Below are 55,460 nucleotides of genomic sequence, written 5' to 3' on the forward strand. Positions count from 1 at the left end.
GCGGAGGCGCGACGCCTGGTGGTCCTCGGCTTCCTCGGCGAGATCGTGCAGAAGACCGGCATCCCCTCGCTGGAGGAGGAGCTCACGGCGGCCATCCTCGCAGAGCTCGACGCGGAGCCGTCGGCATGACCGCCACCCGCGTCTGCGCACTGAGCGAACTCGAGCAGGACACCGCCCGCCGGGTCGAGGTCGACGGGGTCCCCATCGCCCTCGTTCTGGATTCGAACGGTGAGGTGCACGCCATCGGCGACACCTGCACCCACGGCGACATCTCGCTCTCCGACGGATTCGTCGAGGGGGAGACCCTGGAATGCTGGGCCCACGGCTCGGCGTTCTCGCTGCTCACCGGCCGTCCCCTCAACCTCCCCGCTTACGAGCCCGTCCCCGTCTACGTCGTCGAGATCGACGGCGACGACGTGCTCATCGATCCGACCCTGAAGAAGGAAGTCTGACAATGTCTGTCCTCGAGATCCGCGACCTGCACGTGACGGTCGAGACCGATGAGGGAACGACCCCGATCCTCAACGGCGTCACCCTCACCATCCGCACCGGTGAGACCCACGCCATCATGGGCCCCAACGGCTCCGGCAAGTCGACGCTGGCGTACACGATCGCCGGTCACCCCAAGTACACCGTCACCGGCGGCTCGATCACCTTCGACGGTCAGGACGTGCTGGAGATGACGGTCGACGAGCGCGCCCGTGCCGGTGTCTTCCTCGCCATGCAGTACCCGGTGGAGATCCCCGGCGTCACCGTGACGAACTTCCTGCGCACGGCCAAGACCGCCATCGACGGTGAGGCCCCCTCGCTGCGTTCGTGGACCAAGGACGTCAAGGAGTCGATGAAGAACCTGCGCATGGACCCGAAGTTCGCGCAGCGCAACGTCAACGAGGGCTTCTCGGGCGGCGAGAAGAAGCGTCACGAGATTCTGCAGCTCGAGCTGCTGCGCCCGAAGATCGCGGTGCTCGACGAGACCGACTCCGGCCTGGATGTCGATGCGCTGAAGATCGTCTCCGAGGGCGTCAACCGCGCCAAGGAGAACACCGGCCTCGGCGTGCTGCTGATCACCCACTACACGCGCATCCTCCGCTACATCCACCCCGACTTCGTGCACGTCATGGTCGCCGGGCGCATCGCGGAGGAGGGCGGCCCGGAGCTCGCCGAGCGTCTCGAAGCCGAAGGCTACGACCGCTACCTCGAGCCCGCCGCCGACGCGGACGCGTAGGATCGCCTCATGACCGCGACGCTCACCACCGAGAAGTACGAAGAGGTGATCGAGGCGCTCAAGGACGTGATGGACCCCGAGCTCGGGATCAACGTCGTCGACCTCGGCCTCATCTACGACCTCGCGTGGGATGACGAGAACGACGCCCTCGTCATCCACATGACGCTCACCTCCGCCGGCTGCCCGCTCACCGACGTGCTGGAGGAGCAGACGGCTCAGGCCCTCGACCAGGTCGTCGAGCGCTTCCGCATCAACTGGGTGTGGATGCCGCCGTGGGGCCCCGAGCGCATCACCGATGACGGGCGCGACATGATGCGCGCCCTCGGCTTCGCCATCTGACGCTGCGTCATCGCACGCGCAAGGCCCGACGCCACGACCGGCGTCGGGCCTTTCGCGTGGGCGTTTCGTCTCGGGCGCTGCGCGCCCTCGCTCAACGACCGGGGGCGGCGGTGGGGCGGTGGGGCGTTTCGTCTCGGGCGCTGCACGCCCTCGCTCAACGACCGGGGGCGGTGGGGCGTTTCGTCTCGGGCGCTGCGCGCCCTCGCTCAACGACCGGGGGTCTCGCTGCGCGCCCTCGCTCAACGACCGGGGGCAACCGATGGGCGCCCGGCGTCGACGGGCATGCCAAGCTTGAATCGTGACCCCCACCCCCCTCCAGGCCCCGCCGCTGGAGCAGCTGCGGCAACGCAGCAGCACGAAGTGGCGCACCTATCCCGATGACGTGCTGCCGCTGTTCGTGGCGGAGCTGGACTTCGACCTGGCGCCGGCGATCACCCAGGTGCTGCAGCGCGCCGTGCTGGCGGGGGACACCGGCTACACGCCGCCCGACCCCGGCATCCGCGACGCCTTCGCCGGGTACGCCCGGCGGCGGTGGAACTGGGATGTGGCGCCGGAGCGCGTGCGTTCGACGGGGGACGTCATGATGGGCGTGGTCGAGGTGCTGCGCCGCGTCATCACCCCCGGCGGTGGTGTCGTGATCACGCCGCCGGTGTACCCGCCGTTCGGCGACTGCATCGAAGAGGCCGGCGGCGTCGTCATCCGGGTGCCGCTGAGCGACACCGGCGCCGCCTGGCGGCTCGACCTCGAAGGGCTGGAGCGGGCGTTCGCCGCCGGAGCGTCCGCGATGCTGCTGTGCAACCCGCACAACCCCACCGGCACCGTGCACGCGCGCGACGACCTCGCGGCGCTGGCCGATATGGCCGAGCGCTACGGGGTCACCGTCATCAGCGACGAGATCCACGCCCCGCTCACCCAGCCCGGGGTGACGTTCACCCCCTACCTCGACGCATCGCCGGCGGCCGCCCGGCACGGCTTCGCCGTCACCAGCGCCAGCAAGACCTACAACCTCGCAGGGTTGAAGTGCGCCGTGATGGTCGCGGGCTCCGATGACACCGCCGCCGTGCTGGCGGGGCTGCCCGCCGAGGTGGAATGGCGCACCGGGCTCTTCGGCGCGCTGGCGAACGTCGCGGCCTTCTCCCCGCAGAGCGACGACTGGCTCGCCTCGCTGCTGGCGGCCCTCGACGACAACCGGCGACTCCTGGCAGACCTGCTCGCCGAGCAGCTCCCGGCCGCGCGCTACCGGGTGCCGGAGGCCGGGTTCCTGGCGTGGGTGGATCTGACCGGTCTGGGCTGGGGGGACAACCCCGCGGCGACCATCCTGCGCGAGGCGAAGGTGGCCCTGCACTCCGGCCCCGCGTTCGGCGCGGAAGGCGCGGGCCACGTGCGCATCAACTTCGGCTGCGCACCGGAGGTGCTGCGCGAGGCGATCGGGCGCATCGGCGCCCTCGCGCGCGCATGAGCGACACCCGGACGGCGGCGGGAATCTGGTCCGCAGGCTACGTGTGGGTGACCCTCGGCGCGGTCGCGATGATCTTCCTCGCCGCCACCCAGGCTCTGGCCGTGACGACGGTCATGCCGGTCGTCAGCGCCGACCTCGACGGTGAGGCGCTGTACGCGGCGGCCTTCTCGGCGACGGTCGCGACCAGCGTCATCGGGATGGTGGTCGCAGGCGCCTGGTGCGACCGTTCGAGCCCGCTGGGTCCGCTCACCGCGGCCGTCGTGCTGTTCGCCGCCGGCCTCGTCGTGGCGGGCCTCGCCCCGAGCATGGAGGTGCTCGTCGCGGGCCGGCTGCTGCAGGGGCTCGGCACCGGCGGTCAGACGGTGGCGCTGTACGTCGTGGTGGCGCGGGTCTTCCCCGGCCGGCTGCACGGCCGGGTGTTCGCGGCGTTCTCCGCCGCCTGGGTGATCCCCTCGCTCGTCGGTCCGGTGCTCGCGGGGGCCGTGGCGGAGTTCCTCCACTGGCGATGGGTGTTCCTCGGCGTCGCCGTCCTCACCCTCGCCGCCTTCGCGCTGGTGTCGCTGCGCCTCAGGGGTACCGACCTGGGCACATCACAGCCGGACCGTACGCCTGTGGGCACGCGGCTGCTGTGGGCGGTGCTCGTCGCGGGAGGGGCTCTGGCGCTGACCCTCGCCGGCAGCGCGGGCGCGTGGATGCCGGCGGTCGTCGTGGCATCCATCGTCGTGCTCGTGCTCACCGTGCGCCCGCTGGTGCCCGCGGGCACCCTGCGCGCGGCCCGCGGACTCCCCAGCGTCGTGCTGATGCGCGGCCTCATCGCCGGCGCCCTCTTCGGGGCGGAGGTGTACGTGCCCAAGCTGCTCATCGACGAGTACGGTTTCTCACCGGTGTGGGCAGGACTCGGTCTCACCGCCGCCGCCCTGATGTGGGCCTTCGCCGCAGCGGTGCAGGGGCGGTGGGGCGATCATCTCGGCAATGCGCGCATCACCATGATCGGCACCGCGCTGCTGGCCGTCGCGATCGCCTCGGGCCTCGCCACCGCGGTGTGGGGTCTGCATCCGGCCCTGCTCATCGCCGTCTGGTCGCTGGCGGGCGGCGGGATGGGGTTGATGTACCCGCGCCTGACCGTGCTGACGCTGGCATACTCGACGCCGCAGAACCAGGGCTTCAACTCTTCAGCGCTGTCGATCTCGGATGCCGTGGGCTCCGCCGTCGTGATCGCGACGATGGGGCTGGTGTTCACGACGTTCGCGGCGACCGGCGCGGGGTTCGCGGCGGTGTTCGCCCTCGGCGTCGCGGTCGCGCTGGCGGGCCTCGTGCCCGGTCTGCGGCTCGGCCACGCTCACGAGGAGGCGCGGGCCTGACGGGCCGGCGCGCCGCTCAGTTCTCGGCTCGCCCGAGCCGCCAGTAGCCCATGAACGCCACCGCCCGGCGGTCCACGCCGTGCTCGGCGACGAGGCGTCGGCGCAGCGTCTTGATGGCCCCCGACTCGCCGGCGAGCCACGCGTACAACGGTGCGCTCTTGAGGGCGGCGCCGCCCTTCGCGGTGCGGGGCACCTCCCACAGGATGCCGTGGTCGATGTCGACCTCCTCGACCTCGCCACCGCGCCCGGCCGGAACGAGATGCGTCGCCGCGTCGGTGGCCTCGGTCAGCAGGTGCGTGCTGCGTGGCCCGTCGTCCCGGCCCGCCACGCGGTACTCGAAGCCGGGGTGGCGAGGCAGGTAGGCGGCATCCGCTGCGCAGGGCAGCTCGACCACCACGACGCCGCGCGCCTCGGCGGGAAGCTGCTCGAGGATCGTCGCGATCGCGGGGGCCGCGGTCTCATCACCGGCCAGCAGCAGATGGTCGGTGCGGGCCGGTGGCACGAAGTCGATGCCGTAGCTCACGCCGGTGTGGGCCCGCGTGGGGGCGTAGATCATCACCTCGTCGCCGACGGCGGCGCGGGCGATCCAGTCCGACGCGGGACCGAGCACGTCGTGGGCGACCATGTCGACGTCGACCTCGGCCACCTCGTTGCGCACCGCGCGCGTGGTGTACGTGCGAAAGGGCGGTCGGGCGTTCTCGGGGAGGTCGCGCCAGCGCAGGTACCACTGTTCGTCGGTGGGCATGGCGTCCAGCCCCGCCTCGGCGGCGGGGAAGACGATCTTGATGCGCTGGTCGAAGCCGGGGTCGCCGAAGTCGGCGAGGTCGTCGCCGCCGAAGGTGAACCGCCGGAAGCTCGGCGTGAGGTCGGCGATCGCCTTCACGCGGGCGCGGAAGAAGCGGGACGTCTCAGGGGGTGCCATCGGGTGCTCCGGACGAGGTCGGGGGGAGGGGCGGTGCGGGCGGGGACTGCACATGGTGACGGCCGCGGGGGAGCACCAGCGGGGAACCGGACACGGGATCGGGCACGACGAGGGCGTCGAGGTCGAACACGTCGCGGATGAGGTCGGCGGTGATGACCTCGGCAGGGGCGCCGCTGGCGACGACGCGACCGCCGCGCACGGCGAAGACGTGGTCGGCGTAGCGCGCGGCGAGGTTGATGTCGTGCAGCACCATCACGATGGTCGTGCCGCGGGCGCGGTTGAGGTCGGTGAGCAGGTCGAGCACCTCGATCTGATGCGACACGTCGAGGAAGGTCGTCGGCTCGTCCAGCAGCAGGATGTCGGTCTCCTGCGCCAGTGCCATCGCGATCCACACCCGCTGGCGCTGCCCACCGGACAGCTCATCGACCGGGCGGTCGGCGAGCTCCGCGGTGCCCGTGTCGGCCAGCGCCTGCGCGACGACGGCGTAGTCGTTCTCACTCCACCGCGCCAGCATCCGCTGGTGCGGGTGGCGCCCGCGGCCGACGAGGTCGGCCACGGCGATGCCTTCGGGCGCGGTGGGACTCTGCGGCAGCAGGCCCAGGGTGCGCGCGATCTCCTTCGTGGGCAGCGACCGCAGCGCAGCGCCGTCCAGCAGCACCTGACCCGCGGTCGGGGTGAGGAGCCGGGCGAGGGCGCGCAGCAGGGTCGACTTGCCGCAGCCGTTGGCGCCGACGATGACGGTGATGCGGCCAGGCGGGACCTCGAGGTCGAGGCCCGCGACGACCGGCCGATCGCCGTACGAAAGAGTGAGCGCCTCGGCGCGCAGCGTGTGGGCGGTGGTCACAGCGACCCTCCCGAGCGGTTGGTCCTGATGAGCAGGTAGACGAGGTACGGAGCGCCGAGCACGCCGGTGACGACGCCGACGGGGTAGCGGGTGTCGAACGCGAACTGGCCGATGAGGTCGGCGGCCAGCACGAGGGCGGCGCCCACGAGTGCGGCCGGCAGCAGCGGCGACGCACCCGGCCCGACGAGCCGCGCGGCGATGGGGCCGGCCATGAAGGCCACGAACGCGATGGGGCCGGCCGCGGCGGTCGCGAAGGCCAGCAGCACGACCGCGCCGACGATCAGCACGATGCGCGTGGGCCCGACCCGCACCCCGAGCGCCGTCGCGGAGTCGTCGCCCAGGCGCAGCACGCCGAGCGCGCGGCCCTGCACGAGCATGGCGGGCACGGCCACGAGGCACGCCAGGGCGAGAGGGGCGACCGTGCCCCACGTGGCGCCGTTGAGGCTGCCGGTGAGCCACTGCATCGCCGTCTGCAGGTCCCACGCGGCGGCACGGGAGAGCACGTAGGTGACGGCGCTGTCGAGCATCGCGGCGACGCCGATCCCGATGAGGATCAGCCGGGTCCCCGTGAAGCCTCCGCGGTGCGACAGCAGGTAGATGGCGGTCGCCGTCAGCAGCGCGCCCGCCAGTGCCAGCATCGACACGGCGGTCTCGTTGAGGGAGAGCACGATGATCCCGAACACGGCGGCGGCGCTGGCCCCCGAGGTGATGCCGATGATGTCGGGAGAGGCGAGCGGGTTGCGCAGCATCGTCTGGAACGTCGTGCCCGCCATGCCGAAGGCGAGGCCCGCGAGCAGCCCGAGGGTCGCGCGGGGCAGCCGCAGCTCGCCCACCGTGAAGGACGCCCCCGGCACGGTCTGGCCGAGCATGACGGCCCACACCTCGGCGGGCGAGTAGAACGTCTGGCCGACCATGAGGCTTGCGGCGTAGACGGCGACCACCACGAGCGCGAGGATGCCGGTGATCAGGGCACGGCGCCGCTGCCTGCGGCGCCTGCCGACGGCGATCTGAGCGACGCTCACAGCTCGCGAACCCTCTGCCGGCGGACGATCCAGATGAACACCGGCGCACCGATGAACGCGGTGATGATGCCGACCTCGATCTCGCTGCCCGGTGCGATGACGCGACCGACGACGTCGGCGGCGACCAGAAGCGCAGCACCGGCGACGGCGGTGAAGGGCAGCAGCCAGCGATGATCGGTGCCGACGAGCAGTCGGCAGAGGTGCGGGACGACCAGCCCCACGAATCCGATGGGGCCGGCCACCGCTGTGGCCGCGCCGCACAGCACGATCGCGCCGGCGGAGGACACCAGCCGGGTGCGGCCCACGTTCTCGCCGAGCCCGGTGGCGAGGTCGTCGCCGAGGGCGAGGGAGTTCATGCCGCGGGTGGTGGCGAAGCAGACGAGGGCGCCGATCGCCAGCACCGGCGCGACGGCGCCGATGCGGTCCCAGGTCGCCCCGCCGACGCCGCCGATCTGCCAGAAGCGGAAGCTCTCCATGACGTCCACCCGCGGCAGCAGCACGGCGCTGACGAGCGAGGTGAAGGCGGCGGAGATCGCCGCACCGGCCAGTGCCAGCTTCAGCGGCGTCGCCCCGCCGCGTCCGAGGGAGCCGACCGCGTAGACGAACACGGCCGCGGCCGCGGCGCCGGCGATGGCGACGCCCATCAGGCTGTAGGGGGCGTTCAGCTCGAAGAAGGCGATGCCGATCACGACGGCCAGTGAGGCGCCGGCCGAGACACCCAGGATCCCGGGATCGGCCAGCGGGTTGCGGGTGACGGCCTGCATCGTGGTGCCGGACATGGCCAGCGCGGCCCCGACGAGCATCGCCAGCACCGTGCGCGGGATGCGCGCCACCACCGCCGCCTCGGAGATCCCGTTCGTCGATCCGCCCAGGGCGGCGATGATCTCCTGGAGGGTGACTTCGCGCACCCCGAACGCCACCGACGCCACGCACAGCAGCGCCAGCAGCACGGCGGTGCCGCCGATCCACGCCACGCGCACCGCCGCCGGGCGCCGCAGCGGGGCGGCGTCCGGCGGCGGTGCGACGGTGGGGGCGGCGCTCACCCGTCTCAGCCCAGCGGCGCGGCGAGCACCGCGAAGTACTCGTCGATGCCCCAGCCGATCGACAGGGGGGAGGGGTTGGCCGATGCGGCGAGCGGGGTGGAGTCCTCCAGCACCGCGATGCGGCCCTCGGCGATCGCGGGGATCTGCGACAGCAGCGGGTCTGCCTGCAGGTCCTGCACGATGGTTCCTTCCGGGTCGCCGTACGTGACGAAGACATCGACGTCGGCGAAGCGGTCGGCCTGCTCGGAGCTGACGGTCACGTAGAAGCCGTCGGTGCCTGCGGACTCCTCCGCGACGATGGCGGGGGCGGGGAGGCCGAGCTCCTCGAGGAAGCCCGGGCGCGTGTCGTGGCTGGTGTAGAAGCCGATCGAGCTGAGGTTCGACGGGTCGAGGTAGGAGAAGAGCACCGAGGCCTCGGCGAGCGCGGGGTGGTCCGCGAGGGCGGTGTCGACCTGAGCCTGCAGGTCGTCGATGAGCTGGTCGCCCTCATCGGCGAGACCGAGTGCGGCCGAGTTCAGCCGGATCATGTCCTGGTACGACGTCGCCCATTTGACGTCGGGGTAGGCCACCACCGGGGCGATCTTCGAAAGGGTCTCGTAGTCCTCTTCACTCAGTCCGGAGTAGGCGGCGAGGATCACGTCGGGCTGCGTGTCGGCGACGGCCTCGAAGTCGATGCCGTCGGTCTCGTCGAACAGCACGGGCGTCTCGGCATCCAGCTCCTCGAGGCGCTCCTCGACCCACGGGAGAACGCCGTCGCCGTCGTCGTCGCCCCACGTCGCCTTGCTCATGCCCACCGGCACGATGCCGAGCGCGAGCGGCACCTCGTGGTTGGCCCATGCCACCGTGGCCACCCGCTCGGGCTGCTCGGGGATCACCGTCTCGCCGAGTGCGTGCTGCACGGTGACGGGGAAGGCGCCGTCGGCGGTGGTCTCCGCGGGCGGCTGCGAGCCGGGGGTCGACGCGCCGGCGGCACAGCCGGAGAGCGCCACGGCGGAGACGGCGAGGGCGGCGAGGGCGAGGCGGATGCGGGGCACGGAGGACCTCCGGTGGGAAACGGGGAGCGTCCTGAAGTTAGGACAGGCTTACTTTACTCCATCGACCTCCAGAACCGCCAACGGGGTGGGACGGTGACGCCGGCGACGGGCAGCGACGCGGTCGATCACGAGACCGATCGTCAGCGCGATCGCGATGCCGATGGCGGCGCTGAGCAGCGGCTGGTCTGTCGCCCAATGACCGGCGAGCAGCCCGATCGCCGCGCTGAACAGCGTCCAGGTGACGGCGGCCACGATGCTGAGAGGAAGGAAGCGGCCCCAGGGATACCCGACGGCGCCCGCCGACATGTTCACGGCGACGCGTCCCACAGGGATGTAACGGGCGCCGATGATGAGCATCGCTCCACGACGATCCAGCGACGTCGCGGCCCGCGTGAAGGCCGCCGCGACCCGAGGGTGCCGCATCCACGCCCACCGGGAGGTGCCGACGGTGCGTCCGAGCGCGAACGCGAGGTTGTCGCCGACGACGGCGCCCGTCGCCGCGGCCGCGCACAGCAGCGCGAGGTGGGGTCCGCCTGCGGCTGCCGCGACGGCCGCCGCCGCGACCAGCACCGTCTCGCTCGGGACCGGCGGGAACACCCCGTCGAGCACGGCCGCGAGGAGCATCACGAGGTACAGCCACGGGGATGCCGCCGCCTGCAGGATGAGGTCGTTGAGAAGGTCCACACTTCGACGCTAGGAATCCCGTCGTTCCGTGGCATCCGTCGCAGGTCGCACACCGGGTCCGTCGCTGGGGGTGTCCTGGGCGGGCGGGAGCCGCAGCTGCGGCGACGTATACTGGGGGGCTGGCCCTCCGCCACCCCCACCACCCCCGAAGAACGGACGTTCGCTGTGCTCGCCGTGCACGACCTCGAGATCCGCGTAGGCGCCCGCGTGCTGATGTCCGATGTCTCCTTCCGCGTCTCCGACGGCGACAAGGTCGGCCTCGTCGGTCGCAACGGCGCGGGCAAGACGACGCTCACCAAGGTGCTCGCCGGCGACCTGCTTCCCGCCGATGGCCGCGTGGAGCGCTCCGGCGAACTCGGCTACCTGCCGCAGGACCCCCGCTCGGGCGACCCCGAGATGCTCGCCCGCACCCGCATCCTCGACGCGCGCGGACTGGGTTCCCTGGCGATCGGCATGCATGAGGCTTCGCTTGCGATGGGTTCGGATGACGCGGATGCCGCGGCCAAGGCCATGAAGCGGTACGGCAACCTCACCGAGCGGTTCGAAGCACTGGGGGGGTACACGGCCGAAGCCGAGGCCGCGACGATCGCGCACAACCTCTCACTGCCCGACCGCATCCTCGACCAGCCGCTGTCGACCCTCTCGGGAGGACAGCGCCGCCGCATCGAGCTGGCCCGCATCCTGTTCTCGGACGCCGAGACCATGATCCTCGACGAGCCCACCAACCACCTCGACGCCGACAGCGTCGTGTGGCTGCGCGAGTTCCTCAAGAACTACAAGGGCGGACTCATCGTCATCTCGCACGATGTGGAGCTCGTCGGCGAGACGGTGAACCGGGTGTTCTACCTCGACGCGAACCGTCAGGTCATCGACGTCTACAACATGAACTGGAAGAACTACCTGCGCCAGCGGGTGGCCGACGAGGAGCGCCGCAAGAAGGAACGCGCGAACGTCGAGAAGAAGGCCACCGTCCTGCAGCAGCAGGCCGCCCGGTTCGGTGCCAAGGCGTCGAAGGCCGCCGCCGCGCACCAGATGGTCGCCCGTGCCGAGAAGATGCTCGCCGGGCTGGACGACGTGCGCCAGGAGGACCGCGTGGCGAAGCTGCGCTTCCCCAAGCCCGCGCCCTGTGGCAAGACGCCGCTCATGGCATCCGGGCTTTCGAAGTCCTACGGCTCGCTGGAGATCTTCACCGACGTCGACCTCGCCATCGACCGCGGGTCGAAGGTGGTCGTGCTCGGCCTCAACGGCGCCGGGAAGACGACGCTGCTGCGCATCCTCGCCGGCGTCGACAAGCCCGACACCGGGCAGCTCGAGCCCGGCCACGGTCTGAAGATCGGCTATTACGCGCAGGAGCACGAGAACCTCGACGTCACGAGGTCGGTGCTGGAGAACATGATGTCCGCGGCCCCCGACATCACCGCGACCGAGGCGCGCAAGGTGCTGGGCTCGTTCCTGTTCACCGGCGACGACGTGCTCAAGCCCGCGGCTGTGCTGTCCGGCGGCGAGAAGACGCGACTGTCGCTCGCGACGCTGGTCGTCTCGAGCGCCAACATGCTGCTGCTGGACGAGCCGACCAACAACCTCGATCCCGCCTCGCGCCTGGAGATCCTCGACGCCCTGTCGCACTACGAGGGCGCCGTCGTGCTCGTCTCGCACGACGAGGGCGCCGTGCACGCGCTCAACCCGGAGCGGGTGCTCATCCTCCCGGACGGCGTCGAGGACATCTGGGGTCGGGACTACGCCGACCTGATCACGCTGGCCTGATCCGAGCCCATCGTGCGCGCGCCCCGCGTCGGGTCGCACGCCGTCCGCCGTGTGGCCGATCCGCGACAGGCCGTTCCGCGACCGGGCGGTCAACGGGAGGCGCGGTCCAGGAGCGCGTCCTCGTCGTCGGCATCGCGATCTCTGCGGCGACGCACCGGACGCGGCCGGCGCACGGGTCGCGCGACAGCCGCGGGCTGCCCGGCCTGCTCCGCCGCTGCGGCGGCCGCGTCGGCGCGGTCGGCCGCGTCCTCGCGTCGGTGGCGCAGCTCGATGCGGATCATGTAGCCGATGAAGACGAAGCCCATCACGGCGAAGAGGATCCACTGGATGGCATACGACAGGTGCGGTCCCGGATCTTCGGACGGAGACGGGATGGCGGCCGGTGTCGTCGCCGGAGCGGGGTCCTCGCTGACCATCAGACCATAGGCATCGAGGATGAGGGCGTCCCCGTCGTCGATGAGGTCGGCCACGAGCGGCAGGTGGATGGTCGGAACCTGCCCCTCGGGGGCGGACCGCCCGGAGGTCGGCAGCGCCTCTCCCGTCTTCAGTCGCACCACCACCGTGGCCGGTCCCTCGGGGGCCGGCGGCACGACGTCGGGCTCGGGCTGGTCGGCACCGGGCCGCACCCATCCGCGATCCACCAGCAGCACGCGGCCGTCGTCGGTGCGGAACGGCACGAGCACCTCGAAGGCCGCTGTGCCGCCGTGCGGCCGGTTGCGCACCAGAAGCGTGCTGTCATCGTCGTACTCGCCGACGAGGGTGACCGGATGCCACTGGTCGCCTGGATCGAAGTCTCCACCGACCGGGATCAGGTCAGCCAAGGGCACGGCGGGCGCGTCGTAGTTCGCCGCGACGAGGTCGAGCTGGGTCGCGCGGGCTTCGTTGCGGTCGAACTGCCACTGCGACAGCAGGGCGCAGGCGATGGCGAATACCACGGCCACGGCGACGTATCCCGACCAGCGCACCGCCGCCGGCACGGCACGCCGGCTCACGAGGCGTCCGCCGGGAGGAGAGGCTCGACCGCAACCGGGAAGTCGCGGGCTGCCAGGTAGTCGCGCAGGTACCCCGCATGCGCCTCGCACGCCGCCCACGTCTTGCGCCGGTCGGCGGGGTGGATGCGGGGGTTACGCCAGACGACGAGCCAGACGGCGCCGTCGCGACAGCCGGCGCGTGAGCAGATGGTCTCGGTCACTTCTCGGGATCTTCCGGTCGCGGGGGCTGTTCGGTCAGCCGGATGACGTCGGGGGCTGCGGCCGGGCGCGGCGGCGGGGCGGTGGGGGTGGCCGGCAGCGCACGCCCGGGCGCCACGATTCCGGTCGGCTTGGCGTCCTTGCCCACGTTCGCCAGCACCACGGCGATGTAGGGCAGCACGATAGCTCCGAGCGCCAGGATCAGCGTGTGCCAGCCGTAGGGCATGATCGCGACCATCAGCACGAAGCAGGTGGCGCGCACCCCCATCGTGATGAAGTAGGTGGTCATGCGTGACCCCGCTTCGTCGCGCGGGGCTGACGGAAGCGAGGTCGCAGACTGAGCGCTGGTCGACTTCTTCACGGTCCATCAAGCCTACGCCGCCCCGCGCAGGCCGAGCCCGTCAGGAGAACTGGAAGGACGTGGTCGAGGAAGCGTTGCCCGCCGCGATCGCGAAACCGATCAGGAGGATGAACAGGAGGATCGCGCCGACACCGATCCAGCCGATGATCGTCCCTGCCAGGGCGACGCCGCGCCCGCGCTCGCCCGTGCGGGCGATCTGGCGCAGCGAGAGGTGCCCCATGATCACGCCGGCCACCGAACCGATGACCGGGAGGATGAAGAGCAGGCCGAGACCGCTGGCCACGAGCGAGAGGATCGCCAGCACGTTCGTCTTGGGCCCGGCATAGCCGTAGACGCCGGGGTAGCCGGCGGACCCCTGGCCAGAGGGCGCCTGCGCGGCGCCGGGATAGCCGGGGGGCGCGTAGGCCGGCTGCTGGCCGTATGCGGGAGGCTGCTGGCCGTATGCGGGAGGCTGCTGGCCGGACGCGACGTGCTGCTGGCCGTACGCGGGAGGCTGCTGGCCGTACGCGCCGGGCCGCGCAGCGGGTGCGCCGTAGGTCGGCGGCTGCTGCGGCTGCTGCTGTGCGGGGCCGCCATACGCGGGCGGGGCATAGGCGGGGGGCGGGTTGTACGCCGGAGGAGGCGAATACGCCGGCGGGCTGTATCCGGGCGTGCGAGCGTCTGAGCCCGCCGCCGGGGGAGTGCCGTCGGCGGGGGGAGTGGTGTCGGCGTTGCTCACGTGTCGGGCCTCTCGTCGGGTTCGCCCCAGCGTCCCAGTGCCGCGGGCGGGTGTCAAAACGGGCGCACCGCTAGGCTAGGGCGGTTCTCACGTCCGCGTCACCCAGGGAGCATCCGCCATGACCACTGCACGCGTCGTCCTCGTCACCGGAGGCAACCGCGGGATCGGCCGCGCCATCGCCGAGCGCTTCGTCGCCGAGGGCCACCGGGTCGCCGTCACCGCACGCTCCGGCGAGGGGCCGATGGGCACGCTCACCGTGTGCGCCGACGTGACCGACGCCGTCGCCGTCGACGCGGCGTTCCGCCAGGTCGAGGAGCAGCTCGGCCCGGTCGAGGTCGTCGTCGCCAACGCCGGGATCACGAAGGACACCCTCCTCATGCGCATGAGCGAGGAGGACTTCGACTCGGTCGTGGCCACCAACCTCGGCGGCGCGTTCCGGGTCGTCAAGCGTGCCTCCAAGGGCATGCTGCGCGCGCGCTGGGGTCGCGTGATCCTCATCTCCAGCGTCGTCGGCCTGTACGGATCGGCCGGGCAGATCAACTACGCCGCGTCCAAGAGCGGCCTGGTCGGCTTCGCGCGCTCGCTCACGCGAGAGCTGGGCGCGCGCGGGATCACCGCGAACGTCGTGGCCCCGGGGTTCATCGAGACCGACATGACCGCAGCGCTGCCGGAGGACACGCAGGCCGAGTACAAGCGCAACATCCCCGCCGGCCGCTTCGCCACGCCTGACGAGGTCGCCGGCGTGGTCACCTGGCTCGCCTCCGACGACGCCGCCTACATCTCCGGCGCCGTGATCCCGGTCGACGGCGGCCTCGGCATGGGGCACTGACCCCGCACCGACGCTCAGACGGCGCGCGCGAGCGTCTCGGCGAAGGGCTGGGGCTGCGAGAACTGCGGCCAGTGACCGCTGCCGAGGTGCACCACCTGCGCGTCTTCGATCGCCCCGAACTCGTCGGCGAACGCGCCCCACTTCGAGATCGCGGCGCGGAACGCGGCGTCATCGAACGCCCCGGAGAGGATCGTCACCGGCACGGTGTGACGTCGGGGGTCCGTCAGCTGCAGCGGGTCGGTCGGAACGCGCGCCGGAACGCTCTTGGCGCGCGCCGCCACCGCCTCTCGGGTGGGCGCGTCCAGATCCGCGATGTCGTCGTCATCGAAGGAGTCCCAGCCGGGAAACGGCACCACTGCGTCGACGACGTCGAACTCGGAGATGACGGCGCCGCTGGGCGGCGGGACGCTGTCGACGAAGACGACGCGCGCCACCTTGTCGGGCCGGGCGTCGGCAGCGCCCCACGCGACGTTGCCGCCGCCGCTGTGACCCACGAGCACCACGGGGCCGGATGCCGCGTCGATCTCGGCCACGACGGCCTCGATCCAGTCGGTCATGCCGATGCCGGCGCTCTCGGCCGCGGTCGCGCCGACGCCGGGGAGTGTCAGCGGGCGGGGGGAGTGGCCCGCGGCGCGCAGCGCCGGGAGGGTGTCGTCCCACGATGACGCGTCGAGCCAGAGTCCCGGAATGAGGATGATGTCCATGCCCGGAGGCTACGCGGGTGCTCCGACATCGGGTGCCCCGGTGTCTCGGCGCTGACGTTCGGTGCGCGCCCCCGCAGGGCTCAGGGGAGGAGTGGGACGACCTCGCGCAGGTCGAGGCCGTCGATGACGAGGTCGGCCTGCGCGCGCACGGCGGGCTTGGCGTTGAAGGCGAGTCCGAGCCCGGCCGCCGCCATCATCTGCAGGTCGTTCGCCCCGTCGCCGACGGCGATGGTGCGCGACAGGGGAACGCCGTACTGCGCGGCCCAGGCGCGCAGTACGGCGGCCTTACCCGCGGCATCCACGATCTCGCCGTCGACGACGCCGGTGAGCGACCCGTCCGCGGTGACGAGGCGGTTCGCCCGCCACACGTCGACGCCGAGATCGGGCGCGACGTCGTCGAGGATCTCGTGGAAGCCGCCGGAGACCACGGCAGCGATCCCGCCGCGGGCGTGGATCTGGTCGATCAGCTCCCTCACGCCGGCAGTGGGCTCGACACGCGAGAGCACGCGGGCGAAGGATGCCACCGGCACGCCCTCCAGCTGAGCCACCCGGGACCGCAGGCTCGTGGCGAAGTCGACCTCGCCGCGCATGGCGGCTTCGGTCGCCGCCGCCACTTCTGCGCCGCGCCCCGCTTCATCGGCGATGAGTTCGATGACCTCGTTGCGGATCAGGGTGGAATCGGCGTCGAACACGACGAGGAACCGGGCAGGCAGCACACCTTTACGCTAGCGCGCGCGGCGCCATGTCCCGTGCCGGGTCAGCGCTCGACGACGACGTTCTTGCCGACGATCGTGATGCCCGAGTCGGTCACCGTGAACCCGCGGGACAGATCACGTGCGCGGTCGACGCCCACCGTCGCGCCGTCGAGCAGGCGGACGTTCTTGTCGAGGATCGCGCGGTGCACCCGGGCGCCCGCCCCGATGTCGACGTGATCGAACAGCACCGAGTCGGTGATCGTCGACCCGCCGCCGGTGAGGGCCCACGGCCCCACGACGCTGCGTTCGAGGTGCGTTCCCGAAAGCACCGAACCGAGCGACACGATCGAGTCGATCGCATTGCCCATGCGGCCCACCGAGTCGCGCACGAACTTCGCCGGCGGTGAGTTGACCGTCTGGGAATGGATCGGCCACGCGGTGTTGTACAGATTGAACACCGGGAGGGTCGAGATCAGATCCATGTGGGCGTCGAAGAACGAATCGATCGTCCCCACGTCGCGCCAGTAGTCGCGGTCGCGATCGTTGGAGCCGGGCACCTCGTTGCGCTTGAAGTCGTAGACGCCGGCTTCGCCACGGTCGACGAAGTAGGGGATGATGTCGCCCCCCATGTCATGGTTCGATGACGATGACTCACCGTCGGCCTCGACGGCGGCGATGAGTGCGTCGGCGTTGAAGATGTAGTTGCCCATCGACGCGAGCACCTCGTGCGGCGCGTCGGGGAGCCCGGTGGGGTCCTGCGGCTTCTCGAGGAACCGGTTGATCTTCGTCGGATCCTCGTCGGTCACCTCGATGACGCCGAACTGGTTGGCCATCGAGATGGGCTGGCGGATGCCGGCGACGGTCGCCGGCAGTCCCGAGGCGATGTGCGCCTCGAGCATCTGCCGGAAGTCCATGCGGTAGACGTGGTCGGCGCCGACCACCGCGACGATGTCGGGCTTCTCGTCGTTGATGAGGTTCAGGCTCTGCAGGATCGCGTCGGCGGAGCCGGAGAACCAGCGCTTGCCCAGACGCTGCTGCGCCGGCACCGAGGCGACGTAGGAGTCCAGCAGCGCCGACATGCGCCACGTCTGCGAGATGTGGCGGTCCAGGCTGTGGGACTTGTACTGCGTGAGCACCACGATCTGCCGCAACCCCGAGTTGATGAGGTTGGAGATCGCGAAGTCGATCAGGCGATACTGGCCGCCGAAGGGGACTGCCGGCTTGGCTCTGTCCGCCGTGAGCGGCATGAGTCGTTTGCCCTCGCCTCCAGCGAGGATGATTCCGAAGACCTTCGGCGTCGCAGGCATGTGACCACACTATGGCCACCGCGACCCGGCGGGCCACCACGGCGCGAGGCCTTGCGCTGTACTAGCGTTCGTGGCATGCGCGTCGACATCGTGACCAAGGAATACCCGCCCGAGATCTACGGCGGGGCGGGCGTCCACGTGACCGAGCTGGTCGCGGCGCTGCGGGCGCGGATGGAGGTGCGGGTGCGTGCCTTCGGCACGGACCGCGACGAGGAGGACACCGTGTCGTACGGGGTGCCGGCGGAGCTGGCATCCGCCAACCCCGCCGTGCAGACGCTGGGCACCGACCTTGAGATCGTCGGCGATGTCGCCGGCGCCGATGTCGTGCACAGCCACACCTGGTACGCCAACTTCGCCGGGCACCTGGCGTCGCTCCTGCACGGCATCCCGCACATCGTCACCGCGCACTCGCTCGAGCCGCTGCGACCGTGGAAGGCCGAGCAGCTGGGCGGCGGCTACGCGGTGTCGAGCTACATCGAGAAGACCGCCTACGAGGGCGCTGCGGCCATCGTCGCGGTGAGCGAGGGCATGCGGCAGGACATCCTGCGCAGCTACCCCGAGCTCGACCCCGGCAAGGTGCGCGTCATCTACAACGGCATCGACACCGAGGCGTGGCACCCGGTGAACGACCCCGATCTGCTCGCGGAGCTGGGGGTGGACGCCACTCGCCCGAGTGTCGTGTTCGTCGGACGCATCACGCGCCAGAAGGGCCTGCCGTACCTCCTGCGCGCCGCCGCACTGCTGCCGCCCGAGGTGCAGCTGGTGCTGTGCGCGGGCGCGCCGGACACCCCGCAGATCATGGCCGAGGTCGAGGAGCTCGTGCGTGGGCTGCAGCAGACCCGGTCGGGCGTGGTGTGGATCGACCGCCACCTGTCGCGCCACGAGCTGTGCACCCTGCTGACGGCGGCCACGACGTTCGTCTGCCCCTCGGTCTACGAGCCGCTGGGGATCGTGAACCTCGAGGCGATGGCGTGCGGGGCCGCCGTGGTCGGCACCGCCACCGGCGGCATCCCGGAGGTCGTCGTCGACGGCGTGACCGGTCGCCTCGTGCCCATCGAGCAGGTGCGGGACGGCACTGGCACGCCGGTCGACCCCGACCGCTACGTCGCCGACCTCGCGGCCGTGCTCACGGAGGTCGTCTCCGACCCGGAGCGCGCCGGGGAGTACGGGCGGGCGGGGCGCGAGCGCGCGACGGCCGAATTCAGCTGGCAGGCCATCGCCGACACGACGGCGGCGCTGTACGCCGAGGTCATCGCCCGTGGCCGATAGGCTGGAAGGCATGGCTGAGGTTCTCGAGTTCTCCGACGTCTCCGTCCGCCGGAACGCCCGGGACATCGTCGATCATGTCGACTGGACCGTCACCGACGATCAGCGGTGGGTGATCCTCGGACCCAACGGCGCCGGCAAGACGACGCTGCTGCAGCTCGCTGCGACGCTGCTGCACCCCAGCTCCGGCACGGTGACGATCCTGGAGGAGCGCCTCGGGCGCACCGACGTGTTCGAGCTGCGTCCGCGCATCGGATTCGCCTCTTCGGCGATGGCGCGCCGCGTGCCGCCCGAGGAGACGGTGCTCAACGTGGTGCTCACCGCCGCGTTCGCCGTCGTGGGGCGCTGGAATGAGGCGTACGAGGACATCGACGAGCGCCGCGCCCTGCGCGTGCTGGCCGAGTGGAAGCTCGATCACCTGGCCGACCGCACCTTCGGCACGCTCTCCGACGGTGAGCAGAAGCGGGTGCAGATCGCCCGTGCGGTCATGACCGACCCCGAACTGCTGCTGCTGGACGAGCCCACCGCGAGTCTCGACCTGGGTGCCCGTGAGGAGCTGCTCGGCCTGCTGAGCGGGTATGCGCAGGCCCCCACGACCCCGGCGATGGTCATGGTGACCCATCACGTCGAGGAGATCCCCGTCGGGTTCACCCACGTGCTGCTGCTGCGCGACGGAGCGATCGTCGCCGGCGGCCCGATCTCCGAGATGCTCACCGCCGAGAACCTCACCGCCACGTTCGGGTTGCCGATCGTGCTGCACGAAGAGGCCGGTCGCTACTCCGCTCGCGCCGAGTACGCCTCCGCCTGACCATCCCGCCGCCTTCGGCGCCGCGCGGTGAAGCCGGGCGTGCACAACGTCTCCGATCCGCCGCGCTGCGGGTCGCGGCCGCGCGTGCGGGGCCGAAACCGCCCGATTCTGCGACGGTGTGCACGGGCAGTCTGCCTGGGGCTGCTCGCCTGGCCGTGGCCGCGCGGTGAAGCCGGGCGTGCACAACGTCTCCGATCCGCCGCGCTGCGGGTCGCGGCCGCGCGTGCGGGGCCGAAACCGCCCGATTCTGCGACGGTGTGCACGGGCAGTCTGCCTGGGGCTGCTCGCCTGGCCGTGGCCGCGCGGTGAAGCCGGGCGTGCACAACGTCTCCGATCCGCCGCGCTGCGGGTCGCGGCCGCGCGTGCGGGGCCGAAACCGCCCGATTCTGCGACGGTGTGCACGGGGATCGGCGCCACGGGTTGCCGCGGTCACCGGCATCGGTGCAGGGCTGATAGAATCGTTCCTTGGTGCGCTCGCACCGCAGACTTTGACCGTTCTGGCAAAATCCAGAGCACCACCTCAAGGACACCTCATGAAGACTGACATCCACCCCGACTACCGGCCCGTCGTGTTCCGCGACCTGGGCTCGGGCGAACTGTTCCTCACGCGCTCGACCGTCACCAGCGACAAGACCGTCGAGTTCGAGGGCACCGAGTACCCCGTCATCGACGTCGAGATCTCTTCGTCTTCGCACCCGTTCTACACGGGCAAGCAGCGCATCATGGACTCGGCCGGCCGCGTCGAGAAGTTCAACCAGCGCTTCAAGAACTTCGGCAGCAAGTAAGCAGCCGCGAAAGAAGGCCCCGCTCCGGCGGGGCCTTCGTCGTTCTCCGGTGTCGGCCGCGTGCTCAGCGCACGGGCCAGCTGCCGTCGAGCCGGTCGTCGGGGTCGAGGCGGCCGATCTTCACGAAGTACTCCGTGAGACTCTCCGCCTGCGCCCGGGCCCACGCCACCTGCTGCGTGTGCAGCTCCTGCGCGCTGGGAGGCAGCTGCGGCCCGAAGCGCTCGGCCATGGCCTGCGCCACCCGCCCGGCGGCGACCGCGTCGGCACACGCGTCGTGGGCGCCCTCCAGGGGCACCGCGTAGTGGGCGGCGACGGCCTCGAGGGTGCGCTTTCCCCGACGGAACCGGTCGTGCGCCTTGTCGACCACGAGCGGGTCGATGATCGGGGCCGGGTTCTTCAGCGGCGCGATGCCGTGACGCACCGCCTCGTGCTTGAGCAGCGAGAAGTCGTAGCAGGCGTTGTAGGCGACGACGGGGATGCCGGAGGCGAACAGCCCGCGCAGCGCGTCGACGACGTCGGCGACGACCTCGGCCGCGGCCCTGCCCTCGCTGCGAGCGTGCGCGGTCGTGATGCCGTGGACGGCGGTCGCGCCCTCGGGGATCTCCACGCCGGGGTCCGCCAGCCAGTCACGCGCGTGCACGACGGCGCCGGAGCCGTCGATCACTCCGACGTGCGCGGTGACGATGCGATCGGTCTCGACGTCGACCCCGGTGGTCTCGAGGTCGAACACGCCCACCAGGCGCGTCCATGCGGGTACGCGCGGGGGCTCGGGAAAGCCGAGGAGCGGCTCGGGCTGCCACGTCGTCATAGCCTCAACGCTAAAGCCGGGTGGGGACATCGCCGGGCAGGCGCACCGACGCCCGGCTCGTAGACTCGAGGGATGACCGCTGTGCACCCGTACGCCCCGTCTCTCGCGCGCATCCCGGTGCGCCGTCGCGAGGTCGCGGTGCAGGGCGGCGCGACCGTCTACTGGGAGTACGGGCCCGACGACGCGAGCCAGACCGTCGTCGCCGTGCACGGCTTCCGCGGCGACCACCACGGTCTCGAGCCGGTGGTCGCGCATCTCGACGGCATCCGCGTGCTGATGCCCGATCTTCCGGGGTTCGGAGAGACCGCGCCGCTGCCGGGACGCCGTCACGACCTCGCGGCCTACGCGCAGTGGCTCACCGACTTCGTCGCCGCCACGGCGCCCGGCGCGGCGATCCTCGGCCACTCGTTCGGCTCGATCGTCGTCGCCGCAGCGGTCGCCGGCGGATTGCCGACCCCGCGCGTGATCCTCGTGAATCCCATCGGCGCGCCCGCGCTGGAAGGCCCACGCGGCATCCTCACCCGGCTGGCCGTCTTCTACTACTGGGCCGGCGCCCGCCTGCCGCGCCCCATCGGCGAAGCGCTGTTGCGCAGCCGCCTCATCGTGCGGGTCATGAGTGTGTCGATGACGAAGACGCACGACCCGCAGCTGCGCCGCTTCGTGCACGCCCAGCATGACGCGTACTTCTCCCGGTTCGCCGATCGCGACGTGCTGCACGACGCGTTCCTGGCGTCGGTGTCCAACGACATCCGCGCGCATGCGCCCGCGATCGCACAGCAGACCCTGCTGGTGGCCGCCGTGCAGGACGACATCACCCCGATCGAGGCGGAGCGGCACCTGGCGACGCTCTTCCCGGACGCCCGCCTGGTGGAGATCGACGGGGTCGGGCATCTCATCCACTACGAGACGCCGCAGCCGGCGGCCGAGGCGATCAGGGCGTTTCTGCCGCCTTCCGCCGACGGTACGCGATGACGTTCATGCGGTTGCCGCAGTTGCCCGTGTCGCAGTAGCGCTTCGAGCCGTTCTTGGAATAGTCCACATAGACGGACAGGCAGTCGTCCGCCGCGCACACCCGGATGCGCTCGTACGCGTCGGCGCGGATGACGTCGACGAAGGCCATGGCCGTCTCCACGAGGATGCGTGTCGCCAGCGGCGCGTCGTCGCCGGTGGCGTGGATGTGCCAGTCGAGTCCTTCGTGGATGACGAGCTGCGGGAGGGCGGCGCCATCGCGCAGCATCGCGTTGACCAGGGGCACCGCCGTCTCGCGGTCGGCGAGCCAGAGCTCCCGCAGCCGGGGGCGCAGCGCACGCACCGCCTCCAGTTCCGCATCGTCGCGCGCGAACGAGCCGGTGTAGGGGCGTTCGGCGATGAAGGCCTCCAGATCGGCGGGTGTGCGCAATCCATCGAGGCCGTCCACGTCGGTCGCGGGCAGGGTGTTCACGAGGTCGACGGCCGCGGCGAGGGACTGGCGTGTGTCACGGGCGAACACCACATTGACTCCTGACATTGATGACCAGTACTGTCACCAGTGAATCACACGACACTCCTGACAGGCCAGGCGCACATGAGCACGCACACCGCCCCGATGCCGCTTCCGATCGTCGCGGCATCCCGCGCCACCTCGGGGCTGGTGATGGCGGTCGCCTCGGCGCTCGCCTTCTCCGCGAGCGGCCCCTTCCTCAAGCCCCTGCTCGAGGCCGGCTGGTCGCTCGGCGCCGTGCTGCTCGTGCGCATGGGTGTCGCAGGCCTCGTGCTGTCGCCCGCGCTGGTGCGGGCGCTGCGCCGCGACCGCTCCTTCGTGCGCCGCCACGGCGGGGTGGTGATCGCGTTCGGGCTGACCGCGGTCGCAGGGTGCCAGCTGTTCTACTTCGCGGCCATGCAGCGGATGCCGGTGGCGGTCGCCCTGCTCATCCAGTACATCGCGCCGGTGCTGATCGTGCTGTGGGTGTGGGCGCGCACGCGTCGCGCGCCGTCGCGCGCCGTCGTCACCGGGTCGGTCGTGGCGATGACCGGCCTCGTCCTCGTGGTCGACATCGCCGGCGCACGCTTCGAGCCGCTGGGCACTCTGCTCGCCCTGGGGGCCGCGATCTGCGCGGCGGCCTACTTCGTGATCTCCGAGCGCAGCGGGGGCCGCATCGCGCCGCTGGCGCTCGCGTCGGGTGGTCTGCTCGTCGGCACCGCCCTCATCGGCGTGCTGCTGCTGACCGGTGTGCTGCCTTTCGCGGCCCCGCCGGTGACGGTGGTGCTGGCCGGTATGGAACTGCCCTGGTGGGTGCCCCTGGGCTGGGTCGCCGCTGTCGGCACGACCCTGGGCTACGCGCTCGGCGTGATGGCGGTGCCCCGCACCGGGGCGCGACTGGCATCGTTCGTCGGGCTGTCGGAGGTGCTCTTCACGCTGCTGGTGGCCTGGATCGTGCTCGCCGAGGCTCCTGGCGCCGTGCAGGTGCTCGGTGGGGCACTGGTGCTCGCCGGCGTCGTGCTGGTCCGCCTGGACGGCGCATCGCCGGCGCTGCGTCGCCGGCCGGCCGTCACCGCTCCCGGCGCGCCGATGCCATGAGAGGGCGCACCCGGTAGCCGATGACCTCCTCCATGACGAGGGCCGTCTCGGTGCGTTCCACGCCGCCGATGCCGAGGATGCGCGCGTCGATGTCGAACAGATGCTGGGTGTCGCGGGCGGCCACCCGCACGACCAGGTCCACCGGCCCGCTCACGCCGTGCGCCTGGATGACCTCAGGGATCTCGGCGATCTCGCGGGTGATGCGCGGCAGGTCGGCCTGGCGCACGACGACATCGAGCATCGCCTCGAGCGGGAAGCCCAGTGCGGCGGGCGCGATCGCCCGTTCGTAGGACAGGAAAACCCCGGCCCGGTCGAGTCGCGCCATGCGCGCCTGCACCGTGTTGCGCGCGAGCCCGAGACGCTCGGACAGGGCGACGACGGTCGCACGCGGATCGTCGGCGAGGGCGTCGAGAAGGGCGATGTCGACCTGGTCGAGAGGGCTCATAGTGCGCAACCGTAACACGCGTCTCCGGCGCCGATATGCGCAACCTGCTCAACGTCGAGGAGGATGCTTGAGCTAGGTGCATCGCCGACATACGCTCGCGGGAGTCGGCGACGAGGCCGGCGCGAACCGACGGCGTCCCCACGAAGGACACCGGGACGGAGGCGACGATGACGTACCCACCGAGCACGGCGATGGGCCCCACGACCGACATGGGACAGGTGTCGCGGCTGATCACCGCCGAGGGCGAGCGGGTCTCCGACCCCGCCCTGGAGGGGTGGGTCGCCGATGTCGACAACGCGCTCCTGGCGGATCTGTATCGCGACATGGTGCGCACCCGGCGGCTGGATGCCGAGGGCGTCGCGCTGCAGCGTCAGGGACAGCTGGGCCTGTGGGCGCCGTGTCAGGGCCAGGAGGCGGTGCAGGTCGGCACGGCTCGGGCGCTGCGCGAGAGCGACTTCGTCTTCCCCAGCTATCGGGAGTCGGGTGTGCAGCTCGTCCGCGGGGCGACGCCGACCCAGCTGATCCAGGTCTGGCGCGGCGAGGAGCAGTCGATGGGCGACCCCTTCGCGCGCGGCACGGCCGGTCCGCAGATCATCATCGGGGCGCAGACGCTCCACGCCGTCGGGTACGCGATGGGGATTCAGCGCACCCCCGCGGCAGAGGGCGCACGCTGCGACGAGGTGGCCGTGACCTATTTCGGCGACGGCGCCTCCAGCCAGGGCGATGTGAGTGAGGCGATGGTGTTCGCCGCGTCCTACGGCGCCCCGGTCGTCTTCGTCTGCTCGAACAACCAGTGGGCGATCTCCGAGCCGGTGACGGTGCAGTCGCGCACCCCCCTGGCCGACCGGGCACCCGCCTTCGGCATCCCGAGCATGCGGGTCGACGGCAACGACGTGCTGGCGTGCTACGGCGCGATGCGGTGGGCGCTGGAGCGTGCCCGCAGCGGCGCGGGCCCCGCCTATATCGAGGCGGTCACCTACCGCATGGGCCCGCACACCACCGCCGACGACCCCACGCGGTACCGCGACGCCGCCGAGGTGGAGGTGTGGCGCGCGCGCGACCCGCTGGCGCGGGTGCAGACGCTGCTGCAGGCGCGGGGTGCGCTGGGGGACGCCCTTGCCGCCGACATCGCCGCCGACGCCGACCGGCTGGCCGCCGAGGTGCGCGCGGTGTGCCTCGGCTACCGCACCCGCGACCCGCTCTCGGTTTTCGACGAGGTCTACGCCGAGCCGCATTCCGGGCTGGAACGGCAGCGCCGCGCGTACGCGGCCTATCTCGACGGCTTCGAGGAGGAGGCGCGATGACCGAGCTGACCATGGGCAAGGCCCTCAACGCCGGACTGCACCGCGCCCTCGCCGACGACCCGTCGGTGCTCGTGATGGGGGAGGATGTCGGCACGCTCGGGGGAGTGTTCCGCATCACCGACGGACTGCTCTCGGCCTACGGGCCCTCGCGGGTGATCGACACCCCGCTGGCGGAGTCCGGCATCGTCGGCACCGCCGTAGGGCTGGCGTTCCGCGGATTCCGCCCCGTCGTCGAGATGCAGTTCGACGGCTTCGTCTATCCCGCGTTCGACCAGATCGTGTGCCAGGTCGCCAAGTTCCACTACCGCACACGTGGGGCAGTGCGCATGCCGCTGACGGTGCGCGTGCCGTGGGCAGGCGGAGTCGGGGCGGCGGAGCACCACTCCGAGTCGCCCGAAGCCTACTTCGTGCACACGTCGGGACTGCGCGTCGTGGCCGTGTCGAACCCCGCCGACGCCTACGTGATGCTGCGTCAGGCGATCGCGTGCGACGACCCCGTGATCTTCTTCGAGCCCAAGCGGCTCTACCACGCCAAGGGTGAGGTGGACCTCGACGTCGACCTCGCCGACGCCGCACCGATGGGGCTGGCACGCGTGGTGCGCACGGGGCGGGATGCCACGATCGTCACGTACGGCGCCCAGGTCGCCACCGCGCTGGAGGCGGCGACGGCGGCCGAGGATGACGGGCTTTCCCTGGAGGTGATCGATCTGCGGTCGCTGTCGCCGATCGACCTCGACACGGTCGCCGCGTCGGTGCGGCGGACGGGCCGCATGGTCGTCACCCACGAGGCGGCCGCGGAGGCGGGAGTCGGGGCCGAGGTCATCGCGGCCATCACGGAACGCTGCTTCCACCATCTCGAGGCGGCGCCGGTGCGCGTCACCGGGCACGACATCCCGTACCCGCCGGCCAAGCTGGAACGCCACCACCTGCCGGATCTCGACCGCATCCTCGACGCCGTCGATCGTGTCCTCGACCGACCGCACAGCCTGTCGGAGGTGACGCCGTGATCGCCGAGTTCCGCCTCCCCGACCTCGGCGAGGGCCTTCCCGAGGCCGAGCTCGTGCAGTGGCTCGTCGCGGAGGGCGACGAGATCGCATTGAACCAGACGCTCGCGGAGGTCGAGACGGCCAAGGCGATCGTCGAGCTGCCGTCGCCGCATGCCGGCCGCGTGCACACCCTGCACGCGGCCGCAGGCGAGGTCGTGGCGGTGGGGAGCCTCATCATCTCGTTCGTCGTCGGCTCAGACGACGACGCCCGCGACGATGACGGCGATGATGCGGGCCCCGCCCCCGCCGAACCGGCGCGGGAGCCGCACCTCGTCGGCTACGGCGCGGCCCCGGCCTCCACCGCGCGCCCGGCGCGTCGACGTCGCGGTCGCGGTGGGCTCGCCACGGGTGACAGCGAGGTGCGCGCGGCCGCGCCCCACGACGCGGTCCATGCGCTGGAGCCGGAGCCCGACCTGGTCGAGCGCCCCCGCTCGACGCCGCCGGTGCGGCGGCTGGCGAAGGACCTCGGCGTCGAGCTGCGCACGGTCGTGCCGACCGGACCGGGCGGGCTCATCACCCGGGCGGACGTCGAAGCCCATGCGCGGACGGCACCCCCTTCGCCGCGCGCCCCCGCACCCGCCGCAGAGCGCCCGACCCCCGGCGCCGCGACTCCCGCCGCGGCATCCGACGATCTGCGCATCCCCGTGCGGGGCGTGCGAAAGCACACCGCCGCGGCGATGGTGCAGAGCGCCTTCACCGCCCCGCACGCCACCGTCTTCCTCACCGTCGACGTGACCGCATCGATGACGCTGCTGGCGTCCTTGCGCGACGACCGCCGGCTCGCGGGCACCCGCATCGGCATCCTCGCCCTCGCCGCGAAGGCCACCTGCCTCGCACTCGCGCGGCATCCGATGCTCAATGCGCGGTGGGGCGACGAGGAGATCGTGCAGTGGGGGCGGGTGAACCTCGGCATCGCGGCGGCGACCGAGCGTGGCCTCATCGTGCCCAACGTCAAGGATGCCGGCCGCCTGGGCCTGGCCGAGCTCGCCGACGCGATCGGACACCTGGCCGAGACGGCGCGCGCCGGGCGGACCAACCCCGCAGCGCTGTCGGGCGGGACGTTCTCGATCACCAACGTGGGCGTCTTCGGAGTGGATGCCGGCACGCCGATCCTCAACCCGGGCGAGGCGGGCATCCTCGCCCTCGGCACGGTGCGCCGGACGCCCTGGGAGCACGAGGGTCAGGTGGCGCTGCGCGATGTGCTGACCCTCAGCCTGTCGTTCGATCACCGGGTCGTCGACGGCGAGCAGGGCGCGCGGTTCCTCGCGGACGTCGGGGCGGTGCTGCGCGAGCCCGGCCGGGCGATGCTGCTGGCCTGACCGGCGCGGACGTCACGCGGCGAGGCTGGCGCGCGCCATTGCGCGCAGGATGCCGCGGACGTCCGCGTCGGCGACCGTGTCGCGGGCCGCGCGCAGGCTGTGCGGGGTGGAGTTGATGAGTCCGAAGCAGGCGTGCGCGCGCACCCGCGCCTCGGGCGCGGACAGGGCGGGGTAGCGGCGGGACAGTACCGCGACCCAGAGTTCGACGTACTCCCGCTGCAGACGTCGCACGGCACGGCGCTCGGCATCGACGAGACTCGTCAGCTCGCGGTCCTGCACGCGGATCACGTCCGCCGACGCGAGGGCGAAGTCGACATGGAAACGGATGAGGCCGTCGAGCACGTCGACAGGCTCGCCGCCGGCATCGACGACGTCGCGGCCGCCGTCGCGCAGGCCCTGGCTCACCCCGACCAGGATCGCCCCGAGCAGGGCCTGCTTGTTGGGGAAGTGTCGGTACACCGCGGGACCGGTGACGCCGACGGCAGCCCCGAGATCCTCGAGGCTGACCCCGGCGAACCCGCGATCCGCGAACAGGCGCGCAGCCTCGCGCAGCAGCGCGGCGTGGCGGTCGGCCTTGGCACGCCCGCGGTCGGTCAGACCCGTTGTCATCTCAGTTAATCCTCGCTAACATCAGAGCCTCGGTTAGTGAAAACTAACCCGGCGCGTCCCCTGCCGACAACCGGTGTGACGCGATCGTGACGTCGATGGAGACAGCATGAGCGCCGCGGCCCTGACTTCGCCCGCCGAACCCGGCCAGCGCGACCTCGCTGCGGGGCTGCGCGAACGGCTCGATCGGGTCGCCGACGGCGGGGGAGCCGCCTCCCGCGAGCGTCACCGCGCCCGCGGAAAGCTGCTGCCGCGTGAGCGCATCGCACGTCTGCTCGACGAGGGCAGCCCGTTCCTGGAGCTCGCCCCCCTCGCCGCCGAGGGAATGTACGACGGTCAGGCGCCCGCTGCGGGGGTCGTGGCGGGCATCGGACTCGTCCACGGCAGGCACGTGATGGTCGTCTGCAACGACGCCACCGTCAAGGGCGGCGCGTACTTCCCGATGACGGTGAAGAAGCACCTGCGCGCGCAGGAAGTGGCCCTCGAGAACCGGCTGCCCTGCCTGTACCTCGTCGATTCCGGCGGCGCCTACCTGCCGATGCAGGACGAGGTCTTCCCCGATCGCGACCACTTCGGCCGCATCTTCTTCAACCAGGCGAGGCTCTCCGCCGCCGGCATCCCGCAGCTGTCGGCCGTGCTGGGCTCCTGCACCGCCGGCGGGGCCTACGTGCCCGCGATGAGCGACGAGACGGTGATCGTGCGCGGCCAGGGGACGATCTTCCTCGGGGGGCCGCCGCTGGTGAAAGCCGCCATCGGCGAGGTGATCACCGCCGAGGAGCTGGGCGGGGGAGAGCTGCACGCGCGGCGCTCCGGCGTCGCGGACCATCTCGCCGAGGACGATGAGCATGCCCTCGAGATCCTGCGGGACATCGTGCTCACCCTTCCCGCCGCCGCGCCGCCCGTCGGGCCGGTGCACCCGTCGGCCGAGCCGGCGCGCGACCCCGACGGCCTGTACGACGTCGTCCCGGTCGATGTGAACCGGCCCTACGACCCGCACGAGGTGATCGACCGCCTGGTCGACGCCGGCAGCGTGCACGAGTTCAAGCGCGAGTACGCCACGACACTGGTCACCGCCTTCGCGCGCGTGGAGGGTCACCCGGTCGGCGTTCTCGCCAACAACGGCGTGCTGTTCGGCGAGTCCGCGCTCAAGGGGGCGCACTTCATCGAGCTGTGCGATCAGCGGGGCATCCCCCTGCTGTTCCTGCAGAACATCTCCGGCTTCATGGTCGGCCGCGACGCCGAGGCGGCGGGCATCGCGAAGGACGGCGCGAAGATGGTCACGGCCGTCGCCACCACGCGCGTGCCGAAGTTCACCGTCGTGGTGGGAGGCTCCTTCGGCGCGGGCAACTACTCCATGTGCGGACGGGCGTATTCGCCGCGGTTCCTCTGGAGCTGGCCGGGCAGCCGCATCGGGGTGATGGGCGGGGCGCAGGCGGCATCCGTGCTCTCCACCGTGAAAGCCGACCAGCTGGCGGCGCGCGGCGAGGAATGGGACGACGCGGCGCGGGCGGCGTTCGAGGCTCCCGTGCGCGAGCAGTTCGAGCGTCAGGGCGACCCCTACTACGCCACCGCGCGGCTCTGGGACGACGGCGTGATCGACCCGGTCGACACGCGCCGGATGCTGGCGCTCGCGCTCGACGTCGCCTCACGGGTGCCGCTCGCCGACCCGGCCTTCGGCCTGTTCCGGATGTGACATGACGCCTCCCGTGTTCTCCACCGTCCTCGTCGCCAATCGCGGCGAGATCGCGCGACGCGTCATCCGCACGCTGCGCCGGCTCGGCATCCGCTCGGTCGCCGTCTACAGCGACGCCGACGTCGAAGCGCCACACGTGCGCGAGGCCGACACGGCGGTGCGTCTGGGACCGGCGCCCGCAGCGCAGTCGTATCTCGACATCGACGCCGTCATCGCCGCGGCCCGCGCGACCGGCGCGCAGGCGGTGCACCCCGGCTACGGCTTCCTGTCGGAGAACGCCCACTTCGCCCGAGCGTGCGCTGCCGCCGGCATCGTCTTCGTGGGGCCTGGTGAGCACGCCCTCGACGTGATGGGCGACAAGATTCGGGCCAAGCAGCATGTCGCCCGGTCGGGCGTGCCCACCGTGCCCGGATTCAGCGCGGCCGGCATGACGGATGAGGCCATCGTCGCGGCTGCGGTGGAGCAGGGGTTCCCTCTTCTCATCAAGCCCTCGGCGGGCGGCGGCGGCAAGGGGATGCAGGTGGTGCGCGACCGCGCAGGTGTCGCCGGCGCCGTGCAGGCCGCGCGCCGGATGGCCACCGCCGCGTTCGGCGACGACACCCTGCTGCTGGAGCGGCTGGTGGAGCGCCCGAGACACATCGAGGTGCAGGTGCTCGCCGACGCCCACGGCGCGGTGGTGCACCTCGGCGAGCGCGAATGCTCGCTGCAGCGCCGGCACCAGAAGGTGATCGAGGAGGCACCCTCGCCCGCCGTCGACGACGAGACCCGCGCGCGCCTGGGCGAGGCCGCCTGTCGCGCGGCGGCGAGCATCGACTACGTCGGCGTCGGCACGGTGGAGTTCCTCGTGTCGGCCGATCGGCCCGACGACTTCTTCTTCATCGAGATGAACACCCGCCTGCAGGTCGAGCACCCCGTCACCGAGCTCGTCACCGGCATCGACCTCGTCGCCGAGCAACTGCGCGTGGCGGCGGGGGAGCCCCTCGGGTACGGGCAGGACGCCGTAGGGCTGCAGGGACACGCCGTCGAGGCCCGGGTCTACGCCGAGAGCCCGGCACGGGGCTTCCTCCCCGCCACCGGCGAGGTGCTCGCCTGGCGCGCTCCCGAGGGCGTGCGGGTGGATGCCGCGGTCGACACGGGATCGGTCGTGACCGCCGACTACGACCCGATGATCGCGAAGGTGATCGCGGTGGGCGCCGACCGGGCCGAGGCACTCGAGCGGCTCGACGCGGCGCTGGCCGAGACCGTCGTGCTCGGCGTCGACACGAACATCGCGTTCCTGCGGCAGCTCATCGCGCTCCCCGCCGTGCAGGCCGGCGACCTCGATACCGGCATCATCGACGCGATGGCCGCCCCGGGAGCGACCGTGCCGGGCGCGGCCGTGCTCGCTGCCGGCGCCGCGGTGCTCGCCGACGCGCCGTCGGATGCCTCGCCGTGGCAGCGTCACGACGGGTGGCGCCTCGGCGGACGGCGTGAGCCCGCCTCGCACAGCTTCGAGACGGATGCCGGCACGCTCGTCACCGCGGTGGCATCGCCGCTTCCGCCCGAGGCGACGACGGCGCGCGACGGCGACGGCGACGTCTGGGTGCATCTGGCCGGCGAGACGGCTCGGCTGCGTCCGGTCTCTCGTCGTGCGGCATCCGAGCGCCGACGCGCAGCCCGCGGGCGCACGGATGCGCCCGCGCAGCCGCACGTGCGGGCGCCGCTGCCCGGCACCGTGATCGCCGTGCACACGACGCCCGGCGCGGCGGTGGCCGCCGCCGATCGGCTGGTCACGATCGAGGCCATGAAGATGGAGCACACCGTCATCGCACCCCATGACGGCGTCGCGCAGATCCTCGTCACCGTCGGCGCGCAGGTGCGCCGCGACGACGTGCTCGCCGAGGTGCACCCGATGACCGAGGAGGACACCCCATGACCGGACCCATCGACCTGCGTTCGTATGCGCTGGAGGACGACGAGATCGAACTGGCGCAGCTGGTGCGCGCCTTCGCCGACGAGGTGGTCGCGCCGCGCGCCTATGAGGCGGATCGCACCCACACGCTGCCGATGGACGTCGTCGCGCAGATGGGGGAGATGGGCCTGTTCGGCCTGCCGTTCCCCGAGGATGTGGGAGGGCAGGGCGGCAACTACCTGGCGCTCGGACTCGCCATCGAAGCGCTCGCGCGCGTGGACCAGTCCATCGCGATCACCCTCGAGGCCGGGGTGAGCCTGGGCGCCATGCCGGTCTTCCGCTTCGGCACCGACGCGCAGCGCGAGCAGCTGCTGCCCGACCTGCTCGCCGGCCGGGCGCTGGCCGGTTTCGGGCTCACCGAGCCCGAGGCGGGGTCGGATGCCGGCGCCACCCGCACCACCGCCCGCCGTGACGACGGGGAGTGGGTGATCAACGGCAGCAAGCAGTTCATCACGAACTCCGGAACGCCGATCACACGGTTCGTCACGGTCACCGCCGTCACGGGCCGCCGGGGCGAGCGCCCGGAGATCTCCACCATCATCGTGCCCAGCGGCACCCCGGGATTCACGGTGGGTCCCGCCTACGACAAGGCGGGTTGGCGCGCCTCCGACACGCACCCGCTCACCTTCACCGACTGCCGGGTGCCCGAGGAGAACCTGCTGGGCGAGGAGGGACGCGGGTTCGCCGGCTTCCTGCACATCCTCGATGAGGGCCGCATCGCCATCGCGGCCCTCGCGACGGGCGCGGCGGAGGGATGTCTGGAGGCGGCGCTGCAGTACGCCGCGGATCGCACCGTGTTCGGCGCCCCGCTGGCGACCCGGCAGGGCATCCAGTTCACCCTCGCCCGCATGCAGGCCCGTGTGCACACTGCACGGCTGGCGTGGGTGCGCGCGGCGCATCTGCGCGACGCGGGGCGCCCGTTCAAGACCGAGGCGGCCATCGCCAAGCTCGTCTCGGGCGAGGCGGCGATGGACAACGCCCGCGACGCGACCCAGATCTTCGGCGGCAACGGGTTCATGAACGAATACCCCGTGGCCCGGCATTACCGCGACAGCAAGATCCTCGAGATCGGCGAGGGCACCACCGAGGTGCAGCTGCTCGTGATCGCGCGCGCGCTCGGGGTAGCGTGAGGGCATGACCGACCTCCCCGCCGGCCCGCCCGCGCACGTGCAGCGAGGCCTGTGGTTCGAGGAGTTCGCCGTCGGGGCGCGCTACCTGCACCGCCCTGGCCGCACCGTCACCCAGGCCGACAATCAGCTGTTCTCCGCGCTGACGATGAACCCGCAGGCGCTGCACATCGACGAGGCTTACGCGGCGACGCAGCCGTTCGGCCGCCCGCTCGTGAACTCGATGTGGACGCTGTCGACGCTCATCGGGGCGTCGGTGGCGCAGCTGACGCAGGGCACGCTCGTGGCCCAGCTCGGCCTGACCGACATCGCATTCCCGGCGCCGCTCTTCCCGGGCGACACCCTCTACGCCGAGACCCGGGTCGCCGGCGCCCGCCTGTCGGCCTCGCGGCCGGGGCAGGGCATCGTCACCCTGGAGCACACCGGACGCAACCAGCACGGTGTCGTCGTCGCCACGGCCACCCGCGCCGCGCTGATGCTGTGCCGTCCCACCGAGGAGGAGACCGCGTGAGCGGATTCGACCTGGGCCCCGCCCTGTTGTTCTGCCCCGCCGATCGTCCTGAGCGGTTCCGCACCGCGCTGGAGCGCTCGGACGGCGTCATCATCGACCTCGAGGACGCGGTGTCGCCGGAAGCGAAGACCGCCGCGCGCGGCGCCCTCATCGACGCCGAGCTCGATGCCACGCGCGTGATCGTGCGCGTGAACCCCGTCGGCACCCCCGACTTCGACGCCGACTTGGCGACGCTCTCGCAGACCGACGTGCGCACGATCATGGTCGCCAAAGCCGAGTCACCCAAGCGCATCGGCAGGATCGACCCGCGCTACCGGGTGATCGCGCTGTGCGAGACCGCCCGCGGCGTGCTCGCGGCCGAACGCATCGCCGCGCTCGAGAACGTGACGGCGCTGATGTGGGGCGCTGAGGACCTCGTGGCCTCTCTCGGCGGCACCTCCAGCCGCAAGGCCAACGGGCGCTACCGCGACGTCGCGCGCCACGCGCGGGCGCAGGTGCTGCTGGCGGCGGGCGCGCGCGGCAAGGCCGCCATCGACGCCGTGCACCTGGACATCGCCGATGCGAAAGGGCTCGCCCGTGAGGCGGCGGATGCCGCAGCGAGCGGATTCGCGGCGACCGCCTGCATCCACCCGAGTCAGGTGCCGACCATCCGCGAGGCGTACCGTCCCGACGCGACCGAGGTGCAGTGGGGCCGCGACCTGCTGGCGGCGGCGGTCGGGAAGCCGGGCGTGTTCGCCTTCCGCGGCCGCATGGTCGACGAGCCGGTGCTGCGCCACGCGCGCACCCTGGTGCGGCGCGCTCAGGACTAGCCGTCGGGGGAGCGGGCGACGCTCAGGGCGTCGGGACCGGACCCACCTCGGAGAGCAGGCGCAGCCTGTCACGCTCGAGCAGCAGGTCGTAGCTGGAGCCGTTCGGCAGGCGGAAGCCCACGGGCGGCAGCTCGCCGCCGGTGGCGTGACGGATGAGCTCGCGGATCAGCGCGCCGTGAGCGACGGCGATGACGGTCGCTGCCGCGGGCGCGGTCGTGCGGCGCGCGTCGCGGGCGATCTGCTGCAGCGCCCCCAGCGCCCGGGCGCGCAGCTGCGGCCAGGGCTCGGCGCCGGGGACCTCGGCGCTGTGCCAGTCGCCCCAGCGCTCCAGGAACTCCGCGGCATCCACGCCCTCCGCCTCGCCGTAGGCGCGCTCGCGCAGCTGCGGGTACAGGCGCGGCGGCTCGGCGCCCAGGGACTCGGCGATGATCTCGGCGGTCTCGCGTGCGCGAGACAGATCGCTGCTGACGATGACGAGCGGGGCGGCCGGGTCGAGGCTGTCCCGCAGCCGCTCTGCGGCCTCGCGCGCCTGTGCGCGCCCGGTGTCGTTGAGCGGGATGTCGGTGGATCCCTGGATGCGGCGCGCTCGGTTCCAGTCGGTCTCGCCGTGGCGCACAAGGGTCAGCAGTGTCACCGGTCGAGCCTAACCGCGGTGCGCCGAAAGCGCGCTGGACGGGTCAGTGGGCGGTGAGGGCGTCGGTGAGCGCGGCGGTGAGGGCCGCGAGCACCGGAGACGTGCCGCCGTCGATCTTCACCGTGGCCTTGGCATCCGCGCGCGTCTGACCGCGGTTGACGATGATCACCGGCAGGCGACGGCGTCGCGCGCGCTCGACCAGGCGCACCCCCGAGTTGACCACGAGCGACGATCCCGCCACGAGCAGAGCCTCGCTGGTGTGCACGAGCTGCTCGGCCTCGGCGAACCGCTCGACGGGGACGAACTCGCCGAAGAAGACCACGTCGGGCTTCAGCATGCCCCCGCACACGCTGCAGTCGGGGATCACGAAGCCGTCGGCCGTCTCGGGCAGCACGTCGCCGTCGGGTCCGAGCAGCACGTCGTCGGGGACGTCGAGCCACGGGTTGTCGGCCTCGATGCGCGCCGCCAGATCGCGGCGATCGAACACCTGGCCGCAGTGCGTGCAGAACACGCGCCGCATGGTGCCGTGCAGCTCGACCACGCGACGGCTGCCGGCGCGCAGGTGCAGGCCGTCGACGTTCTGGGTGACGACTCCGGTCGCGATGCCGGCGTGCTCGAGGCGCGCCAGAGCGGCGTGCCCGGCGTTCGGCGACGCGGCGGCGAACGCACGCCACCCGAGGTGGCTGCCCACCCAGTAGCGGCGGCGGGACGCGGCCGAGGAGAGGAACTCCTGCGCCGTCATGGGGGTGCGCACGGGGGCGCCCTCGCCCCGGTAATCGGGGATGCCGGAGTCGGTCGACACGCCCGCCCCGGTGAGCACCGCGATGCGGCGTCCCGCCAGCGCGTCGACGGCCTCGCCGACCAGCCGCGCGGTCGGCGCGTCGAGCTGGAGCACCGGAGTCACCCGTCGAGTCTAGGCGCGTCACTTTGCCGGGACGTTACCGCCGCCTGCGTGCCCGGTGCGGCTGCGGTGTCGTGTCGTCTCGCGCGTGGGGTGGGTCCCGGGTCTCGCGCCAGGCGTCGCTCGCGCGGGGATGGATCCGCTCGCGTGGGGGATGCCGCACGCGCGGGGGAAGCCGCTTGCGCGGGGGTGGATGCCGCTCGCGCGCTGCCGAGATGCGGAGATCTGCCCGGGTGCGGATCGATTCCGGGCATCCGGTCCGCGTTTCGGCAGATTCCCGCATTCCGGCCAGGGCGGGATGCCGGGAACCTCGCGAGATGCCTCTGTGTCCGGGTGGCACCACACGCGCCGGGCGGATGCCACCCGCGCCGGATGCCGCACGCGCGCTGCCGAGATCTGCCCGGGTGCGGAACGATTCCGGGCATCCGGTCCGCGTGTCGGCAGTTACCCGCATTCCGGCGAGGGTAGGGCCGCCCGGCAGTCCGCCATGATGGCGGTCTTCGCGCGGTGCACATCGGTCGCGCGTGGGAGAGTGGATCAATGCCCATCGAGCGCATCGACGACCCGGCCGATCTTCGCCTCGCGGACTACCGCGACCTCACCGACGTGGCGCTGCGCCGCGTGCTCGAGCCGGCGGGCGGGCTGTACATCGCGGAGTCGGCCAAGGTCATCGGGCGCGCGGTGGCCGCGGGACATCGCCCGCGCTCCGTGCTCGTGCAGGAGAGGTGGCTCGACGATGTGCTCCCCGTCGCCGGCGGTGCGCCCGTCTACGTCGTGCCCGCCGACGTCGCCGAACAGTTGACCGGATACGCCGTGCACCGGGGTGCCCTCGCCGCCATGCACCGGCCGACGCCGCCTCCGGTGCAAGACGTCCTCGCGGGGGCCCGGCTGGTCGTGGTCCTCGAAGATATCGTTGATCACGCGAATATCGGAGCTGCCTTCCGCGGAGCCGCCGGCCTCGGCGCCGACGCCGTGCTGGTGTCCCCGCGCTGTGCCGACCCGCTCTACCGCCGCAGCGTGCGGGTGAGCATGGGCACGGTGTTCCAGGTGCCGTGGACGCGGATGCCGGAGTGGCCCGATGCCGCCGGCATCCTGCACGACGCCGGCTTCCACATCGCCGCGCTTGCGCTGGCCGACGACGCGGTGCCCCTGGACGTCTTCGCCGCCGAACGGCCCCCGCGCGTCGCGCTGATGCTCGGCGCGGAGGGCGACGGACTGTCGCGGCGCGCGCTGCAGGCGGCGGACACCGTGGTGACGATCCCGATGGCCGGGGGAGTGGACTCGCTCAACGTGGCCGCCGCCAGCGCCGTCGCCCTCTGGGCGCTGCGCTAGCAGGGGCCGGCCGCGCCGCCGGGCGTGCGCCCGCCCGGCGTGGTCGCACCCGCGGTCGCGTCAGGCGGTGCCACGCGCCGTCGCGTCGGGGCTGGCATCCACCGGGTCGTCGACGTGCGGGATGACGCGCCGCATCGGCAGGGCTTCGGGACGCTTGGCCGTGATGTGGTCGCCCGACGACTGGTTGCGCACACGGCGCAGCACCCAGGGCACCAGGTACTCGCGAGCCCAGACGAGGTCGTTCGCGCGGGCCGCCCGCCACGTGCGGCGCGGCAGCGGCTCGGGCTGCATCGGCTGCAGGTCGTTGGGGACGTTGAGGGCGCGCAGCACCATCCGCGCCACCTCGTGGTGGCCGAGGGTGTTGTAGTGCAGGCGGTCGTCGTCGAAGAAGCGCATGTCCTGCACCTCCTTGAGCGCCCACTGGTCGGCGACGATGCAGTCGTAGCGCTCGGCGATCGCGCGGATGTTCTCGTTGTAGATCGCGACCCTGCCGCGGATGCCGCGGAACACCGGCGTGAAGTTGGTGTCGATGGCGGTGAAGACGAGCACCGTCGCGCCTCGCGACGACAGCCGGGCGACGGCGTCCTCGAAGAGTGCGGCGACGACGTCGGGATCGCCGCCGGGGCGGATCACGTCGTTGCCGCCGGCGGAGAACGTGATGAGGTCGGGGGTCAGGGCCAGGGCGGGCTCGATCTGGTCTGCCACGATCTGGCCGATGAGCTTGCCGCGCACGGCGAGGTTGGCGTAGGCGAAGTCGTCGACCTGGGAGCTGAGAACCTCCGCGACGCGGTCGGCCCAGCCGCGGTGGCCGCCGGGCGAGTCCGGGTCGGGGTCGCCGATGCCCTCGGTGAAGGAGTCGCCGATGGAGACCATCCGCCGCCACGGGTGGACGGATGGGTTCGGGGTGAAGTCGTCGTGGTGGGGGGCGGGTTCGGGTTCGATCGGGGTGTCAGTCATGTGTTCCTCCCGGGCTGATGGCCGTCTCCGAGGCTAGCGTCCGTGGCCTCGTTTAGGCTGGACCGTCGTGGATGAGCAGCAGCAGGAGCATTTCGGGAGCTTCGCTGCCGAGCACCTGTCGCCCTCGTTCCCCCAGCGTGCGCCCTGGGGTACGGCCCAGCGATTGCGTGCCTGGCAGGCGGAGGCGCTCGACCAGTACTTCGCGATGGACGGGCCCGACGGCATCGGCAAGGGACCCCGCGACTTCCTCGCGGCTGCCACCCCGGGCGCCGGAAAGACCACGTTCGCCCTGCGCCTCGCGACCGAGCTGCTGCGCCGGCGCATCGTCGATCGCATCGTCGTCGTCGCCCCCACCGAGCATCTGAAGACGCAGTGGGCGGATGCCGCGGCGCGCGTGTCCATCCGGCTCGACCCGAACTTCAGCAACCGCCACGTCGCCCCCGCCCGGCACTACCACGGCGTCGCGGTCACCTACGCGCAGGTCGCGGTGAAGGCATCCGTGCACCAGCGCCTCACCGAGGACGCCCGCACCCTGGTGATCCTCGACGAGGTGCACCACGGCGGTGACGCCCTCAGCTGGGGTGACGCGCTGCGTGAGGCGTATCAGCGCGCGACGCGGCGCCTGCTGCTGTCGGGCACCCCGTTCCGCAGCGACACGGCGCCCATTCCGTTCGTGGAATATCACCCGAATGAGAAGGGCATCCGCCTCTCACGCACCGACTACAACTACGGCTACGGTCGAGCGCTGGCCGACGGCGTGGTGCGGCCGGTGCTGTTCCTGGTCTACGCCGGTCAGATGCGCTGGCGCACCAAGGCGGGCGACGAGTACGAGGCGCAGCTCGGTCAGGACAACACCAAGGACATCAACTCGCAGGCCTGGCGCACGGCCCTGGACCCGCAGGGCGACTGGATCCCGGCGGTGCTGCGCAGCGCCGACCGGCGCCTCAGCGAAGTGCGTCAGGACGTGCCCGACGCCGGTGGTCTTGTCATCGCGACGGACCAGACCGCGGCGCGGGCGTACGCCGCGATCCTGCGCGACATCACGGGGGAATCGACGACGGTCGTGCTGTCGGACGACCCCGCGGCATCCGGACGCATCGAGGAGTTCGCGAAGGGCACGTCGCGCTGGATGGTCGCGGTGCGCATGGTGTCGGAAGGCGTCGACGTGCCTCGGCTGTCGGTCGGGGTGTACGCCACGAGCGCGTCGACTCCGCTGTTCTTCGCGCAGGCGATCGGTCGCTTCGTGCGCGCCCGCCGCCGTGGCGAGTCGGCCAGCGTGTTCCTGCCCCACGTGCCGCAGCTGCTCGCCCTCGCCAACGAGATGGAGCGCGAGCGCGATCATGCGCTCGACCGTGAGTCGGGTGACGACGACGGCCTCGAAGACACGCTGCTGGCCGAGGCGGAGCGCGAGGACAAGGCATCCGATGCCCTGACCGAGGAGTTCAGCTACCAGGCGCTCGGGTCGGTGGCCCACTTCGACCGGGTGCTGTTCGACGGCAAGGAGTTCGGCCAGCTCGCCGTTCCCGGCACGCCCGAGGAGGAGGAGTTCCTCGGCCTCCCCGGACTGCTCGAGCCGGAGCACGTGCACGAGCTGCTGATGCAGCGGCAGGCGCGGCAGTCGCGCCACCGCAAGGTGCGGGAGACGGGGGAGGCGCAGCAGGCCGAGGCCACCGGTGCGCCCGTCGCCACGACGCTCCCGCCGGCGCTGCACCGCACCCTGAAGGAGCAGCGGCAGCTGCTCAACAGCCTCGTCGGGGTCTACGCCCGCCAGAGCGGCGAACCGCATGCCGCCGTGCACGCCGAGCTGCGGCGCCTGTGCGGCGGGCCCCCGGTCTCGCATGCCACCGTGGCGCAGTTGCAGGCGCGCATCGACCTGCTGCGCCGCCGCGTGCACTCCTGACCGCGCGCGGAACGTCCGCTTCGGATCCCCGAAATGCTGGCAATCGCGGCCTTCGCCCCTGTCGCGCGCGACGGGATCAGTAGCGTTGACGCATCCCCTCACCCCCCTTCCGACCGGAGGACCCATGATCGCGCCCACCCCGCCTGCACCGACCGCGCGGGATCGTCGGCGGTGGGCGCAGTACCTCGTCGATGAGCGTGCCGAGGCGCGGCTCTACCGCACCCTCGCCGAGCGTCGCACGGGGGAGGAACGCGAGATCCTGCTCGCCTTGGCCGATGCGGAGGGGCGCCACGAGTCGCACTGGCTGAGCCTGCTCGGCGGGGAGCCGAAGCGCCTGCCGCGCCCGAGCATGGACACCCCGATGCTGGGCTGGATGGCCCGGCGCTTCGGCATGGTCTTCGTGCTCGCCCTCGCGCAGAACGCCGAAGCCCGTTCGCCGTACGAGGCGGAGCCATACGCGACGGCCGCCATGGTCGCGGATGAGAAGGTGCACCACGAGGTGGTGCGCAACCTGGCTGCGCGCGGCCGTCGCCGGCTGTCGGGCACGTTCCGGGCTGCGGTCTTCGGCGCCAACGACGGACTGGTGTCGAACCTCGCCCTCGTGATGGGCATCGGCGCCGCCGGCGTGGGGGCTCCGTTCGTGCTGCTGAGCGGCTTGGCGGGCCTGCTGGCCGGGGCGCTGTCGATGGCGGCGGGTGAGTTCGTCTCGGTGCGGTCGCAGCGCGAGATGCTCGCGTCGACCGGCCACAGCGACTTCGCCGATGCGGCGCTGCCCGATCTCGACCTCGACGCGAACGAGGTCGCCCTGGTCTATCGAGCTCGCGGGCTGGATGCCGAGGAGGCCATGTCCCGCGCGCGGCGCGTCGTCGAGACGGCCCAGGCAGCGGACCGGTCGCAGCCCTACCGGCGCCCGGTCGACGCCGCGGAGGAGCACGACGTCGTCGGGGGCGCGTGGGGCGCGGCGACCTCCAGCTTCCTCTTCTTCGCTTCCGGCGCCGTCATTCCCGTGCTGCCGTGGATCTTCGGGCTCGAGGGGATCGTCGCCGTCGTGCTCGCGCTCGTGCTGGTCGGCCTCGCGCTGCTGGCCACCGGAGCGATGGTGGGCGTGCTCTCCGGCGGTCCGCCGCTGCGCCGGGCGCTGCGCCAGCTCGCGATCGGCATGGGAGCCGCAGCGATCACGTACGTGCTCGGGCTGGTGTTCGGGGTGTCTGTGGCGTAGCGCTGTCGTCAGGCCAAGTCCTCGCCGGTGGTGCCTCCCCGTGGCGCTTCACTGCCAGACTCGACCCGTGCCGCATGCTCTGGATGACACGACCGAGATGGCCGTCCGCCGCGTCTGGGCGGAGCGGCTGGGAGTCTCGCCCGCCGTCTTCGCGCAGGCGGAGCCGGTGTTCATCGTGAGGCCGGGCCTGACCGCAGCGGTGGTGGTACGACTCGAGAAGACGGTTGTCGTCGCAGCGCCCGAGCTCGCGCTGTCCGCGCTGAGGTCTCTCGCCCCACGGCACCTGCTCGACGTCGGGGCGCTGCTGACGGCGTTGGAGCCGCTCGCGCCGAGCCTCTTCGGCGTGGCGACGCTCGCGTTCGCCGACCGGGGGACGATCGTGCCTGCGCGTTCCGACGCCGTCCGGATGGCGTCGGATGCCGAGGTCGCGGCGGTCATGTCGGCATGCTCCACCGAGGAGCGTGACGAGAGCGGGCTGCTCGCGATGGACAGGCGGTGGACCACCTGGGCCGATGGTGTCGAACCGGCGGCTGCTGCGGGATACGAGGTGTGGGGCGGCGGGCTCGCTCACATCGGTGTGGCCACCGCGCCGGCGTTCCGGGGAAAGGGCTTCGGCGCTCAGGCGGCTGCCGCGGCTGCTCTGCACGCGATCGGCGATGGCCTGGTGGCGCAGTGGCGCTGCAGGGCGCGTAACCGCGCGTCGGCGCGTCTGGGGGAGAGTCTGGGTTTCGTGCGGCTCGGCGAGCAGATCGCGGTCGACCTCGCGGCATGCGTGGCGGACGTCACTCCCGAAGCCCGCTGAGGCCGGGGAGGGAGACCAGCAGAGGCGGGCGAGCGAGATCAGATCGCGGACGGTCTTTCGGACGGTCGTGGCTATGATCGCGCTGTGAAGCGGATCGTGGGTTGGGCGATCGCGTCCGCGGTGGTCATGGTGGCCGCGGGCGGCGGCGCAGCGTTCGTCGGCCGTGTGAACGACCGCGCCGACCAGGATGAACCACTGGCGCGGGCTGAGTGCGCGGAGTATGCGGGCGGGAGCGCGTACCGACTGGAATGGCGCTTCGGGATGCGACCGGGGTGGGAGTGCTCTTGGCTGTCGACTGACGATCGCGAGGGCGGCGGTTTCCTCATCACGTGGAACGCGTACGCCGACCGTTGAGCCTCCGGCGGTTGGTTTGATCCCGACGAGGACGACGAACCGGATCGCAGTCGCGGCCGAGCGCACTTCCTGAAAGCCACCCGCGTGCCCGCAAACGGAAGAAGGCCCCCTTTCGGGGACCTTCTTCACTGTGCGCGAGGGGGGACTTGAACCCCCACGCCCGTTAAAGGGCACTAGCACCTCAAGCTAGCGCGTCTACCTATTCCGCCACCCGCGCAGTGGGTGAAATTGCTTTCGCAACCGAGGGTCGAGCCTAGCATGATCCGGAGAGCACTTCGAACCAGCGGCGCACGGTGAGCCGGCGTGACGGCGGTAGCGTAGTCGGCATGCCCGAGACCGACATCGACCTTCCCGAGGTCGTGCGCATCGCCCGCGACCTCATCCGGTTCGACACGTCGAACTTCGGCGGCGGCAACGCACGCGGCGAGCGCGAAGCCGCCGAGTACGTCGGTGCATACCTCGAGTCGCTCGGCCTCACTCCCGAGTACTACGAGCCGATCCCGCGCCGCACGAACCTCGTCGCCCGCGTGTCGGGCCGCGATCGCGACAAGCCCGCGCTCGTGCTGCACGGTCACCTCGATGTCGTGCCCGCCGTTGCGGAGGACTGGAGCGTCGACCCGTTCGCCGGCGAGATCCGCGACGGCATGCTGTGGGGCCGCGGCGCCGTGGACATGAAGGACATGGATGCCATGATCCTCACGTCCGTCGGCGACCTGCTGCGCGCGGGCGAGCAGCCCGCCCGCGACGTGATCGTGACGTTCTTCGCCGACGAGGAGAACGGCGGCGTCGAGGGGTCCGCCCTCGTCGTCCGCGACCGCCCGGAGTGGTTCGCCGGGGCGACCGAGGCGATCAGCGAAGTGGGCGGCTACTCCATCGCCGCCGGTGACCGCCGCGCGTACCTGCTGCAGACGGGGGAGAAGAGCCTGCTCTGGCTGCGCCTGCGCACCCACGGCCGCGCCGGCCACGGCAGCCGCTTCCACCCCGACAACGCCATCACCCGGCTCGCCGAGGCCGTCGCCGCCCTTGGGCGCACCGCGTGGCCTCTGGCGATGACCGAGACGTCACGGCAGCTCATCGAGGGCCTCGCCACGCTGACGGGCGCCGACCCGCGGCATCCCGACGACGTCGCCGACCTCTTCGGTCCGACATCGGCGTTCCTGCGCGCCACCCTGCGCACCACAGCCAACCCGACCGGGCTCTCTGCCGGCTATAAGCACAACGTCATCCCCGACACCGCCGAGGCGCTCATCGACGTGCGCACCATCCCGGGTGGGGAGGATGCCGCCCTCGCCGACCTCGCCGCGATCGTCGGCCCCGACGTCGAGATCGAGGTGGTCCAGCGCGACATCGGCCTGGAAGTACCCTTCGCCGGCGACCTCGTCGCGCAGATGGTCGCCGCACTCGGCCGGCACGACCCCGGCATCCCCGTCATCCCGTACCTGATGGGTGGCGGCACCGACAACAAGGCCCTCTCGCGGCTCGGCATCGCCGGCTACGGCTTCGCCCCGCTGCGACTGCCGGCCGACCTCGACTTCACCGGCATGTTCCACGGCGTCGACGAGCGCGTGCCGCTGGACGCCCTCACCTTCGGACAGGCGGTCCTCACGGATCTCCTCCGCACGTACTGACGCAGTCACCGAAAGGCGCGCATGAGCTTCCTCGAAGCGATCCTCCTGGGCCTGGTCCAGGGGCTCACCGAATTCCTCCCGGTCTCCTCCAGCGCGCACCTGCGCATCCTGGGGGAGTTCCTCCCCAGCGCCGAGGACCCCGGCACAGCCTTCACCGCGATCACGCAGATCGGCACCGAGGCGGCCGTGGTGGTGTTCTTCTGGAAGGACATCGTCCGCATCATCACGCAGTGGTGCCGGTCGCTCGTGGGCAAGGCGCCGCGGACCGACCCCGACGCGCGCATGGGCTGGCTGATCATCATCGGCAGCATCCCGATCGTCGTGCTGGGGCTGCTGTTCCAGGACCAGATCGAGACGGTGTTCCGTTCGATGTGGGTCGTCGCGATCATGCTGATCGCCTTCGGTCTGCTGCTGGGCGTCGCCGACGCGGTCGGCGCCAAGCGTCGTGAACTGAACGACCTCACGGTCCCGCACGGCGTGGCGTTCGGGTTCGCGCAGGCGCTTGCCCTCGTCCCCGGTGTCTCGCGCTCGGGCGGCACGATCACCATGGGGCTCTTCCTCGGCTACAAACGGGCGGATGCCGCGCGCTACGCGTTCCTGCTGGCGATCCCGGCCGTCTTCGGCAGCGGCTTCTACCAGCTGTTCAAAAGCTGGGACGAGCAGGGGCCGTTCACGCTGCCGGAGACCCTCGTGGCCACCATCGTGGCGTTCGTGGTCGCCCTCGCGGTCATCGCCTTCTTCATGAAGTGGATCTCCAAGCGCAGCTTCCTGCCCTTCGTGATCTACCGCGTGGCGCTGGGGACCGCGCTGATCGTGCTGCTGTCGATGGGCGTCATCCAGGCCTGAGCCCGGCCGGGCCGCGCCGTCAGCGGCGGGGCGGCTCGTCGCGCCCGGGCTTGGACGGCCCCTGGCCGTCGCCCCGGCGCCGCAGGTACTTCTCGAACTCCTGCGCGATCGCATCGCCGGAGGCCTCGGGCGAGTCCCACGTGTCGCGGGTGCGCTCGAGCTGGCGGATGTACTCCGTCATCTCCTCGTCGTCCGCGGCGGCGGCGTCGATCGACGCCTCCCACGCGGCAGCCTCCGTCGCCAGGGTGCCGCGCGGCACGCGGGCACCGGTGAGGTCCTCGAGCTTGTCGAGCAGCGCCAGGGTGGCCTTGGGTGACGGGGTGTGCCCGGCGACGTAGTGCGGCACGCTCGCCCAGAGCGATGCCGAGGGGATGCCGGCGGCGTCGGCGATCTGGTCGAGCACGCTCAGGATGCCGACCGGACCCTCGTAGGTCGAGCGCTCCAGCTCCAGCGCCGTGCGCAGCTCCTCGTTGTGGCTGCCCGCGAACACCGAGATGGGCCGGGTGTGCGGCACGTCGGACATCATCGAGCCGAGCGACACCATGCCGGTGAGATCCTCCCGCAGCGCCACGTCGATGATCTCGTTCGCGAACGCCTGCCACGCCCGCGCCGGCTCCACGCCCGTGAGCAGCCAGAGCTGCGTGCCGCGGGAGCGGCGGGTCGGGCGCCACAGCGTCGTGTCCGGCCAGGTGAGCACGCGCCGTCCCTCGGCGTCGAGCGCGACCTGGGGGCGGGTGTACTGATAGTCGAAGTACAGCTCGGGGTCGACGGAGAACACCGGCTCGTACGATCCCTCCGCGCGCAGCAGCGCCAGAGCAGCCGTCGCGGCTTCGCCGGCATCGTTCCAGCCATCGAACGCGGCCACGAGCACACGTCGTCCCAGTCCCTCCACCGGACTCCCTTCGTCCGTCCCAGGATAGGCCGGGCGCCGACCCCGCGGGCGGTCGCCGCGCGCCGCCTCGGTAGCATGGACAGGTGACAGACCCCGCCGCACCCGTCCCGCTGCGCGCCGTCCTGTGGGACATGGACGGCACGCTCGTCGACACCGAACCGTACTGGATGGCCGCGGAGACCCCGCTCGTCGAGAGCTACGGGGGCACGTGGACGCATGAGCAGGCACTGGGCCTGGTCGGCCTGGGACTCCACGATTCCGCCCGCATCCTGCAGGAAGCGGGTGTGCGCATGCAGGAAGACGCCATCATCGACCACCTCACCGACCGGGTGATGGGGCAGCTGCGAGAGCTCGGCAACCCGTTCCGCCCGGGTGCCCGCGAGCTGCTCGCGCAGCTGCGCGACGCCGGCATCCGCACGGGCCTGGTGACGATGTCGCTGCGGCGCATGGCCGAGACCGTCGTCGAGCAGATCCCGTTCGAGGCCTTCGACGTCATCGTCGCCGGTGACGACGCCGTGCGCCCGAAGCCCTTCCCCGAACCCTACCTGCAGGCCTGCGAGGCGCTGGGCATCACCCCGGCGGAGGTCGTCGCCATCGAGGATTCCCCCAACGGGCTGCGCTCGGCGCTCGCCTCCGGGGCGGCCACCATCGGCGTGCCGATGATGGTCTCGCTCACCGGCGTCGGCGCCCACGCGCTGTGGCCGAGCCTCGAAGGACGCGGCGCCGCCGATGTCGTGGCGTTCCATGCCGACCACCGCGCCAAGGAGTCCTCGCGATGACCGTCGATCTCACCCGTCCCTCCGGCCCGTTCCGCTACGGCGACCGGGTGCAGCTGACCGGTCCCAAGGGCCGTCTGCACACGATCACCCTGCGCGAGCGGGGGGAGCTGCACACCCACCACGGGGTGCTGCGCCACGAAGGGCTGGTCGGGCTTCCCGACGGCTCGGTCGTGACCAACTCCGGTGGCCACGAGTACCTGGCGCTGCGGCCCCTGCTGCGCGACTTCGTCATGTCGATGCCGCGCGGTGCGGCGATCGTCTATCCGAAGGATGCTGCGCAGATCCTGGCGCAGGCCGACATCTTCCCCGGTGCGACCGTGGTCGAGGCGGGCGTCGGCTCGGGCGCCCTCTCGCTGTGGCTGCTGCGTGCCCTCGGCCCCGCCGGGCGCCTCGTGTCGTTCGAGCGGCGCGAGGAGTTCGCCGAGGTCGCCCGGGCCAACGTCGAGACGTTCCTGGGCGCGCTGCCCGAGAACTGGGACGTCGTGGTCGGGGATCTGGTCGAATCGCTCGCGGCCGCCGCTGAAGCGGCATCCGTCGATCGGGTCGTGCTCGACATGCTCGCTCCCTGGGAGTGCATCGACGCGGTCGCCGAAGCGCTCACCCCCGGTGGCGTCGTGCTCTGCTATGTCGCCACCGCCACGCAGCTGAGCCGTGTGGCCGAGTACATCCGCGGAACCGGGCTGTTCACCGACCCCGAGGCCAGCGAGACGATGGTGCGCGGCTGGCACGTCGAAGGACTCGCGGTGCGTCCGGACCACCGCATGGTCGCGCACACCGGCTTCCTGCTCACCGCGCGACGCCTCGCACCGGGCGCGATGCCTCCCGACGTCCGCAAGCGCGCGCTGAAGAAGCCCAGCTACGGCGACGAGGACGTGGAGCTGTGGACCCCCGGTGCGGTCGGAGACCGCCAGATCACCGACAAGAACCTGCGCAAACGGGTGCGAGAGGCGCAGCGGGCGGCAGACGGTGCCCGGCTCGCCGCCGGTGCGGCTGAGCCCGACCCCGCCACCGATTAGGCTGTACCGGTGCGCAGGATCCCCGCAATCGCAGCCGTCATCGGCCTGTCCGCTTTCGCCCTCGTCGGATGCTCGTCCGCCGCGCCCGCTGCCTCGTGCACGCGCGACGCCGGTGACGCGCAGGCGCTCGACCTGATCACCGTCTCGGGAGACACCGTCGCGACCAGCGCGCCGGTGCACGTCGACGAGACCGTCTACCGCGATATCGAGGTCGGCGACGGGCCCGTGGTGGTCGACGACGCGCAGGAGGTCGTGCTCGACGTCACGATCCTCAACGGCACGACGGGGGAGACGATCCTCAGCAGCGGCACCCAGCCGGCGCCGGTGTCGCAGTGGGCGGAGTTCTACGACGGCATGGCGCAGATGCTCGAGTGCGCGAGCGAAGGCTCGGTCATCGTGGGCGCGGTCGCTCCCGGTGACCTGGCGACCGAGGCCGCGGCGAGCCTGGGGCTCGGCGCCGATGACTCCGCCATCTTCCTCATCGACGTGCAGAAGGTGTACCTGTCGAAGGCCGACGGCTCCGACCAGTTCAACGATCGCCGCGGCATGCCCAGCGTGGTCCGCGCTCCCGACGGCACCCCCGGTGTCATCGTGCCCCAGGACGACGCGCCCGACGAGCTCGTCGTCGAGGTGCTGAAGAAGGGCGAGGGTCCCGAGGTCACCGGCGACACGCCCGTGCGCGTGCACTACACCGGTGTGCTGTGGGATGAGAAGGAGGTGTTCGACTCCAGCTGGGAGGCGGGCGCCCCCGTCTCGCTGTCGCTCAACCAGGTCGTGCCCGGCTTCGCCGCGGCTCTGGAGGGCCAGACGGTCGGATCGCAGATCCTCGCGGTCATCCCGCCCGACCTGGCTTACGGCGATGCCGGCCAGGGAGCCGTGCCGCCCGGGTCCACGTTGGTCTTCGTGATCGACATCCTCGGCCTCGACGACCCCGCGGAGTAGGTTCGCCGTGGCCGCCCCGTCCAGCCGCAGCGCACCGGAGGAGCGCCTCGTCAACCTGCTCGTCGCACTCATGGCGACGGAGCAGGGCCTGACGAAGGACACCATCCTCTCCTCCGTCGCCGGTTACCGGGAGCAGGCAGAATCCGGGGCGTCGAAGGACGCCCTCGAGAAGATGTTCGAGCGCGACAAGGAGAGCCTGCGCGGCCTCGGTGTGCCGATCGAGACCATCGGCGACCACGCCGACCCCGACGACCTGCGCGAAGCCCGCTACCGCGTGCCCAACGACGACTACGCGCTTCCGGAGGACATCTCGTTCAGCCCGGGGGAGCTGGCCGTGCTGGCGCTGGCGGGCGAGGTCTGGAGCGAGAGCTCGCTGTCGGCCGAGGCGCGCAGCGGACTGCGCAAGATCCGTGCACTGGGCAACGACGTCGACGAGCCGATCCTGGGGTTCTCGCCGCGACTGAATGTGCGCACCCCGGCGTTCGCCCCGTTGCAGAAGGCGATCGAGCAGGCACGGGTCGCGTCCTTCCCGTACCTGAAGCCGGGGGAGGACCGCCCGCGCACCCGCCGCATCCGCCCGCTGGCGCTCGTGGACTTCGAAGGCCGCTGGCACGTCTACGGAATCGATGTCGCGCAGGATGCCGCGCGCACGTTCCTGCTCTCGCGCATCGTCGGCGACGTCGCGGTGACCCGCGAGTCGTTCGACCCGGTGCTGCGCGACCACGCCGGTGAGCGCGCCGTCGCCGGCCTCGAGGAGGTCGCCGCCCAGCAGCACGCGCTGCTGGAGGTGAACCCCGGCACCGAGGCCTCGCTGCGGCTGCGCCGCCGCGCCGAGGAGGCCGACCAGGGGATCCTCGTGCCCTACGTCGACGTGCACGTCTTCGCCGATGAGCTGGCGTCGTACGGGCCCGAGGTGCGCGTGGTCGAGCCGGCGCAGCTGCGCGACGAGGTGATCCGCCGTCTGGAGGCGACCCTCGCGCTCCACGCCGACCCCGGCGGCGCAGACGAGGGGGACGTGCGATGAGTGCCCGACCGCTGCACGCCACCGAGCGCGCGGCTCTGATCCTCCAGCTCGTGCCGTACCTCCTGGGCAAGGGCGAGGTGTCGGTGGTCGAAGCCGCCGACGAGTTCGAGGTGACGCCCGACCAGATGCGCGACATGGTGCAGAAGCTCACCGTGATCGGCCGGCCGGGAGAGGGCGGCTTCTGGCAGCTGCCCAACGACCTGTTCGACATCGACTGGGACCTGCTCGACGAACGCGACCTCATCTCGATCACCCACTCCGTCGGCCTCGAGCGCGCACCGCGGCTGACCGCCCGCGAGGCCGCCGCCCTGCTGGCCGGTCTGCAGCTTGCGGCCGCTTTTCCCGGGGTCGGCGATGGCGGCGTGGTTCAGAGCCTGCTCGCCAAGCTGGCACGTGGTGCGGCCAGCGCCCCCGCCGATCTCATCGTGGCGCCCGGCCCGGTCGACGATGTGCGCGTCACGGTGTCCGAGGCCCTCCGCCGCGGCGTGGCGGTCTCGTTCACCTATCAGGCGCCGGATGCCCCCGCCACCACGCGTACCGTCGATCCGGCCAAGGTGCACGTGGCCGACGGCCAGTGGTACCTGCAGGGGTGGTGCCACATGCGTCAGGCGATGCGCACCTTCCACCTCGAACGCGTCAGCGACCTCGCACTCACCGATCTCCCGGTCACGCACGGCGGCGAGCCGGTGCCCGAGCTGTTCGAGCCCGGCGCGGACGACGTCACCGCCCGCCTGCGCTATCCCCGCCAGGTGGCTCCGCTGCTGGGCGACTACCTCACGCGGGCCGAGCGCACCGTCGACGGTGACATCGAAACCGCGGCCATGCCCATCGCCGACGAGCAGAGCCTCAAGCGCGTCGCTGCGCGTCTCGGCGGCGACGTCGAGGTGCTCGCCCCGGCCGGGGCGAGGCGCGCCACGGCCGCGTGGGCGGCGGCGGGCCTGGCCCAATACCGAGAGGCGCCGTCTACACTGGAGTGATCCCGGTCGTCGGAAGGACACTCATGGGTATTCATGGTTGGCAGTGGCTGCTCGTTCTCGCAGTCATCCTGCTTCTGTTCGGCGCCGCCAAGCTTCCCGCCCTCGCCAAGAGCATGGGCCAGTCCGCGCGCGTGTTCAAGAGCGAGATGAAGGCGATGAAGGAAGAGGACACCTCTTCCACTCCGGCGGACGGCGCGGCCTCCCCGACTTCCGCAGCTCCGTCCACGGTCGCGCCAGAGGTGCACCGTGACGCGAACGGCAGTTCTTCCACTCCACGCTGAGCCGGAGCGTGACTAGGACCGCCCCCACCCGCGCGCGCGGCGACGACGAGCCCCGCCGCGAGAGGCGGATGTCGCTCGGTCAGCACCTCATCGAGCTGCGCAAGCGGGCGATGATCAGTGCCGCAGCCGTCGTGATCGCGATGGTGGCGGCGTTCTTCATCACCGAACCCGTGATCCAGCTGATCACGGCACCCATCCGCATGGTCGCGGAATCGCGCGGCGAGCAGGCCGCGGTCGAGGTCATGTACACCAGTGTCACCGGCCCGTTCGACCTGCGCATGCGCATGGCCTTCGCGATCGGCTTCCTGCTGTCGGCCCCGATCTGGATCTGGCAGCTGTGGGCGTTCGTCATGCCCGGGCTCACGCGTCGCGAGATCCGCTACACCATCGGGTTCGTCGCCGCCGCGGTGCCGCTGTTCTTCGCCGGCTGCGCGACGGGACTGGCCGTCATGCCGAACATCGTCAAGCTCATGGCCGAGTTCCTCACCACGGGCGCCGCGGCGATGTACGACGCGAACTACTACTACGACTTCGTCTTCAAGCTGATGCTCTTCGTGGGCGTCGCCTTCGTGCTGCCGGTGTTCCTCGTGGCCCTCAACATCGCCGGGGTGCTCTCCGGCAGGGCGATCATCACCGGCTGGCGGTTCGCCGTGCTGATCTCGGTGATCTTCGCCTCCATCGCCACCCCGCCCTCCGACGTCGCCACGACCTTCCTCCTCGCCGGCATCCTCATGATGCTGTACCTCGCGTCGGCAGGCCTCTCGCTCATCCTCGACCGCCGTCGGGCCAAGCGCGCCCAGACCCTCCTTCCCCCCGGACCCGTGCTGTGAGCGGCGTCAGCCCCGCGGAGCGGTTCGCGGCCGCCTCGGAAGCCCGCCGGCATCCGCTCACGAAGGAGTTCGCCGAGCAGCAGCGCTTCACGCTCGACCCGTTCCAGATCGCCGGATGCCAGGCGCTCGAAGACGGCCGCAGCGTTCTGGTTGCGGCGCCGACAGGCGCCGGCAAGACCATCGTCGGCGAGTTCGCGGTGCACCTGGCGATGCGGGAGCCCGGCGACAAGGCCTTCTACACCACGCCGATGAAGGCCCTGTCGAACCAGAAGTTCAGGGAGCTGCAGGAGGTGTACGGCGAGGACGAGGTGGGGCTGCTCACCGGTGACACCAACATCAACGGCAACGCGCGCGTGGTGGTGATGACCACCGAGGTGCTGCGCAACATGCTGTACGCCGACTCGCCGGCTCTGCGGGGGCTGCGCTTCGTCGTCATGGACGAGGTGCACTACCTGGCCGACCGTTTCCGGGGCGCCGTGTGGGAAGAGGTCATCATCCACCTGCCGCCCAGCGTGCGGCTGGTGTCGCTGTCGGCGACGGTGTCCAACGCGGAGGAGTTCGGCGACTGGCTCGACACCGTGCGCGGTGACACGGAGGTGATCGTGTCCGAGACCCGGCCGGTGCCGCTCGAGCAGCACGTGCTGGTGCGAGGGGACCTGCTGCCGCTCTTCGACGACCGCGCCGGCATCGCCACCGCGCAGGTCAACCAGGAGCTCATGCGCATCCGCTCCGTCAAGGGCCGCACGTTCGAGGAGAACCGCCGCGCGCAGGGCCACAACAGCGCGCGTGACGCCGGCTATGAGCCCACCCACCGACGGCCGCAGCGGGGCGGCAGGCGACCGGTGCGGCCGGGCAACGTGCAACGCGTCGAGCGGCTCGACCGCCCGGGTGTGGTGCAGCTGCTGCAGCGCGCGAACCTGCTGCCTGCCATCTTCTTCATCTTCAGCCGCGCCGGCTGCGATGGCGCCGTGCAGCAGGTGCGGCGCTCGGGGCTGCGGCTCACCGACGGCGAAGAGCGTGCCGAGATCCGACGGCTGGTCGACGAGCGCACCGCGACCCTCAACGAGGAGGACCTCGACGCCCTCGGCTACTGGGAGTGGCGCGACAACCTCGAGCGCGGCATCGCGGCGCACCACGCCGGTCTCCTGCCGGCGTTCAAGGAGGTCGTCGAGGAGCTGTTCCGTCGCAAACTCGTGAAGGTCGTCTTCGCCACCGAGACCCTGGCCCTCGGCATCAACATGCCGGCCCGCACCGTGGTGCTGGAGAAGCTGGAGAAGTTCAACGGTGAGGCCCGCGTGGCGATCACGTCGGGGGAGTACACCCAGATCACCGGACGGGCGGGGCGTCGCGGCATCGACGTCGAGGGTCATGCGGTGATCCAGTGGACCGAGTCGCTCGACCCGCAGGCGGTCGCCGCGCTCGCCTCGCGGCGCACGTACCCGCTGAACTCCAGTTTCCGCCCCACCTACAACATGGCCGTGAACCTCATCGACAGGTTCGGGCGTCCCGAGGCGCGCGAGATCCTCGAGTCCTCCTTCGCCCAGTTCCAGGCCGATCGGTCCGTGGTGGGTCTGGCACGGCAGGTGCGCGAGGCGGAGGAATCCCTCGCGGGCTACCAGGCAGCCATGACGTGCGACCGCGGCGACTTCGCCGAGTACTCGGCCATCCGCCGCGAGCTCAGCGACCTCGAGAAGCTCAACCGCGCCGATCGCACGGCGCCCGCCCGCATCCGCAAGCAGCGTCAGCAGGAGATGGAGTCCCTGCGCCGCCGCATTCTGCGCCACCCCTGCCACGACTGCCCCGACCGTGAGCACCACGCGCGGTGGGCGGAGCGGTACTGGAAGCTCAAGCGCCGTGCCGACAAGCTGCGCAACCAGATCCAGACCCGTACCGGCACGGTGGCACGCGTGTTCGACCGCGTGGTGGACGTCCTGTCGGCGCTGGACTACGTCGCGGTCGATGAAGAGGGCAGGACCACGCTGACGGCGGCGGGCCGCACGATGCGGCGCATCTACGGCGAGCGCGACCTGCTCGTCGCGGAAGCGCTGCGCCGTGGCATCTGGGAGAACCTCGACGCGCCGTCGCTGGCCGCCCTCGCCTGTTCGCTCGTGTACGAGCCGCGCCGCGACTCCGAAGGCCCCGGGGAGTACGGTCTGCCGCGCGGCCCGTTCCGCACCGCACTGACCGAGACGCAGCTGCTGTGGTCGCGCCTGGACGATCTCGAGCGCGAGCACCACCTGCCGGGCACCGAGCCGGTCGCCACGGGTCTCGCGCAGGCGATGTACACGTGGGCGCGCGGCGGCATGCTCGACCGGGTGCTCACCGAGGCCGACCTCGCTGCCGGCGACTTCGTGCGGTGGGCCAAGCAGACGATCGATCTTCTCGACCAGCTTTCCCTCGTCGCCGACGCCCCCGTCGCATCCACGGCGCGCAAGGCCCTCGACGCCGTGCGGCGCGGCATCGTCGCCTACAGCGGCGCATGAGCGAGCGGATGCCACAGGGGTCGGCGCAGGAGGCTTCGGCGCAGGAGGCTTCGGCGCAGGAGGCTTCGGCGCAGGAGGCTTCGGCGCCGCAGGCTTCCGGATCGCGAGCGGGCATCCCGCCCCGCCCGGTGCTGCCGCTGTGGGGCGCCCTCGTGGCCGCGCTGGTCGGCGGACCGGTGCTGGACCTCGCCTTCCCGGACGTCGGCTGGTGGCCTCTGGCCTTCGCGGGCGTGGCGATCGCGCTGGTGTCGCTCATCGGCAGGACGGCGTGGGGCGCGCTTCTGGTCGGCCTCGTGTTCGGGGCATCCTTCTACTTCACCCACATCGTCTGGATCACCCGGTACCTGGGACCGCTGCCGTGGTTCGGCCTGGCCGGGCTCGAGACGCTGTTCTGGGCGCTGGGGTCGATCCCCATCGCCCTGTCCTATCGCTGGATGCCGCAGGTTCTCCCGGGTGTCTGGGGACGACTGCTGGCCTTGCCTGCGCTGATCGCGGGGCTCTGGACGGCGCGGGAGCTGTTCATGGGCTCCTGGCCGTACACGGGCTTCCCGTGGGCGCGCCTCGGGATGAGTCAATCCGAGAGCCCGCTGGCGAGCATCGCGTCGTGGACGGGCGTGGCGGGGCTCACGTTCCTGATGGTGTTCGCCACGGCGGCGGCGATCGAATGGGTGCGTCTGGGCCGCTACCGCGACGGGCGCACCGCACTGCCCACGGTGGTCGCGGCCGCCGTGCTGCTGCTCGTGCCCGCATTCCCGACCACCCCGGCCGGAACGATGCGGGTCGGCGCCGTGCAGGGGAACGGGCCCGCCGGCTACTTCGACCGCCGCGAAGCATATGACGTCTTCCAGTCGCAGCTGGATGCCACGCAGCCGCTGCTGGACGAGGATCTCGACGTGCTGCTGTGGCCCGAGGGAGGGATCGACGCCGATCCGCTGCAGAACCGTTCGGTGGCCGTGATCCTCGACCGCCTCGCCGACCGGATCGACGCACCCCTGCTGGTCAACGGCGCCACCGAGCGGGACGGCCTCGTCTACAACACCTCGATCCTCTGGCAGCCCGAGGGCGAGAACCCGGCGGCGCTGCACGACAAGCGCAACCCGGTGCCGATGGGCGAGTATGTGCCGGAT

58 protein-coding genes and 1 tRNA gene (2 of these 59 only partly in view) are annotated in these 55,460 nt (G+C 71.7%); 37 read left to right on the forward strand and 22 right to left on the reverse strand.

Annotated features, from left to right (window positions below):
- The 6 genes from sufD to QNO26_RS06645 form a co-directional block, all read left to right on the forward strand.
- A protein-coding gene (gene sufD, locus QNO26_RS06620) for a Fe-S cluster assembly protein SufD (protein WP_257531201.1) crosses the window boundary here: on the forward strand, positions 1-129 show its end. The gene continues 1,062 nt to the left of window position 1, outside the view; the window shows 129 of its 1,191 coding nt (coding positions 1,063-1,191); the start codon falls outside the window, past its left edge; it ends in the stop codon at positions 127-129.
- A complete protein-coding gene (locus QNO26_RS06625) occupies positions 126-452 on the forward strand; it encodes a non-heme iron oxygenase ferredoxin subunit (protein ID WP_257531199.1) in 327 nt (108 codons plus the stop codon). Before sufD ends, QNO26_RS06625 begins: the two co-directional genes overlap by 4 nt.
- A 2-nt stretch (positions 453-454) precedes the next feature.
- Positions 455-1,225, forward strand: a complete 771-nt coding sequence (gene sufC, locus QNO26_RS06630; protein ID WP_257531197.1) for a Fe-S cluster assembly ATPase SufC — start codon at positions 455-457, stop codon at positions 1,223-1,225.
- 9 nt (positions 1,226-1,234) lie between these two features.
- Positions 1,235-1,564: a metal-sulfur cluster assembly factor gene (locus tag QNO26_RS06635; protein WP_257531195.1), complete on the forward strand. Its 330-nt coding sequence runs from the start codon at positions 1,235-1,237 to the stop codon at positions 1,562-1,564.
- Between the two features lie 298 nt (positions 1,565-1,862).
- Positions 1,863-3,023, forward strand: coding sequence for a MalY/PatB family protein (locus tag QNO26_RS06640; protein WP_257638333.1), 1,161 nt, complete (start codon positions 1,863-1,865; stop codon positions 3,021-3,023).
- The gene (locus tag QNO26_RS06645) at positions 3,020-4,384 is read left to right on the forward strand and encodes an MFS transporter (protein WP_257638334.1); all 1,365 of its coding nucleotides are present in this window, start codon (positions 3,020-3,022) and stop codon (positions 4,382-4,384) included. The genes QNO26_RS06640 and QNO26_RS06645 overlap by 4 nt, the downstream gene beginning before the upstream one ends.
- A gap of 16 nt (positions 4,385-4,400) precedes the next feature.
- On the opposite strand, the gene QNO26_RS06650 is transcribed toward QNO26_RS06645, so the two are convergent.
- The 6 genes from QNO26_RS06650 to QNO26_RS06675 are packed head-to-tail and all read right to left on the reverse strand — an operon-like array spanning position 4,401 to position 9,933.
- On the reverse strand, positions 4,401-5,306 hold the full coding sequence (locus QNO26_RS06650; protein WP_257531189.1) for a siderophore-interacting protein: 906 nt from the start codon (positions 5,304-5,306) through the stop codon (positions 4,401-4,403).
- On the reverse strand, positions 5,293-6,150 hold the full coding sequence (locus QNO26_RS06655; protein WP_257531187.1) for an ABC transporter ATP-binding protein: 858 nt from the start codon (positions 6,148-6,150) through the stop codon (positions 5,293-5,295). Before QNO26_RS06655 ends, QNO26_RS06650 begins: the two co-directional genes overlap by 14 nt.
- Complete coding sequence (locus QNO26_RS06660) at positions 6,147-7,172, reverse strand: FecCD family ABC transporter permease (protein WP_257531185.1); 1,026 nt, start codon at positions 7,170-7,172, stop codon at positions 6,147-6,149. Before QNO26_RS06660 ends, QNO26_RS06655 begins: the two co-directional genes overlap by 4 nt.
- Entirely contained in the window at positions 7,169-8,215 is a 1,047-nt protein-coding gene (locus QNO26_RS06665) for a FecCD family ABC transporter permease (protein ID WP_257638335.1), read from the reverse strand. Before QNO26_RS06665 ends, QNO26_RS06660 begins: the two co-directional genes overlap by 4 nt.
- 5 nt (positions 8,216-8,220) lie before the next feature.
- Positions 8,221-9,249 carry an iron-siderophore ABC transporter substrate-binding protein gene (locus QNO26_RS06670; RefSeq protein WP_257638336.1) on the reverse strand — a complete coding sequence of 343 codons (1,029 nt, stop codon included), beginning with the start codon at positions 9,247-9,249 and terminating at the stop codon, positions 8,221-8,223.
- A gap of 48 nt (positions 9,250-9,297) precedes the next feature.
- Positions 9,298-9,933 (reverse strand): DedA family protein, encoded by a 636-nt coding sequence (locus QNO26_RS06675; RefSeq protein ID WP_257638337.1) that lies wholly within the window; start codon positions 9,931-9,933, stop codon positions 9,298-9,300.
- A gap of 165 nt (positions 9,934-10,098) precedes the next feature.
- Between QNO26_RS06675 and QNO26_RS06680 the strand changes: the two genes are divergently transcribed.
- Entirely contained in the window at positions 10,099-11,697 is a 1,599-nt protein-coding gene (locus tag QNO26_RS06680; RefSeq protein ID WP_257531177.1) for an ABC-F family ATP-binding cassette domain-containing protein, read from the forward strand.
- A gap of 89 nt (positions 11,698-11,786) precedes the next feature.
- Here QNO26_RS06680 and QNO26_RS06685 read toward each other — a convergent pair whose 3' ends face one another.
- The 4 genes from QNO26_RS06685 to QNO26_RS06700 are packed head-to-tail and all read right to left on the reverse strand — an operon-like array spanning position 11,787 to position 13,966.
- Positions 11,787-12,689 (reverse strand): SURF1 family cytochrome oxidase biogenesis protein, encoded by a 903-nt coding sequence (locus QNO26_RS06685; RefSeq protein ID WP_257531176.1) that lies wholly within the window; start codon positions 12,687-12,689, stop codon positions 11,787-11,789.
- Positions 12,686-12,889, reverse strand: coding sequence for a hypothetical protein (locus tag QNO26_RS06690; RefSeq protein WP_257531174.1), 204 nt, complete (start codon positions 12,887-12,889; stop codon positions 12,686-12,688). The genes QNO26_RS06685 and QNO26_RS06690 overlap by 4 nt, the downstream gene beginning before the upstream one ends.
- A complete protein-coding gene (locus tag QNO26_RS06695; RefSeq protein WP_257531172.1) occupies positions 12,886-13,248 on the reverse strand; it encodes a DUF3099 domain-containing protein in 363 nt (120 codons plus the stop codon). The genes QNO26_RS06690 and QNO26_RS06695 overlap by 4 nt, the downstream gene beginning before the upstream one ends.
- Positions 13,249-13,288: 40 nt before the next feature.
- A complete protein-coding gene (locus QNO26_RS06700; RefSeq protein WP_257531170.1) occupies positions 13,289-13,966 on the reverse strand; it encodes a DUF4190 domain-containing protein in 678 nt (225 codons plus the stop codon).
- A gap of 118 nt (positions 13,967-14,084) precedes the next feature.
- On the opposite strand from QNO26_RS06700, the gene fabG reads away from it, so the two are divergent.
- Positions 14,085-14,795 (forward strand): beta-ketoacyl-ACP reductase, encoded by a 711-nt coding sequence (fabG, locus tag QNO26_RS06705; RefSeq protein WP_257531168.1) that lies wholly within the window; start codon positions 14,085-14,087, stop codon positions 14,793-14,795.
- A gap of 14 nt (positions 14,796-14,809) precedes the next feature.
- Here fabG and QNO26_RS06710 read toward each other — a convergent pair whose 3' ends face one another.
- The 3 genes from QNO26_RS06710 to glgC all read right to left on the reverse strand — a co-directional run bounded on the left by QNO26_RS06710 (position 14,810) and on the right by glgC (position 17,501).
- Entirely contained in the window at positions 14,810-15,499 is a 690-nt protein-coding gene (locus QNO26_RS06710; protein ID WP_257638338.1) for an alpha/beta fold hydrolase, read from the reverse strand.
- Between the two features lie 80 nt (positions 15,500-15,579).
- Positions 15,580-16,215 (reverse strand): phosphoserine phosphatase SerB, encoded by a 636-nt coding sequence (gene serB, locus QNO26_RS06715; RefSeq protein ID WP_374679365.1) that lies wholly within the window; start codon positions 16,213-16,215, stop codon positions 15,580-15,582.
- A gap of 41 nt (positions 16,216-16,256) precedes the next feature.
- The gene (glgC, locus tag QNO26_RS06720; RefSeq protein ID WP_257531164.1) at positions 16,257-17,501 is read right to left on the reverse strand and encodes a glucose-1-phosphate adenylyltransferase; all 1,245 of its coding nucleotides are present in this window, start codon (positions 17,499-17,501) and stop codon (positions 16,257-16,259) included.
- Between the two features lie 75 nt (positions 17,502-17,576).
- Here glgC and glgA point away from each other — a divergent pair, with 75 nt between their 5' ends.
- The 3 genes from glgA (at position 17,577) to QNO26_RS06735 (ending at position 20,360) form a co-directional block, all read left to right on the forward strand.
- Complete coding sequence (gene glgA / locus QNO26_RS06725; RefSeq protein WP_257638339.1) at positions 17,577-18,770, forward strand: glycogen synthase; 1,194 nt, start codon at positions 17,577-17,579, stop codon at positions 18,768-18,770.
- 10 nt (positions 18,771-18,780) lie between these two features.
- The gene (locus QNO26_RS06730) at positions 18,781-19,575 is read left to right on the forward strand and encodes an ABC transporter ATP-binding protein (RefSeq protein WP_257638340.1); all 795 of its coding nucleotides are present in this window, start codon (positions 18,781-18,783) and stop codon (positions 19,573-19,575) included.
- Between the two features lie 533 nt (positions 19,576-20,108).
- Positions 20,109-20,360 carry a type B 50S ribosomal protein L31 gene (locus QNO26_RS06735; RefSeq protein WP_257531158.1) on the forward strand — a complete coding sequence of 84 codons (252 nt, stop codon included), beginning with the start codon at positions 20,109-20,111 and terminating at the stop codon, positions 20,358-20,360.
- A 64-nt stretch (positions 20,361-20,424) separates the two neighbouring features.
- Here QNO26_RS06735 and QNO26_RS06740 read toward each other — a convergent pair whose 3' ends face one another.
- A complete protein-coding gene (locus QNO26_RS06740; protein ID WP_257531156.1) occupies positions 20,425-21,168 on the reverse strand; it encodes an exonuclease domain-containing protein in 744 nt (247 codons plus the stop codon).
- Positions 21,169-21,240: 72 nt separating this feature from the next.
- Between QNO26_RS06740 and QNO26_RS06745 the strand changes: the two genes are divergently transcribed.
- Positions 21,241-22,140 carry an alpha/beta fold hydrolase gene (locus QNO26_RS06745; protein ID WP_257531154.1) on the forward strand — a complete coding sequence of 300 codons (900 nt, stop codon included), beginning with the start codon at positions 21,241-21,243 and terminating at the stop codon, positions 22,138-22,140.
- On the opposite strand, the gene QNO26_RS06750 is transcribed toward QNO26_RS06745, so the two are convergent.
- Positions 22,100-22,660: a CGNR zinc finger domain-containing protein gene (locus QNO26_RS06750; RefSeq protein WP_257531742.1), complete on the reverse strand. Its 561-nt coding sequence runs from the start codon at positions 22,658-22,660 to the stop codon at positions 22,100-22,102. The genes QNO26_RS06745 and QNO26_RS06750 overlap by 41 nt on opposite strands.
- 72 nt (positions 22,661-22,732) lie before the next feature.
- On the opposite strand from QNO26_RS06750, the gene QNO26_RS06755 reads away from it, so the two are divergent.
- On the forward strand, positions 22,733-23,725 hold the full coding sequence (locus tag QNO26_RS06755) for an EamA family transporter (RefSeq protein ID WP_257531152.1): 993 nt from the start codon (positions 22,733-22,735) through the stop codon (positions 23,723-23,725).
- Here QNO26_RS06755 and QNO26_RS06760 read toward each other — a convergent pair.
- Positions 23,697-24,170, reverse strand: a complete 474-nt coding sequence (locus QNO26_RS06760) for an Lrp/AsnC family transcriptional regulator (RefSeq protein ID WP_257531150.1) — start codon at positions 24,168-24,170, stop codon at positions 23,697-23,699. The genes QNO26_RS06755 and QNO26_RS06760 overlap by 29 nt on opposite strands.
- Before the next feature lie 167 nt (positions 24,171-24,337).
- On the opposite strand from QNO26_RS06760, the gene pdhA reads away from it, so the two are divergent.
- Genes pdhA through QNO26_RS06775 form a run of 3 tightly spaced genes read left to right on the forward strand, consistent with a single transcriptional unit; the run spans position 24,338 to position 27,839 of the window.
- Positions 24,338-25,474 carry a pyruvate dehydrogenase (acetyl-transferring) E1 component subunit alpha gene (gene pdhA / locus QNO26_RS06765; protein WP_257531148.1) on the forward strand — a complete coding sequence of 379 codons (1,137 nt, stop codon included), beginning with the start codon at positions 24,338-24,340 and terminating at the stop codon, positions 25,472-25,474.
- Positions 25,471-26,481, forward strand: a complete 1,011-nt coding sequence (locus QNO26_RS06770; RefSeq protein WP_257531147.1) for an alpha-ketoacid dehydrogenase subunit beta — start codon at positions 25,471-25,473, stop codon at positions 26,479-26,481. The genes pdhA and QNO26_RS06770 overlap by 4 nt, the downstream gene beginning before the upstream one ends.
- On the forward strand, positions 26,478-27,839 hold the full coding sequence (locus QNO26_RS06775; protein ID WP_257531145.1) for a dihydrolipoamide acetyltransferase family protein: 1,362 nt from the start codon (positions 26,478-26,480) through the stop codon (positions 27,837-27,839). Before QNO26_RS06770 ends, QNO26_RS06775 begins: the two co-directional genes overlap by 4 nt.
- A gap of 12 nt (positions 27,840-27,851) precedes the next feature.
- Here QNO26_RS06775 and QNO26_RS06780 read toward each other — a convergent pair whose 3' ends face one another.
- Entirely contained in the window at positions 27,852-28,448 is a 597-nt protein-coding gene (locus QNO26_RS06780; protein WP_257638341.1) for an SACE_7040 family transcriptional regulator, read from the reverse strand.
- A gap of 106 nt (positions 28,449-28,554) precedes the next feature.
- Here QNO26_RS06780 and QNO26_RS06785 point away from each other — a divergent pair, with 106 nt between their 5' ends.
- From QNO26_RS06785 to QNO26_RS06805, 5 genes are read left to right on the forward strand one after another with little or no spacing between them, the layout of a single operon-like run.
- On the forward strand, positions 28,555-30,138 hold the full coding sequence (locus QNO26_RS06785) for a carboxyl transferase domain-containing protein (protein WP_285181775.1): 1,584 nt from the start codon (positions 28,555-28,557) through the stop codon (positions 30,136-30,138).
- Position 30,139: 1 nt separating this feature from the next.
- The gene (locus QNO26_RS06790; protein WP_257531141.1) at positions 30,140-32,053 is read left to right on the forward strand and encodes an ATP-binding protein; all 1,914 of its coding nucleotides are present in this window, start codon (positions 30,140-30,142) and stop codon (positions 32,051-32,053) included.
- A complete protein-coding gene (locus QNO26_RS06795) occupies positions 32,050-33,219 on the forward strand; it encodes an acyl-CoA dehydrogenase family protein (protein WP_257531139.1) in 1,170 nt (389 codons plus the stop codon). Before QNO26_RS06790 ends, QNO26_RS06795 begins: the two co-directional genes overlap by 4 nt.
- Positions 33,220-33,223: 4 nt before the next feature.
- Positions 33,224-33,727, forward strand: a complete 504-nt coding sequence (locus QNO26_RS06800; RefSeq protein WP_257531137.1) for a MaoC family dehydratase — start codon at positions 33,224-33,226, stop codon at positions 33,725-33,727.
- On the forward strand, positions 33,724-34,536 hold the full coding sequence (locus QNO26_RS06805; RefSeq protein ID WP_257531135.1) for an HpcH/HpaI aldolase/citrate lyase family protein: 813 nt from the start codon (positions 33,724-33,726) through the stop codon (positions 34,534-34,536). Before QNO26_RS06800 ends, QNO26_RS06805 begins: the two co-directional genes overlap by 4 nt.
- Positions 34,537-34,558: 22 nt before the next feature.
- On the opposite strand, the gene QNO26_RS06810 is transcribed toward QNO26_RS06805, so the two are convergent.
- On the reverse strand, positions 34,559-35,170 hold the full coding sequence (locus QNO26_RS06810; RefSeq protein WP_257531133.1) for a histidine phosphatase family protein: 612 nt from the start codon (positions 35,168-35,170) through the stop codon (positions 34,559-34,561).
- A 43-nt stretch (positions 35,171-35,213) separates the two neighbouring features.
- Positions 35,214-36,065: a Sir2 family NAD-dependent protein deacetylase gene (locus QNO26_RS06815; protein ID WP_374679370.1), complete on the reverse strand. Its 852-nt coding sequence runs from the start codon at positions 36,063-36,065 to the stop codon at positions 35,214-35,216.
- Positions 36,066-36,611: 546 nt separating this feature from the next.
- Here QNO26_RS06815 and QNO26_RS06820 point away from each other — a divergent pair.
- Complete coding sequence (locus tag QNO26_RS06820; RefSeq protein WP_257638342.1) at positions 36,612-37,403, forward strand: TrmH family RNA methyltransferase; 792 nt, start codon at positions 36,612-36,614, stop codon at positions 37,401-37,403.
- A 60-nt stretch (positions 37,404-37,463) separates the two neighbouring features.
- On the opposite strand, the gene QNO26_RS06825 is transcribed toward QNO26_RS06820, so the two are convergent.
- Positions 37,464-38,360: an SGNH/GDSL hydrolase family protein gene (locus QNO26_RS06825; RefSeq protein WP_374679366.1), complete on the reverse strand. Its 897-nt coding sequence runs from the start codon at positions 38,358-38,360 to the stop codon at positions 37,464-37,466.
- 67 nt (positions 38,361-38,427) lie between these two features.
- Here QNO26_RS06825 and QNO26_RS06830 point away from each other — a divergent pair, with 67 nt between their 5' ends.
- From QNO26_RS06830 to QNO26_RS06845, 4 genes are all read left to right on the forward strand, one after another.
- The gene (locus tag QNO26_RS06830; protein ID WP_257638343.1) at positions 38,428-40,260 is read left to right on the forward strand and encodes a DEAD/DEAH box helicase; all 1,833 of its coding nucleotides are present in this window, start codon (positions 38,428-38,430) and stop codon (positions 40,258-40,260) included.
- Between the two features lie 124 nt (positions 40,261-40,384).
- A complete protein-coding gene (locus QNO26_RS06835) occupies positions 40,385-41,479 on the forward strand; it encodes a VIT1/CCC1 transporter family protein (protein WP_257638344.1) in 1,095 nt (364 codons plus the stop codon).
- 67 nt (positions 41,480-41,546) lie between these two features.
- Positions 41,547-42,281, forward strand: a complete 735-nt coding sequence (locus tag QNO26_RS06840; RefSeq protein WP_257531123.1) for a GNAT family N-acetyltransferase — start codon at positions 41,547-41,549, stop codon at positions 42,279-42,281.
- 84 nt (positions 42,282-42,365) lie between these two features.
- Complete coding sequence (locus QNO26_RS06845; RefSeq protein WP_257531122.1) at positions 42,366-42,635, forward strand: hypothetical protein; 270 nt, start codon at positions 42,366-42,368, stop codon at positions 42,633-42,635.
- Between the two features lie 131 nt (positions 42,636-42,766).
- On the opposite strand, the gene QNO26_RS06850 is transcribed toward QNO26_RS06845, so the two are convergent.
- A tRNA-Leu gene (locus QNO26_RS06850) sits at positions 42,767-42,852 on the reverse strand.
- Positions 42,853-42,961: 109 nt separating this feature from the next.
- Here QNO26_RS06850 and QNO26_RS06855 point away from each other — a divergent pair.
- The gene (locus QNO26_RS06855) at positions 42,962-44,263 is read left to right on the forward strand and encodes a M20/M25/M40 family metallo-hydrolase (RefSeq protein WP_257638345.1); all 1,302 of its coding nucleotides are present in this window, start codon (positions 42,962-42,964) and stop codon (positions 44,261-44,263) included.
- 21 nt (positions 44,264-44,284) lie between these two features.
- Positions 44,285-45,109: an undecaprenyl-diphosphate phosphatase gene (locus QNO26_RS06860; protein WP_257638346.1), complete on the forward strand. Its 825-nt coding sequence runs from the start codon at positions 44,285-44,287 to the stop codon at positions 45,107-45,109.
- Between the two features lie 19 nt (positions 45,110-45,128).
- Here QNO26_RS06860 and QNO26_RS06865 read toward each other — a convergent pair whose 3' ends face one another.
- Positions 45,129-46,001 (reverse strand): PAC2 family protein, encoded by an 873-nt coding sequence (locus QNO26_RS06865; protein WP_257531116.1) that lies wholly within the window; start codon positions 45,999-46,001, stop codon positions 45,129-45,131.
- Positions 46,002-46,084: 83 nt separating this feature from the next.
- On the opposite strand from QNO26_RS06865, the gene QNO26_RS06870 reads away from it, so the two are divergent.
- From QNO26_RS06870 to lnt, 9 genes are all read left to right on the forward strand, one after another.
- Complete coding sequence (locus QNO26_RS06870; protein WP_257638347.1) at positions 46,085-46,780, forward strand: HAD family hydrolase; 696 nt, start codon at positions 46,085-46,087, stop codon at positions 46,778-46,780.
- The gene (locus QNO26_RS06875) at positions 46,777-47,796 is read left to right on the forward strand and encodes a tRNA (adenine-N1)-methyltransferase (protein WP_257638348.1); all 1,020 of its coding nucleotides are present in this window, start codon (positions 46,777-46,779) and stop codon (positions 47,794-47,796) included. Before QNO26_RS06870 ends, QNO26_RS06875 begins: the two co-directional genes overlap by 4 nt.
- Positions 47,797-47,805: 9 nt before the next feature.
- Positions 47,806-48,738: an FKBP-type peptidyl-prolyl cis-trans isomerase gene (locus tag QNO26_RS06880; protein WP_257531112.1), complete on the forward strand. Its 933-nt coding sequence runs from the start codon at positions 47,806-47,808 to the stop codon at positions 48,736-48,738.
- Positions 48,739-48,745: 7 nt separating this feature from the next.
- Positions 48,746-49,762: a helix-turn-helix transcriptional regulator gene (locus tag QNO26_RS06885; RefSeq protein ID WP_257531110.1), complete on the forward strand. Its 1,017-nt coding sequence runs from the start codon at positions 48,746-48,748 to the stop codon at positions 49,760-49,762.
- Positions 49,759-50,739 carry a helix-turn-helix transcriptional regulator gene (locus QNO26_RS06890; protein WP_257531108.1) on the forward strand — a complete coding sequence of 327 codons (981 nt, stop codon included), beginning with the start codon at positions 49,759-49,761 and terminating at the stop codon, positions 50,737-50,739. The genes QNO26_RS06885 and QNO26_RS06890 overlap by 4 nt, the downstream gene beginning before the upstream one ends.
- Before the next feature lie 23 nt (positions 50,740-50,762).
- On the forward strand, positions 50,763-51,020 hold the full coding sequence (gene tatA, locus QNO26_RS06895; RefSeq protein ID WP_257531735.1) for a Sec-independent protein translocase subunit TatA: 258 nt from the start codon (positions 50,763-50,765) through the stop codon (positions 51,018-51,020).
- Positions 51,021-51,028: 8 nt separating this feature from the next.
- Positions 51,029-51,850: a twin-arginine translocase subunit TatC gene (tatC, locus tag QNO26_RS06900; protein ID WP_308208982.1), complete on the forward strand. Its 822-nt coding sequence runs from the start codon at positions 51,029-51,031 to the stop codon at positions 51,848-51,850.
- A complete protein-coding gene (locus QNO26_RS06905) occupies positions 51,847-54,333 on the forward strand; it encodes a DEAD/DEAH box helicase (RefSeq protein WP_257531106.1) in 2,487 nt (828 codons plus the stop codon). Before tatC ends, QNO26_RS06905 begins: the two co-directional genes overlap by 4 nt.
- A gap of 113 nt (positions 54,334-54,446) precedes the next feature.
- Positions 54,447-55,460, forward strand: partial view of an apolipoprotein N-acyltransferase gene (gene lnt, locus QNO26_RS06910; RefSeq protein WP_257638372.1) — the 5' portion only. 564 nt of this gene lie beyond the right edge of the window; only the first 1,014 of its 1,578 coding nucleotides appear in the window; its start codon is at positions 54,447-54,449; its stop codon lies off the right edge, out of view.

Source organism: Microbacterium sp. zg-Y1090 (assembly GCF_030246945.1).
Lineage (GTDB): Bacteria > Actinomycetota > Actinomycetes > Actinomycetales > Microbacteriaceae > Microbacterium > Microbacterium wangruii.

What these genes read in the sequence shown, in the direction of transcription:
- QNO26_RS06625 (WP_257531199.1), top strand. Translation starts at nt 126, where the DNA reads ATGACCGCCACCCGCGTCTGCGCACTGAGCGAACTCGAGCAGGACACC.
- sufC (WP_257531197.1), top strand. Translation starts at nt 455, where the DNA reads ATGTCTGTCCTCGAGATCCGCGACCTGCACGTGACGGTCGAGACCGAT.
- QNO26_RS06635 (WP_257531195.1), top strand. Translation starts at nt 1,235, where the DNA reads ATGACCGCGACGCTCACCACCGAGAAGTACGAAGAGGTGATCGAGGCG.
- QNO26_RS06645 (WP_257638334.1), top strand. Translation starts at nt 3,020, where the DNA reads ATGAGCGACACCCGGACGGCGGCGGGAATCTGGTCCGCAGGCTACGTG.
- QNO26_RS06650 (WP_257531189.1), bottom strand. Translation starts at nt 5,306, where the DNA reads ATGGCACCCCCTGAGACGTCCCGCTTCTTCCGCGCCCGCGTGAAGGCG.
- fabG (WP_257531168.1), top strand. Translation starts at nt 14,085, where the DNA reads ATGACCACTGCACGCGTCGTCCTCGTCACCGGAGGCAACCGCGGGATC.
- QNO26_RS06710 (WP_257638338.1), bottom strand. Translation starts at nt 15,499, where the DNA reads ATGGACATCATCCTCATTCCGGGACTCTGGCTCGACGCGTCATCGTGG.
- glgC (WP_257531164.1), bottom strand. Translation starts at nt 17,501, where the DNA reads ATGCCTGCGACGCCGAAGGTCTTCGGAATCATCCTCGCTGGAGGCGAG.
- glgA (WP_257638339.1), top strand. Translation starts at nt 17,577, where the DNA reads ATGCGCGTCGACATCGTGACCAAGGAATACCCGCCCGAGATCTACGGC.
- QNO26_RS06730 (WP_257638340.1), top strand. Translation starts at nt 18,781, where the DNA reads ATGGCTGAGGTTCTCGAGTTCTCCGACGTCTCCGTCCGCCGGAACGCC.
- QNO26_RS06735 (WP_257531158.1), top strand. Translation starts at nt 20,109, where the DNA reads ATGAAGACTGACATCCACCCCGACTACCGGCCCGTCGTGTTCCGCGAC.
- QNO26_RS06740 (WP_257531156.1), bottom strand. Translation starts at nt 21,168, where the DNA reads ATGACGACGTGGCAGCCCGAGCCGCTCCTCGGCTTTCCCGAGCCCCCG.
- QNO26_RS06745 (WP_257531154.1), top strand. Translation starts at nt 21,241, where the DNA reads ATGACCGCTGTGCACCCGTACGCCCCGTCTCTCGCGCGCATCCCGGTG.
- QNO26_RS06755 (WP_257531152.1), top strand. Translation starts at nt 22,733, where the DNA reads ATGAGCACGCACACCGCCCCGATGCCGCTTCCGATCGTCGCGGCATCC.
- QNO26_RS06760 (WP_257531150.1), bottom strand. Translation starts at nt 24,170, where the DNA reads ATGAGCCCTCTCGACCAGGTCGACATCGCCCTTCTCGACGCCCTCGCC.
- pdhA (WP_257531148.1), top strand. Translation starts at nt 24,338, where the DNA reads ATGACGTACCCACCGAGCACGGCGATGGGCCCCACGACCGACATGGGA.
- QNO26_RS06770 (WP_257531147.1), top strand. Translation starts at nt 25,471, where the DNA reads ATGACCGAGCTGACCATGGGCAAGGCCCTCAACGCCGGACTGCACCGC.
- QNO26_RS06780 (WP_257638341.1), bottom strand. Translation starts at nt 28,448, where the DNA reads ATGACAACGGGTCTGACCGACCGCGGGCGTGCCAAGGCCGACCGCCAC.
- QNO26_RS06785 (WP_285181775.1), top strand. Translation starts at nt 28,555, where the DNA reads ATGAGCGCCGCGGCCCTGACTTCGCCCGCCGAACCCGGCCAGCGCGAC.
- QNO26_RS06790 (WP_257531141.1), top strand. Translation starts at nt 30,140, where the DNA reads ATGACGCCTCCCGTGTTCTCCACCGTCCTCGTCGCCAATCGCGGCGAG.
- QNO26_RS06795 (WP_257531139.1), top strand. Translation starts at nt 32,050, where the DNA reads ATGACCGGACCCATCGACCTGCGTTCGTATGCGCTGGAGGACGACGAG.
- QNO26_RS06800 (WP_257531137.1), top strand. Translation starts at nt 33,224, where the DNA reads ATGACCGACCTCCCCGCCGGCCCGCCCGCGCACGTGCAGCGAGGCCTG.
- QNO26_RS06820 (WP_257638342.1), top strand. Translation starts at nt 36,612, where the DNA reads ATGCCCATCGAGCGCATCGACGACCCGGCCGATCTTCGCCTCGCGGAC.
- QNO26_RS06825 (WP_374679366.1), bottom strand. Translation starts at nt 38,360, where the DNA reads ATGACTGACACCCCGATCGAACCCGAACCCGCCCCCCACCACGACGAC.
- QNO26_RS06835 (WP_257638344.1), top strand. Translation starts at nt 40,385, where the DNA reads ATGATCGCGCCCACCCCGCCTGCACCGACCGCGCGGGATCGTCGGCGG.
- QNO26_RS06855 (WP_257638345.1), top strand. Translation starts at nt 42,962, where the DNA reads ATGCCCGAGACCGACATCGACCTTCCCGAGGTCGTGCGCATCGCCCGC.
- QNO26_RS06860 (WP_257638346.1), top strand. Translation starts at nt 44,285, where the DNA reads ATGAGCTTCCTCGAAGCGATCCTCCTGGGCCTGGTCCAGGGGCTCACC.
- QNO26_RS06875 (WP_257638348.1), top strand. Translation starts at nt 46,777, where the DNA reads ATGACCGTCGATCTCACCCGTCCCTCCGGCCCGTTCCGCTACGGCGAC.
- QNO26_RS06890 (WP_257531108.1), top strand. Translation starts at nt 49,759, where the DNA reads ATGAGTGCCCGACCGCTGCACGCCACCGAGCGCGCGGCTCTGATCCTC.
- tatA (WP_257531735.1), top strand. Translation starts at nt 50,763, where the DNA reads ATGGGTATTCATGGTTGGCAGTGGCTGCTCGTTCTCGCAGTCATCCTG.